Below are 56,628 nucleotides of genomic sequence, written 5' to 3'. Positions count from 1 at the left end.
GGCGCCGGCGCCGTCGTGGTCGCGGGCGTGTTGGGCTTGGTCGATCAGTTGGGCGGCGCAGGCGCTGGGGTTGTGTTCGAGTTCCAGCACCGGGATGTCGGTGGCGCGCACGCTGGCGCACAGCGTGGCGCAGCCGTATTGGCTGAGCAAATGTTCGGCCAGGATCACGGTGCGGCGCAGGGTGGTGACCACGGAAAAGCGGGTGCTGACCAGGCTGGCCATGTGGAAGGCGGCTTGGGCGATGCCGATGACGGGGGCGCGGGTGAGTTCGCGGGCGGCGTTCAGGCCGGGGTCGCCAAAGCAGGCGATGATGTAGGCGTCTACGCCGTCGCGTTCGCCGCGCAGGATTTCTTCGCAGACGCCGACGGCGGCGATGGCGTCGTCGAAGTGGCTTTCGATGGATTCGGGGCCGTCGGCGGGGTTGACGGCGGTGAGGCGGGTGGTTGGCGCGGCGATGCGTTGGGCGGCGGCGCCGATGCTGGCGGTCATGGCGGCCGAGGTGTTGGGGTTGATCAGGCGGATGTGCATGGTGGGGTCCGGGGGTAGGTGGATTTGGTGGTGCTTAGCGCGGGGTTTTTAGTGTGCCGCGCTGCGCGCGGGCCGGATTTAAAGCGGGAGTTCGTCCCGCGGCCGACCTACTTTCTTTGCTTCGCCAAAGAAAGTAGGCAAAGAAAGGCGACCCCAGGACGCCCGCCCGTCCGCCGCCTGCGGCGTCGGTGGTCCCTTGCGCTTCTCGAAAACCGGGGCCGGCCCGGAATGGCGCGTCGGCTGCGCCGCCGCTTAGCCGGGCCGGACTGCCCCCCGGTTTTCTGCGATGCTCAGCGGGCTTTATGGGGGGGTAAAGCGGTGGTGTGCACAGGGCGGTGTGGTGAGCGGGCATGGTGGTCGGTATTGGGATGGTTTGTCTTACATGCAAGATAATAATCAGGTTTTTCAGGTGTGGATGGATTCAAAACGGCTAATTCAACTGCCTTGAAAAATTGATTGTCATAAAGTGTGGCCATGCCAAACCCCATCCACCCCTATCTGATTTCAGCCCGCCTCAGGTCGGGGTGTCGCCGCCCTTGAGCACGGAGAACAGGTCGAGCGGTTGTTCGCGCCAGCGCAGGCCACGGGTGATGTGTTCAAAGTGTTCGGCCATCCATGCCACGCCGGCCTGGCGTTCGCCGCGCGCCAGCAGGTCGATGATTTGTTCGTGTTCGGAGTGGCGGCAGGTGACGGAGATGGGTGAGCCGTGGGTGGCGAGGATCAGCGAGCTGCGCGCCACCAGTTCGCGCACCAGTTTGGTCAGGGTGGCGTTGCCGCCCAGGGCGGCCAGGCGGATGTGGAAGTCGCCGGAGAGGCGGATGGCGGCGACGCGGTCGCCGTTGAGTTGGGCGTCGTCTTCCTGGCGCACCAGTTCGCGCAGCGCTTGTAATTCAGCGGTGGGCACGGGCAGCGGCAGTTCGGCCAGGGCGCCGCATTCCAGCATGCGGCGGGTGGCGAAGACTTCGCGGGCTTCGTCGGCGCTGGGTTCGGCCACTTGTGCGCCGCGATTGCGGCGGATTTCCACCAGGCCTTCCATGGCCATGCGTTGCAGCACTTTACGCACCAGGGTGCGGCTGACGCCATAGGTGTTGGAGAGCACGTCTTCCGGCAGGCGGGTGCCTGGCGGCAGGCGCAGTTCGTAAATGGCGGCGTGCAGGCCGCGATACATGGCTTCGTCGCGTCCGCCGTCGCTGTCGGCGGTGGGGAGGTCGGGTTTCTGTGCGCTCATGGGGTGGGCCATCCGGCTGGTTTACAGTGCGTGCACTGCGAGATGTGCACTATGGTGGCACATTGTTGCACACATGAAAAGTATGTTTTGTATACAAAATAGCAATGCTGTGTATTCGATTTAAAGCATGGCTTGCGTGGCCAGACAAGGGTTTAGCCACGAAAACGCCTTATTTCACCAGGAGATAAACTGGATCAGGCACATGGATTGCTTGGGTTTGCCCGCCTGAATGCCATATGGCGGCGCGCACTGGGTGGTAAATTGTATACAAACTGGCGCGCCGACTTGTGTTTTGAACCCCAAGGAGCCTTCCATGCCCTCTGTTTTGACCCGCGCTCCCAGCGAGCGGCTGCACAATGAAGACCTTGCTCCGCTGCAAGAGCAAAACTGGACTTGGTACAACATCTTTGCCTTCTGGATGTCCGATGTGCACAGCGTGGGCGGCTATGTATTTGCCGGCAGCCTGTTTGCCCTGGGCTTGTCCAGCTGGCAGGTGCTGGTGTCGCTGATTGTTGGCATCTGCATTGTCAATGTGATGTGCAATTGGGTGGCCAAGCCCAGCCAGCAGGCGGGCGTGCCCTACCCAGTGGCGTGCCGCATGGCGTTTGGCGTGTTTGGCGCCAATGTGCCGGCCATTATTCGCGGCCTGATTGCCGTGGCCTGGTATGGCATCCAGACCTTTTTGGCGTCCTCGGCGCTGAATATCTTGCTGCTGCGGTTTTTTCCTGGTTTGGGCGAGCTGGCGCACAGCCATCTGCTTGGGTTGTCTTACCTGGGCTGGATGGGTTTCATGATCATGTGGCTGTTGCAGGCGGTGGTGTTCTGGCACGGCATGGAGTCGATCAAGAAATTCATCGACTGGGCGGGCCCGGCGGTGTACGCGGTGATGTTTTTGCTGGCCGGCTGGATTGTCTGGAAAGCCGGCCCGGCCAATATCAGCCTGAATCTGGGCGAGGTGAAGTACAGCGGCTGGGCTGCCGCCGGCATGATGCTCACCGCCGTGGCGCTGGTGGTGTCGTATTTTTCCGGGCCGATGCTGAATTTTGGCGATTTTTCTCGCTACGGCCGCAGCTTTGCCGAGGTCAAGCGCGGCAATTTCTGGGGCTTGCCGGTGAATTTTCTGGCGTTTTCGGTGGTGACTGTGGTGACGACGTCCGGCACGCTGCCGGTGTTTGGCCAGATGATCACCGACCCGATCGACACGGTCAGCCGCATCGACAACACCCTGGCCGCCGTGCTGGGCGCGTTTACCTTTGTCACCGCCACCATCGGCATCAATATCGTCGCCAATTTTGTCTCGCCGGCGTTTGATTTTTCCAATGTCGCGCCCAAGCACATCAGCTTTCGCGCCGGGGGCTTTATTGCTGCGGTGGCGTCGATCTTCATCACCCCGTGGAATCTGTTCAACTCGCCCGAGGTGATTCACTACACCCTGGACATGCTGGCCGCCTTTATCGGCCCGCTGTTTGGCATCCTGCTGGTGGATTTTTATCTGGTGCGCAAGCAGCACATCGTGGTGGAAGACCTGTATAGCGAACACCCCGAAGGCGCTTACTGGTATCAGGGTGGGGTGAACCGCCGCGCGCTGTATGCGCTGATTCCCGCCGTGCTGCTGGGCATTGTCATTACCCTGTCCGGCGCCAAGGGCGTGGCCGATTTCAACTGGTTTATCGGCTGCGGCGTCGGCGCGCTGTGCTACTACGCGCTGATGAAAAAACACGCCGCTGCGCTGCCAGCGTCGGCCTTGGCTGCTGCATCCTGATGCCATCCGGGCCTGACGCACGGGGTGGCGCCATCTGAGGGGGGGAGCGTATTTTTGCCAATGTCCTGGCCGTGAGGGGCATGCTATGGTGCGGGCTTCCCCGTGTTGTCCTACCCTGGAGCTGCCCATGCGCGCCTGTCTGTCCCGTCTTGCCCTCACGCTTTGCACCCTCTCCCTCAGCGCCGCCGCCCTGGCGGCGGCCACCCCGGAACAAGCCGCCAGCGAATACCTGGCCGCCTTGCAGCGTAAAGACACCGAAACCATGGCTGCCAGCCTGCATCCAGACGAATTGAACGGCATGCAGCAGGTGTTGCTGTCGATACTGGAGCAGGAAAGCCGGAGCAAACCCCCGCACAAAGCCATGGCCATGTTTGTGGGCCCCAAAGCCACCATGGCCGAGGCTCGCGCCATGCCGGCCGCCAAGCTGGTTGGCAAGGTGTTGGCCGTACGGCTGGCAATGAGTGAGGTGGACAGCAGTCAGATATTGGGTTCGGTGCCAGAAAAAGACCAGGCCCATGTGCTGGCGCGGGTGAACTCGCGTGCGCTGGGCATGGAACAAAGCACCTTGACGGTGATCAGCACCCGCCGTGATGGCGATGGCTGGAAGCTGCTGCTGAACGGCCAGATTGAGAGTCTGCGCCGGATGTTGCAGTTGTTCGGCGGCGGCGACGACAAAAAATAAACCCGCCACGGCGGGTGATGCGCCAGCCAAGCTGACGGTCGGGGGCGGTATTTTTGCCCCCGCGTCTGCGTGGCGTGGCCAGCCAAACTGAGCGCTGCCATCCTGGCCTGGCGTGCGGCCACAGACCGTACAAGGTACGCCAAGGTTGGGCAACGACGCCAGGAGGGTTGGGTGAGCGGCGCTTACACCAAGCCCAGGCTTTCTTCCACGCCCAGGTGCACATTCATCGACTGCACCGCCGCGCCCGAGGCGCCCTTGCCCAGATTGTCCAGGCGGGCAATCAGCAGCATGCGCTCTTCGGTGCCGTACACGGCGATGTCCACATGGTTGCTGCCGTTATTGGCCTCGACATTGTAAAAACCGCCGTCGGTGGTGGCGTTCAGGTCAAACGGCAGCACGCGGATAAAGCGCTCGCCCTGATAGTAATCGGCCAGCAGCTCGCGCACCTGTTGCGGGGTGGCGGCGCGGCTGAATTGCTGCGGGTGCAGATAGCAGGTCACCGCCAGGCCTTTGTAGAACGGGCCGACAATTGGCTGGAAGATCGGCGCCACGCTCAGCCCGGTGTAGGCCTGCATTTCCGGCAGATGCTTGTGCGCCAGGCCCAGCGCGTAGGCGCGCGGGGCCAGAATGCGCTCCGGGCTTTCGTATTCGGCAATCATCGACTTGCCGCCGCCGGAATAGCCGGTGATGGAATTGGCGGCAATCTGGCTGTCGGCCGGCAACAGGCCGGCGGCCACCAGCGGGCGCAGCGCCAGGATAAAGGCGCTGGCGTGGCAGCCGGGGTTGGCGATGCGCTTGCTGGCGCGAATCTTGTCGCGCTGGTCAGCGGCCAGCTCCGGCAGACCAAACACCCAGTCCGGGTTCACCCGGTGAGCGGTGGAGGCGTCGATCACGCAGGTGTTGGGGTTGTTCACCAGGCTCACCGACTCTTTGGCCGCCGCATCCGGCAGGCACAAAAAGGTGACGTCGGATTCATTGATCAGGCGCTGGCGCTCGGCCAGGTCCTTGCGCTTGTCAGAGTCGATCTTGAGCAGGGTGATGTCGTCGCGCTTGGCGAGGTATTCGTTGATTTGCAGCCCGGTGGTGCCTTCCTGGCCGTCGACAAAGACTTTGTAGCTCATGGTGAATCCGCGTGTCAGGGTGGGTAAAAACAGAATTCTGGCAGAAAACCGGCCTGGGGTGTTTTACAGAATCGCCAACACTTGCTCAGGCGGACGGCCAATCGCTGCCTTGTTGCCGTTGACCACAATCGGCCGCTCGATCAAGCGCGGGTGCGCCACCATCGCGGCAATCAGCGCCTCCTGGCTCAGGCTGGGGGCGGCCAGATTCAAATCGGTGTATTCCGCCTCGCCCTTGCGCATCAGCGCGCGGGCATCGCTCAGCCCCAGTTTGGCCAGCACCTCGCGCAAGGTGGCGGCGTCCGGCGGGGTGTCCAGATAGGCAACCACCGTGGGCGTCAGCCCCTGGGCGTGCAACAGCGCCAGCGTATCGCGGGATTTGGAACAACGGGGGTTGTGGTAAATGCAGACGGTCATGGTAGTTCAATCCGGTGGGGGAATTGGCGCGCATTGTCGCCTGATTGGGGCTGACGCGCTATTGGTGCTTCTTAACGCGCTACGTATACCAAGGCAAACAACACCACCCACACCAAATCCACCATATGCCAGTACGCCGCGGCGGTTTCCACCCCGACATGATTCGCCGCGCCATACGCGCCGCGCCGGGCGCGCAGCCAGACGGCGACAATAATCACCATGCCCAGCACCACATGCAAAAAGTGAAACACTGTCAGCGATAGGTAAAACATCCAGAAATCATCGCTGGATAAACTCACCCCGGCGGCAAACAAATGGGCGAATTCTTCCCCCTTCAGCAGCAAAAACACCGCACCGCTCAGCCAGGTCCAGCCCAGCAGATGCGCGCCACGGGCGAGCTGGTTGGCGGCAAACGCCCGCACACTGGCGGCCACCGCCGCGCTGCCGGCAATCAGCAGCAGGGTGTTCACCAAGGCGCTGCCCAGCCGCAAACTGGCCTGGCCCTGGGCGAACAGTGCTGGTTGTCGGGCGCGGTGAACGCCATACAGGGCAAAAAACAGGGCAAACACCGCCAGCTCGGCCAGGATGAACAACCACATGGCCAAGTCGCCCGGCACATGACGTGAACGCGGCATGCGCGCCTCCAGAAAAAAAGCGCCCGGGGTAGGGCGCCAAAGGGTTGGATCTGAGTATGGGGGAGCTTGGGTGTTGGCGGGGGTGAGTGGCCTGGATGGGCGCTGGGGGAACAGCGGCCAACCGTGGGGTTAACCTCCCCGCCGCCCGGCTTACCCGCGCGCCGCTTCCCGCTTGCCGACAAAGAAGCTGACGATGTACAGCAGCAGGCCAGCAAAGAACACCACCCCGGCGGCTTCGCGCAGCCAGTAGAAGAAGGCGATTTTGTCCTGCGTGGCCATAAAGCCCAGCGGTTGCTCGCCCATGCGCTGCATCCAAACTTGCAGAATGCCGGCGCCGGTCAGGAACAGGGTGATGAACACCATGGCGATGGTCATCAGCCAGAACGCCCACATTTCCACCACTTGCGCGCCATTGCTATTGGCTTCGCGTCCGCGCATCAGCGGCATGGTGTACGAGATCATGGTCATCACCACCATGGCGTAAGCGCCGTAGAAGGCCATATGACCGTGGCTGGCGGTGATTTGCGTGCCGTGGGTCAGGTAGTTCACCGGGGCCAGGGTGTGCAAAAAGCCCCACACGCCCGCGCCCAGGAAGGCCATCACGCCAGTGCCCAGCGCCCACAGCACGGCGGCTTTGTTCGGGTGCTCGCGGCGGCGTTTGTTGACCATATTGAAGGCGAACAAGGTCATCATGAAGAACGGAATCGGCTCCAGCGCGGAGAACACCGAGCCCCACACCTGCCAGTAGCCCGGCGTGCCAATCCAGAAGTAATGGTGGCCGGTGCCGATGATGCCGGTGATCAGCGTCATGGCGATGATCACATACAGCCATTTTTCGATGATTTCACGGTCCACGCCGGTCACTTTTACCAGCACGAAGGCCAGCATGGCGCCCATGATCAGTTCCCACACGCCTTCCACCCACAGGTGAACCACCCACCACCAGAAATACTTGTCCAGCACCAGGTTATGCGGGTTATAGAACGAGAACAAAAAGAAAATCGCCAGCCCCCACAGGCCCAGCATCATCACCAGGCTGATGCTGGTCTTGCGGCCCTTGAGCACGGTCATGCTCAGGTTGAACAAGAACGACAGCGCCACCAGCACGATGCCGATCTTGGTGATGGTGGGCTGTTCGAGAAACTCGCGGCCCATGGTGGGTAATAAATCATTGCCGGTGATTTTGGCCAGCGTGGCGTAAGGCACCGCCAGATAACCGACAATGGTCAGCGCCCCGGCCACCAAAAACACCCAGAAGGTGATCTTGGCCAACAGCGGGCTGTGCAGCTCGCGCTCGGATTCCTCCGGGATCAGATAGTAGCCGGCGCCCATAAAGCCGAACAGCAGCCAGACAATCAGCAGATTGGTGTGCACCATGCGGGCGACGTTGAACGGGATTTCCGGAAACAGAAAATCACCGATCACATATTGCAGGCCCATGATCAGGCCAAAAATCACCTGACCGACAAACAGGCCGATGGCGGCAACAAAATACGGCTTGGCCACCGTTTGTGAAGCAAAACGGATGTGCATATTGGCTGGCGTTGGCCCCCCTGCGGGGCGTGGCGCAGCCTTGGCGGAAGTGGACATCGAATTCTCCTGGGATGCTAATGGCAATAGAACGAAATCAGCCTTCGATATTGGGCGGCCATTTATTGGTGTCGATTTCCGAGGCGTATTTCAGGAAGGCCACCAGGTCATCCAGCTCGGCGTCGTTCAAGTGAAAATTGGGCATTTGCCGGCGGCCGGGCGCGCCGGTAGGCTGGGCCTTGATCCAGGCTTTGATGAACTCCGGGCCGCGCCGTTGATAGACATTGCCCAGCTCCGGCGCAAAATACGCGCCCTCGCCCAGCAAGGTGTGGCAGCCGATGCAGTTATTCACTTCCCACAGCTTTTTGCCGCGCGCCACCTGCTCGGTGAGATTGGCGCGGTTATCGCGCTTGGGCAGGGTTTGCACGGTGTCCACGGTCAGCGCTAAAAACAGTAAAAAGAAAAAGACCGCGCCGCCATAAAAAATATTGCGCGCGGTGGATTTGGTAAAACTGGCGCTCATCACGACCCTCCTATAGTCCGCTCCGGCATGGCGCCGGTTTCAGCATGGACTGTACGGATTTGGCCATCTGGATAGCATTGATTCGAATCAACGATTTCCCGACCGGGAAATTCCTACACTGGCGGCATGCTCGTGTTGTGGAGAAACAACGATGAATGCCCCCTGTCCTTTGCCGCCGCTGGCCGGCGGCGCCCTGATTGACGACGAAGCCTGGCCAACGGGCGTGCAGGTGGCGCTGGTGGGGGCCGGGCCGGGCGACGCCGGCTTGCTCACCCTGCGCGCCCGCGCCCGTCTGCGCGCGGCTGAGGTGGTGCTGTACGACCACTTGATCAACCCGGCCATCCTCGCCCTGGCGGCGCAGGCGCGGCTGTACTGCGTGGGCAAGCGCGCTGGCGCGCACAGCGTGGGCCAGCGGCAGATTGAACAGTTATTGATCGACGAGGCGCGCGCCGGCCGGCGTGTGGTGCGGCTCAAGGGCGGCGACCCGTTGCTGTTTGGGCGCGGCGGCGAAGAAATGCAGGCGCTGGCGGCGGCCGGGCTGCGCTATGAAGTCACCCCCGGCGTCAGCGCGGCGCTGGGCGCGGCGGCGATGGCGCACCTGCCGCTCACCCACCGCGACCACGCCCAGGGCTGCACCTTGGTCACCGGCCATCGCCGCGACGACGCCAGCGAGCTGGCCTGGACTGCGCACACCCACCCCGGCGCCACCGTGGTGGTGTATATGGGCGTGCGTCAGGCCGGGGCGATTGCCCAGGCCTTGATGCAGCACGGCCGCGCGGCGGACACCCCGGCGGCGGTGATCGAAGCCGCCACCACGCCGCGCCAGCGGGTGATCCGCACCCGGCTGGACCAACTGGGCGCGGCGGTGGCCGAGCACGACGCGCACACCCCGGCCTTGCTGGTGATTGGCCCGGTGCTGGCGGTGCACGATGAACTGATGGCCGCCGTTGCGCTGAGCGCCGCTGACAACACCCCGTGCAGCGATCAGTGCGGGTAGTGCGGCACAGGGCCAGCAGGCTTGTGTTCGCCGCGCTCAGCTGCGCCGGTAACTGAAACTGGCAAAGCAACGGGCCAGCTGCGCCTGCGCCGCCTCGCTGAGCGTCCCTTGCGCCGGCTGGCCCGGCGCTGACCGTTCATCCTGCACGGCGTAGTGGCGCACGCCGCGCGCCGCCAGCGTTTGCGCCAGCGCCAGCAGCCGCGCTTCGCTGAGCCGCTGTGGGCTCCAGGTGGTGCGGCATTCCAGCGCGCAGCCGGCTTCCAGCGCCATTTCCAGGCACACTTGCACCGGCCAGGCGCTGCGCGCGCGGCCGGTCAGCGCGTCGTAGCCGGCCTGGTCGGTTTTGATGTCCAGCGCCAGCCAGTCCAGCCAGGGCAGCAGTTGCGCCAGCCGCTGCGGGTAGATGCCGGCGCTGTGCAGGCCGACGGCAAAGCCGCGCGCTTGCACGGCGCGGGCCATGTCGGCCAGCGCTGGCTCGCTCAGCGGCTCGCCGCCGGAGAACACCACGCCGTCCAACAGGCCGCGTCGGCTGTCCAGCCAGTGCAGGATGGCCGGCCAGTCCAGCGTGCGCTGGCGGGGTTGCAGTTGGGGGTTGTGGCAGTAGCCGCAGCGCCATGGGCAGCCGGCGATAAACACCACGGCGGCAAGCTGGCCGGGCCAATCGACGCTGGAGAAGGGCGTCAGGCCGCCGATGGCGGGTTCAGTCGTGGCGCTGGGGTTCACGGAAGAAGCGCCGTTCATGGAATTCGCCTTGTTTGCCGGTGTTGAATGAGCTGACCGGGCGGTGGTAGCCCATGACGCGGGTCCAGATTTCGCAGCGGGTGCGGCGGGGGTCGTGTGGGGTGAGGGGGATGGGGTTGCTTGGGGTGGTCGGGGTGGTGTGTGGGGTGGGCATGGTGGTTGTCCTTTGTGTGAGTGGGTGAGTTGAGCCGCGCTGTCGCGCGGGGTTGATTGGGGGCAGGGCTTCGCCCCGCACCCGACCCCTTTTCTTTGTCTCGCCAAAGAAAAGGGGGAAAAGAAAGGCGACCCGGGTGCCGCGCCCGTCCCTGCGGGCCGGGTGCCCTGTGCTTCTCGCCGGCCAGGGCCGCCACGGAATGGCGCGTCGGCTGCGCCGCCGCTTAGCCGTGGCGGACGGCCCCCTGGCCGGCTGCGATGCTCGGCGCGCCACACGGGGGAAACGGCGGGCTAAGCGCAACGGGCGGTGTGTTGAATTCATCTGGTGACGGGGTCAGGCAATGGGCAGTAGATAGCGCAATCGGTGGCTCGTTGTGCGCCTCGCTGGTGTTTGCCCCGCTGCCACGTCGCCCCCGCGCAGGCGGGGGCCCAGGCCAGGGGCCATGGCGTGCTGACGGTCAAGTCTGGTTGACCACTGTGTGTTGGATCTCCACTTGAAACCATCACGCCGTTTCCTGCGCATGTTCTTGCGCCAGCAGCGCTGCGTCGCACTGTGGGCAGTATTCGTGGCGGCCGGATAGATAGCCGTGGTGTGGGCAGATGGAGAAGGTGGGGGTGATGGTCAGGTAGGGCAGGCGAAAGCGGGTCAGCGCTCGTTGCACCAGGGTTTTGCATGCCTGCGCCGAGGTGATGGCTTCGTGCATATACAGATGCAGCACGGTGCCGCCGGTGTATTTGCTTTGCAGGGTTTCCTGGCGGCTGAGCGCGTCGAAGGGGTCGTCGGTGAAGCCGGCGGGGAGTTGGCTGCTGTTGGTGTAATACGGCTGGGTGGCGCTGCCGGCTTGGCGGATGTCGGGCCAGCGTTTGCGGTCTTCGCGGGCAAAGCGGTAAGTCGTGCCTTCGGCTGGGGTGGCTTCCAGGTTGTACAGGTGGCCTGTGTCGGTCTGGAAGTCGGCGATGCGGGCGCGCACGTGGTCGAGCAGGCGTTCGGCCATGGCGTGGCCGGCGGCGGTGGTGATGTCGTCGCGGTCCTGGCTGAAGTTGCGGATCATCTCGTTGATGCCGTTCACCCCCAGGGTGCTGAAGTGGTTGCGCAGTGTGCCCAGGTAGCGCTTGCTGTATGGGTAGAACCCTTGGTCCATATAGCGCTGCACCACTTTGCGCTTGACCTCCAGCACGTCGCGGCCGTGCGCCAGCAGGGTGTCCAGCCGCGCCAGCAGGGCGGCTTCGTCGCCGGCGTATAAGTAGCCCAGCCGCGCGCAGTTGACCGTCACCACGCCAATCGAGCCGGTTTGCTCGGCGCTGCCAAACAGGCCGTTGCCGCGCTTGAGCAGTTCGCGCAGGTCCAGCTGCAAGCGGCAGCACATCGAGCGCACCATATGCGGTTCCAGGTCGGAGTTCACGAAGTTCTGGAAGTAGGGCAGGCCGTATTTGGCGGTCATGGCAAACAGCCGCTCAGCGTTGGGGTGATCCCAGGGAAAATCCCGGGTGATGTTGTAGGTGGGGATGGGAAAGGTGAACACCCGGCCGCGTGCGTCGCCGGCCATCATCACTTCGATATAGGCGCGGTTGATCATGTCCATTTCTGCTTGCAGCTCGCCGTAGCTGAACGGGCATTCCTCGCCGCCGATATAGGGGATTTGCTCGGCCAGGTCGGCCGGGCAGCGCCAGTCGAAGGTGAGGTTGGTGAACGGGGTTTGCGTGCCCCAGCGGCTGGGCACGTTGAGGTTGTAGATCAGCTCTTGCATGCTTTGCCGCACTTCGGCATAGCTCATGGCGTCCAGGCGGACAAACGGCGCCATATAGGTGTCAAACGAGCTGAACGCCTGCGCGCCGGCCCATTCGTTTTGCAGCGCGCCCAAAAAATTGACGATCTGGCCAATCGCGGCGGACATATGCCGTGGCGGGGTGGCTTCCACTTTGCCCGGCACGCCGTTAAAGCCCTCGGTCAGCAATTGGCGCAGCGACCAGCCGGCGCAGTAGCCGGACAGCATGTCCAGGTCATGGATATGAATATCGCCGGCGCGGTGGGCATTGGCCGCTTCGCGCGGGTAGACATGCTCCAGCCAGTAATTGGCGGTGACCTTGCCGGCCACATTGAGGATCAGCCCGCCCAGGCTATAGCCCTGATTGGCGTTGGCGTTCACCCGCCAGTCGCGTTGTTCCAGGTATTCGTCCATGCACTGGCCCACGTCCACCCAGTTGCGCGCGGCGTCGCGCAGGCGGGCGTGTTGTTCGCGGTACACCACATAGGCCCGCGCGGTGCGCCAGTGGCCGGCCTGCGCCAGGGTTTCTTCCACCCGATCCTGAATGGTTTCCACATCCGGGCAGCGTTCCCCGGCCAGTTGGGCCAGCACCTGGTCGCTCAGCGCCTCGGCCAGCGGCAAGTCAAATTCGCCGCTGGCGCGGCCGGCGGCGGCGATGGCGCGCACGATATTGCGGCGGTTGAACACGGCAAGACTGCCATCCCGTTTGCGCACCGATTGCATGGCGCGGCCCCCCAGAGAGTGATGATGGGTGGGATCATAACACTACATGTTGTGTTTATTGATTGGTTAAACTCAGCATTTTGTGTTTGCTTGATGGCCATCAAGCCCTGCGCCCACTGCGGGCAAATCACCGCCCGTCAGCTGCGCCAGCGCCGTGCGCACGGCGTGCGCAGCCTGCTGCTGCTCGTCAGCCGTGCAGTCGCGGCCGTGACGTTTGCGGATGGCCAATTCGCTGAGCACCACATGCTGGCCGGCCTGCACCCCCGCCTGCGCCAGGCAGGCCTGACAGCAGGCCAGCGGGCAGCCGTCCAAGGCCAGAATCGGCCGTCCGCTTTGCGCCAGCTTGACCAGCGCCGCCACCCCGCCGCCCACCCCGCTGATGCACGACATCTGCGCCGCCCCGCTGCGGTCCAGCGCCACCGCCAATTGATTGGCCAACTGGGCGACATTCGAACAGCCGGAACAGGCGTACACCAAGGGCTTGCCCGCTGGGGTGGCCGGCGCGTTCACATCGGGCTCCAGCGCGCCGCCAGCCGGGTCAGCCAGGCCGGGCGCTCTTGCGCATCCAGCCAGTTTTTCACCACCAGGCCCAGCTCGGTGTCGCCGGCAATCGCCAGCCGGCGCTGAAAAAACAGCGTGTCAGCGTCCACCTGGCCCGCTAGCAGAAGCAGCACATCCGCCAGACTGGCCGACAGGCTCAGCTCGGCGTCGGCCACGCCATGTGGCCGAAAGCGCCCATCCCGGCAACACAGGCCATGGCGCAGGCCCAGGTCGGTCAGCGTCAGCGCCACGCTGCGCCCCTCCAACTCGGCCGGCGGTTGCAGCCAACGCCCCAAGCGCGCCAGCTCCAGCACAGCGCACAAAGGAGGAGACAACAAGGCCGGCGGCACAACGGCGCCGAAAGTGGCGACAGACATCGGGTGAACTCCTTGACATGAATATGATGGGGCGGCGGCGGAGACTTTGCGGCATGCCGCTGGCAGCACAGCGGGTGGGACATGATGGGGTGGCGCGTGACGCGCAGCGGATGGCGCAATCTGTTCTGTGTTGTGCGCCACTGGGGTGTTGGCCCCTCCACCGCGTCGCCCCCGCGCAGGCGGGGGCCCAGGCAAGGCGCCACGGTGCGCCCACGGTGACATCTCGTTGGCCGCTGTTTGCTGGCGGGCGTGGGCGGCACGCCGCACTGAGCGGCGCTCAGCATTCGCGCCAGGCATTGCCCGACTCCCCCCACCAATAGCCATTGCAGCGGCCAATGCCGGCTGGCGGCGTCACGCTGGGGCTGGCTTGGCCGGCGCGGGCGGCGGCCAGGGCGGCGATGGCTGGCAGCGTGCCTTGCGATTGCGGGCTGACCCGCAGCGCCGCCACCCCCAACTGCGCCAGCGCCTGGGCCTGATCGAGCAAATCCAGCGCTGCGCCGGATTGGGTTTGCACGCCGTTCAGGGTAAGAAACTCGCCGTCTTCCTGGGTGCGCATGGCCAGGCCATCGGGGTGTTCGATGCAGCGAAAGGCGCAGTCGTCCTTGCTCAGGTTAAAGTGCCGGGCGGTAAAGCAGCGCGCCGAAAACGCCAGCGGCATGCGCCCCCACACCATCACCTCGCAGGGCAGGTCGGGCGGGGCTTCCGCCAGCAGGGCGGCCAGTTCGTGGCGATTGAGCTCCAGCGGGGCGACAAAGCGGCAGGCGCCCAGGCTGGCCAGCCAGCGCAGGGTGTCGCCGTGGTAGGCGTTCAGGTGCGGGCCGGCTACAAAGGGCCGGCCGCCACGGGCGCGGATGGCGCCCAGGTCGCCGGCTTCCACCAGCCAGTCGTCCTGAGCGGCCAGCTTGTGGGTGAGTTGAATCGCCGCGCCAGATTCCACCAGCGTTGGCGTGGACAGCACCACCTGCTTGCCGGCGGCGGTCAGCTCGGCGGCGATGTCCAGCCAGTCGGCCGGGCGCATCACATGGCGGCGCAGGCACACGGTTTCGCCCAGATACACCACGTCCACCGCGCTGGCGGCCACCTCGCGGTAAAACGCCTGCACGGTGTGCCGGGGCCAGTAGTACAGCAGCGGGCCCAGGGTGATGAGAAACGGCGCGGTCATTTCCATGGTCGGTCAAATGCTCCCTGCGTGGTCTGGCTGCCCTCGGCGTGGCGGGCCAGCGTGTGTTGCCAATCGGGCTGGGGTTGATAGCGCGCTGGCGCAGCCTGGGCGGCGTCCAGCGCGGCGCGCAGGGTGGCCACCACTTGCGCCACATAGGCCGGGCTGCGTTGGCGGCCCTCGATCTTGATGGCGCGCACGCCAATCGCCGCCAGACGCGGCAGCAGGCTGAGCGCATTCAGGCTGGTGGGCTCTTCTAGCGCATGGTCGCGCCGGCCTTCCACCATAAAGCGCCCCTTGCACAGCGTCGGGTAGCCCGCCGGTTCGTCCGGGGCGTAGCGGTCGATCAATAGGCCATTCAAGCGCGCCTCCATCTGCCCGTCGCGCGGCTGCCAGCGCACCGCATGCGCTGGCGAGCACACGCCGCGATTGTTGGGCGAATCGCCAGTGGCAAAGCTGGACAGCAAACACCGCCCCTCGGCCATCACGCACAGGCTGCCAAAGCCGAACACCTCGACCTCTACCGTGGTTTTTTCAATCAGGCGGGCGATGTCGGTCACGGTGAGTACGCGCGGCAGCACCACGCGCTGAATGCCAAACTGCTCGCGCATCAGCTCGATGGCGTCGGCGTGGGTGGCCGAGCCCTGCACCGACAAATGCAGGCGCTGCTGCGGGTAGCGCTGGCGGGCGTAGGCCAGTACGCCGGGGTCGGCCAGAATCAGCGCATCCGCCCCCAGCCGACAGGCGGCGTCCACCGCCGCCCGCCATTCCTGCGCGCGGCCAGGCTGGGCAAAGGTATTGATGGCGAACAGCACCTGGCGGCCATGCTGGCGGGCAAACGCCACGCCCTGGGCAATGTCGGCCTCGGTGAAGTTAAGCCCGGCAAAATTGCGGGCGTTGGTGGCGTTTTTCAGGCCCAGATACACCGCATCCGCCCCCGCCAGCACCGCCGCCTTTAACGCCGCCAGATTGCCGGCGGGCGCGATCAGCTCCATGGTTGCATTCCTTGTGGTGAAGCAAGCGGGGACTGTAAGACCGGGGTGGCGCAGCGGCCTTATCCTGGGTCAAGGCTGGCCGGTTGGCGGAGGGGGAGGTGTGCTTTGGGAGTAGGAGAGGGGATCGAGCGGGTTGGGGGGGCTGGCTTGGCGGCGTGTTGGCCGGGCTGCCGCTATCCGCCCCAAGGGTCAGGCAATTCAAGGTTAGAGCGGCGAACAAAACCCTCCTGGCGTCGTTGCCCGACCTTGCTGTACTGCTTGTACTGTCTGCGGTCGTGCGCCTAGCCAGGATCGCTGCGCTGGGTTTTGTTAGCCACTCTTAGTGACGGGTATCGCCAAACACCTCGTCCAGCGAGCTCGCGTCCAGCACTCGGTCGCCCCAGATTTCCAGCTGGGCAGGCGTGGCTGCGGCAAGTTTGGCCTGCTGGGAGGCGGACAGTTCGCCAAAACGCCGGGTGAGCAAGCGTTGCAACAAGAAAGCTTCGCCTCGCTGCATCCCCCTGGCAATCGCCTGGGCTTCCCAGCGGTCGATATTGGTTTCCAGCATGTGCATCCCTTTCGTCAATTCTTCGGCATCGGGTGTCGCCAGCCCAGGCATTCTGCTTTTCAGCCGGTATTTTACCCAGTGCGCCAATACCCGGTCGAGGCGCTGCTTGAACGGGGATTTCGCAATGGCATCCGCCAGGCTGCGAATCGCACGTTTGGCGGCAGCAGTGTCGGGTGTGTGTTCAAAACAAAAAATCGCCGCCATCACCCGCTGCATGTCTTCCAGCTCGGCAGCGGGAAAGGCGCCTTCGTCCAGCAGCCAGAATTTCAGCTGCGGCTGAAACGGTTTGAGCACGGGCGGGTGCGGACGAATCAGCGAATACAGCTCGCTGCTTTGCCGCCAGCGGGCATCACCGTTATACAGCACGATGGGCAGCACTGGCGGCAGGCCGTCGGCGATATCCACCGCTTTGCTGCGCAATAGATGGTCGTACAGCGCGGCGACATATTGCAGCATGCGCATCGGCATGGTGTCGTCTGGGGTGGATTGGAACTCCAGCAGCAGATAGAGATAAATCCGCCGCCCCTGCAACTCAACCGACCAGACAAGATCATCGGCACGCGGTTTCATCGCCGGGGTGACGTAGTTGCCGCTTTCCAGCCGCAAGGTGGTGTAGTCGAGCAGCTCGGACACGCCCGGCGGGGCGAAGGTTTCCAGCAGCTCTTGCACCAGTTCGGCGTGAGAAAACAGGTATTTATAACCGCTATCGTGGAGGTGGACCATCTGTGCAGTGTAGCGCGTGGGGTGGGTGGGCTCAAGCGGCTGCGGTTCGCGCTGGCCATGTGTCAGGCCCAAAAAATAGACTGAGGCCAAGCGAGTTTCCCCATAAAAAACCCCCGGCATCCACAAGGAACACCGGGGGAGAAACGTCGCCTGCGCGTGTCTGCCAGACGGGCGGGCGGCGGATCAGGAGGAAGGTTTGCTCAGGGCAGACGCAGGATGGGCCACCGCGCTCAGCGGCGTGGGCGCACCAGTTGCCAGGCGCGGCCCAGGTAGCCCACGGCGGCAAAGCCGCTCCACACGTGCACCAGGCGGGTGAACGGGAAGATCACAAACAGGCTCATGCCCAGAAACAAGTGCAGCTTGAACACTGGTGAGGCGTCGGTGATGAAGCTGGCGGCGTCGCCGCGCAGGGTGACGATATGCTGCGCCCAGCTCATCAGCAGCACCATTTCGTGGCCGTCCAGGTGTTGGGCGGAGACAAAGATGGTGGACAAACCAGCCAGCACGGTCACCAGCAGCCAGCCCAGCACCAGGGTGTCGCGCCAGGTGGTGTTGGCGGCCAGGCGGGCGTTGCCCAGGCGGCGCGACAGCAGCATCAACAGGCCCAGCAGGCACAGCGTGCCCATCACGCCGCCGGCGGTCATGGCGAACACTTGCTTGAAGCTGTGCGACACGCCCAGCGCGTCCCACACCGCCACCGGGGTGAGCAGGCCGACGGCGTGGCCAAAAAACAGGCCCAGCACGCCGATGTGAAACAACATGCTGCCCAGGCGCAGGCTGCCGCGATGCAAGAGCTGGCTGGATTCGCTTTTCCAGCTGTATTGCTCGCGCTCGAAGCGGATCAGGCTGCCCAGCAAAAAGACGCTGAGCGCGATGTACGGGTAAATCCCGAACAGAAATTGATGCAGGGTATCCATGGGGTCTCTCCTTGCCGGCCGTCAGGCGTGCGGGCGGCTGGGGTGAAAATGGATCGGCGCCAGCTCGGGCAGCGCCGGTTTGAGCAGGGGCTCGACGCCGTCCGGGCCGGGGCCGAAGGTTTCCAGCGCTTCGTCCATATCGCGCACGGGCGGCACGCTCAATGGTTGCGGCTCCACGCTGGCCAGCGTGGCCAGGGCTTGCAGCACGCAGGCGTAGGGCGAGCCGCGCGAGGCCAACTGGCGGCCGATGTGCGCCACCACATGCACGGCGTCGTCCAGCAGCCGGCGCGCCTCGTCGGCGGCGCACAGCGACAGAAACTCCAGAAACAGCGGCAGATAATCCGGCAGCTCGTGGCTGACCGGCTCAAAGCCGTGGGCGCGGTATTCCTCGATCAGGTCCACCATCGCCTGGCCACGGGCGCGGTCTTCGCCATGCAGGTGCTCAAACAGGTGCAGCGAGTGCGCTGGCTGGCGGTCAAACGTGCCGACGTAGGTTTCCTGCAAGGCAATCAGCGAGGGTTCGCCGCCCAGGTGGGCGAACAGCGGCGCCAACTGGGCGCACAGCGCCGGTTCAACATCGGCCAGCGCGCTGTCCAGCTCGGGCAGCGCGTCGATCAGCGGCTGTTCCGGGTAGTCCAGCAGCAGCGACAGCACGCGATAACTCAAAGGATGGGCAGGGGCGCGCATGGTTTATTCTCCGGCCTGGCGCGCGCGGTCGCGGCGCATGTCGTGAAAGACAATCGGCGTGGCTTTTTTGCGGCCAAACAGGCTTTCATTGGAGTGGCCATCCGAGCAGCCGTTGCCAAAGGTAAAGCCGCAGCTGGCTTTGTCTTCGAAGGCGTTTTCCACCATTTCCTTGTGGCTGGACGGGATGACAAAACGGTCTTCGTAGTTGGCGATGGCCATCACCTGGTACATGTCTTCCACTTGCGCCGGGTTCAGGTGGGTGCCCTTGAGCGTGTTGGGGTCCACCACTTTGTCCACGCTCTTCTTGCGCATATAGCGGCGCATGGCGACCATGGTTTCCAGCGCTTTGATCACCGGCTCTTCCTTGCCGGCGGTCAGCAGATTGGCCAGGTATTGAATCGGGATGCGCAGGTCTTTCACCGAGGGGATGATGCCGTGCTCGCCAATCAGGCCGTTTTCCATCGCCGACTGGATCGGCGAGAGCGGCGGGATGTACCACACCATCGGCAGGGTGCGGTATTCCGGGTGCAGCGGGAAGGCGACTTTCCATTCCATCGCCATTTTGTACACCGGGGATTTTTGCGCCGCAGTGATCCAGGCGTCGGGGATGCCCTGTTTTTTCGCCTCGGCAATCACCTCCGGCGCGTTCGGATCGAGGAACACCTTCAGCTGCGATTCGTACAGGTCTTTCGGGTCGGCCACGCTGGCGGCGTGTTCGATTTTGTCGGCGTCGTACAGCAGCACGCCCAGATAGCGGATGCGGCCCACGCAGGTTTCCGAGCACACCGTCGGCTGGCCGGCTTCGATGCGCGGGTAGCAGAAGATGCACTTCTCGGCCTTGCCGGAGGTCCAGTTGTAGTAAATCTTTTTGTACGGGCAGCCGGAAATACACATGCGCCAGCCGCGGCATTTGTCCTGATCAATCAGCACAATGCCGTCATCTTCGCGCTTGTAGATCGAGCCGGACGGGCAGCTGGCCACGCAGGTGGGGTTCAGGCAGTGCTCGCACAGGCGCGGCAGATACATCATGAAGGTGTTCTCGAAGGTCGAGTACATCTCTTTCTGGATGCCTTCAAACAGCGCGTCTTTGGCGCGCTGGGCAAACTCGCCGCCCAGGTCGTCTTCCCAGTTGGGGCCCCATTCGATTTTGTCCATCTTCTTGCCGGTCAGCACCGACACCGGCCGCGCGGTGGGCGGGGTTTGCATGCGCGGGGCGTTTTGCAGATGTTCGTAATCGTAGGTGAACGGCTCGTAATATTCGTCAATGGCCGGCAAGTTCGGGTTGGCAAAGATATTGGCCAGAATTTTCAGCTTGCCGCCCTGGCGCGGCTCCAGCTTGCCGTCGGCGCGGCGCACCCAGCCGCCGTTCCATTTGTTCTGGTTTTCCCATTCTTTCGGGTAGCCAATGCCGGGCTTGGTTTCTACATTATTGAACCAGGCGTATTCCACGCCATCGCGGCTGGTCCACACGTTTTTGCAGGTGACCGAACAGGTGTGACAGCCAATGCACTTGTCCAGATTCAGCACCATGCCGATTTGTGCACGGATTTTCATTGATCTCTCCTTGGTGAAGGCAGAGGGAGGCGGGCCGCCGGAGCAGCCTGCCGGCTACCCTCACTTGGCCAGCGGTGTGTCCAGCCAGTCCACGTTCTTCATCTTGCGCACAATCACGAATTCATCGCGGTTGGAGCCGACGGTGCCGTAGTAGTTAAAGCCCCAGGCCAGCTGCGCATAGCCGCCAATCATGTGGGTGGGCTTGGTGACCGCGCGGGTGACCGAGTTATGGATGCCGCCGCGCTTGCCGCTGGTTTCTGCGCCGGGCACGTTCACGATTTTTTCCTGGGCGTGGTACATCAGGCTCATGCCTTCTGGCACGCGCTGGCTGACCACCGCGCGGGCGGTGAGCGTGCCATTGATGTTGAACACCTCGATCCAGTCGTTGTCCACGATGCCGGCTTTTTTGGCGTCGATTTCCGACACCCATACGTGCGGGCCGCCACGGCTGAGGGTGAGCATGCGCAGGTTGTCGGAATAGGTGCTGTGGATGCCCCATTTCTGGTGCGGGGTAATCCAGTTCAGCACGATCTCCTGGTGGCCATTGGGCTTCTTGCCCAGAATCGCCTCAGTGGTTTTCAGATCGACATGCGGTTTGTACAGACACAGCCCTTCGCCAAAGGCGCGCATCCACAGGTGATCCTGATAAAACTGCTGGCGGCCGGTCAGCGTGCGCCAGGGGATCAGCTCGTGCACATTGGTGTAGCCGGCGTTGTAGCTGACTTCTTCGCTTTCCAGGCCCGACCAGGTGGGCGAGCTGATGATCTTGCGCGGCTGCGCCTGCACATCGCGAAAGCGAATGCTGTCGTGCTCGCGCGGCAGCGCCAGGTGGGTGTGGTCGCGGCCAGTCACCTTGGACAAGGCCGCCCAGGCTTTTACCGCCACATGGCCGTTGGTTTCTGGCGCCAGGGTGAGAATCATCTCGGCGGCGTCAATCGCCGTGTCCAGCTTGGGTTGCCCGGCGGCCACGCCGCTGGCCACGGTTTTGTTCAGGCCGCGCAGCACGTCCACTTCGTGGCCGGTTTGCCAGCCAATGCCCTTGCCGCCGTTGCCGACTTTTTCCAGCAGGGGGCCGATGGAGGTGAATTTTTCGTGGATCTTGCGGTAATCGCGCTCGACCACGGTCATCTTCGGCATGGTCTTGCCGGGGATGGGCTCGCACTCGCCTTTTTTCCAGTCGCGCGGGTCGAATGGCTGGCCGAGCTCTTCCGGGGTGTCGTGCATCAGCGGGGTGAGCACCAGGTCTTTTTGCACGCCCAGATACTCGCCGCCCACCTCGGAAATCGCCTTGGCGAAGCCCTTGTAGATTTCCCAGTCGCTCTTGGCCTGCCACAAGGGCTGCACCGCCTCCGACAGCGGGTGGATGAACGGGTGCATGTCCGAGGTGTTCAGGTCGTCTTTTTCGTACCAGGTGGCGGTGGGCAGCACGATGTCGCCGTACAGGCAGGTGGTGGACATGCGGAAATCCAGCACCACCAGCAAATCCAGCTTGCCCTGCGCCGCCGGGCGCACGGTGATTTCGCTGGGCTTGATGCAGCCTTCTTCGCTGCCCATCACCGCGTTTTGCGTGCCCAGCAGGTATTTCAGGAAATACTCATGCCCCTTGCCCGAGCTGCCCAGAATATTCGAGCGCCAGACAAACAGATTGCGCGGGAAGTTTTGCGGGTTGTCCAGGTCGTTGCAGGCCATGTCCAGCTGGCCGGTTTTCAGCTGCTCGACGGCGTAGGCGATGGGGTCTTTGCCGGCGGCTTCGGCCTGGCGGGTGAGGTCCAGCGGGTTGGCGCTCAGTTGCGGGGCGGACGGCAGCCAGCCCATGCGCTCGGCCTTGGCGTTGTAGTCAATCAACGCCATATTGGCCATCTTGCCGTCGGCGGTCGGGCAGAGGATTTCATTCACGCCCAGTTTTTCATGTCGCCACTGGCTGGTGTGGGCGTAGAAGAAGCTGGTGCCGTTCATCTGCCGGGCCGGGCGATTCCAGTCGGCGGCAAACGCCAGCGGCGCCCAGCCGGTTTGTGGACGCAGTTTTTCCTGGCCGACATAATGGCACCAGCCGCCGCCAGACTGACCAATACAGCCACACAGCATCAACATATTGATGATGCCGCGATAGGTCATGTCCATGTGATACCAGTGGTTCAGCGCCGCGCCGACAATCACCATCGAGCGGCCGTGGGTCTGGTCGGCGTTCTGGGCGAATTCGCGCGCCACCTGGATCACCATTTCTGGCTTCACCCCGGTGTGCTTTTGCTGCCAGGCCGGGGTGTAGGGCACATCATCCAGATACGAACTGGCGACATTGCCGCCGCCCAGGCCGCGATCAATGCCGTAATTGGCCGCCATCAGGTCGAACACCGTGGCCACCAGCACTTCTTCGCCATTGGCCAGCTGCACCTTGCGCGCCGGCACATTGCGCACCATCACCTCGTCGTGCTCGGCGCCAAAATACGGAAAAGCCACCGCCGCCACCGCGTCGCGCTGGTCAAGCAGCGACAAACGGGCGCGCACCTCACGGCCGCCGCTTTCCCGCGCTTCCAGGTTCCACTTGCCCGACTGCCCCCAGCGGAAGCCCACCGAGCCATTGGGCGCCACCAGATCACCGCTGAGCTCGTCAAACGCCAGGGTTTTCCATTCCGGGTTATTGTCCTCGCCCAGATTGCCGGTCAGCTGCGAAGCGCGCAGGAAGTATTCCGGCACATAACGGCTGCCATCCTGCTTGAGCGTCACCAGCATCGGCATATCGGTCAGCCGGCGGATGTAGTCGGTAAAATACTCGCTGGGCCGCTCCAGGTGGAATTCCTTGAAAATCACATGGCCCATCGCCATCGCCAGCGCCGCATCGGTGCCCTGCTTGGGCGCCAGCCAGATATCGCCAAACTTGGCCATCTCGCCAAAGTCCGACGACACCGCCACCGTTTTCGTGCCCTTGTAGCGCACCTCGGTGTAAAAATGCGCATCCGGCGTGCGCGTCATCGGGATATTCGAACCCCACACCATCAGATAATTCGAGTTATACCAATCGGCCGACTCGGCCACGTCGGTCTGCTCGCCCCAAATCTGCGGGCTGGCCGGCGGCAAATCACAGTACCAGTCGTAAAACGACAGCGGCACGCCGCCAATCAGGCTCAGGTAACGGCTGCCAGCAGCGTAAGACACCATCGACATCGCCGGAATCGGCGAAAAACCAATCACCCGATCCGGGCCGTAATTCTTGATGGTGTAGGCATTGGCGGCGGCGATGATCTCGTTCACCTCGTCCCAGCTGGCGCGCACAAAGCCGCCCTGGCCGCGCTGGGTTTTGTATTGCGAGGCGATTTCCGGCGTCTGGCTGATCCGCTGCCAGGCCTGAATCGGCCCCAGCGTTTTGCGCAGCTCGCGCCAGTGCTGCATCAACACCCCGCGCACCATCGGATACTTCACCCGCTGCGCCGAATACACATACCAGCTATACGACGCCCCACGCGGACAACCGCGCGGCTCGTGGTTGGGCAAATCCGGCCGCGTGCGCGGATAGTCGGTCTGCTGCGTCTCCCAGGTGATCAGCCCGTTTTTGACGTACACCTTCCAACTGCACGACCCGGTGCAGTTCACCCCATGCGTGGAGCGCACGATCTTGTCGTGCTGCCAGCGCTGGCGGTATCCGTCCTCCCACTTGCGGTCTTCCTTCACCACCGCACCGTGGCCATCGGCGAAAGTGGCTTTCACCTTGCCGAGAAAATTCAGTCTGTCGAGAAAATGGCTCATGCGTGCCTCCAAGGGGGTTGGCCGGGCCAGACAGCCCGGCGCCGATACCGCCAAGAGTAAGAAGCTGCACGCAAACCGCCCATTGGTCAGAGGGAGAGCGCGAGGGAGGCAGAGGGGGGAGGGTGGGGTAGTTCGAAAGGAGGGGGAGGGTTTAGGTGTATGATATTTAATGGTTTTTTGTGGTTTGACTTATTCTTTCTGCGCTTGTATTGAAAAAGATGAGAGATGGGTGCTAATATTTGTTTTTCACTCTAGACTACAAAAAACAACCCGACCCGCATTATTGAGTGGATGTCATAGTAAGCCGTTTTCTCCGTAGCTTCTAGAATAAGTTTATAAATATTGCATGTCATGTATAGGTGTCCTGATGATAAATTCAAGTCTACTAAGAGATCGTAGATACACAATTGGACTTAGCCAAAAAGAGCTGGCCAATCTAATTGGCTACTCAACTTCGTGGGTTTCTCAGTTGGAGGGTGGAAAAAAGAACCTATCTGAAGAGGTTTATCAGTCCATACTTGAGGCGCTTGGCTACCAAGAGGCTGACGGGGAAAAATTTAGATTTTGGCTGATTAACGTGATTGTTAAAAGTGGCCTTGATATATGGGATTTCTCAGAGGCCGCTGAGGTTGAATGGAGCATTCTGCTGGAAGTGATTACTAGAAATGCAGATGCATGTGATGATGAAACTCTTCGTAGAATCGAAGCCTTTTCAGGTAGTACTTACAAAAAAGCAAAAGGCCGTACTTCTTCAGTAGATGGTTATCAGACTGAGCTGGTCTCTTTCGATGTTTACGACAAAATTACTCACCCTGATCAAGGCGGGGTATATATTTTTTATGATATTACTGGTCGGCCAGTCTATATTGGAAAGTCTCAGAACATTAAAAGAAGAATTCGAGATCATGCTGAGAAAAAATGGTTTTTGGCTCCATTTGTGCAAAAAGGTGCCTATGTCCTCATTGAGGACGAGCTGCTTTGTTCTTTTGTAGAAAATTTGCTCATTCGGGTAATTGGTCAGAATTTGGTTTTGAATAAGCAAGGGGTGGATCGCGATAATTCAAGAGAAAGCGATTGACTCAAGCAAATGATTTTCAATGGCCGCTGAACTAGCAATTAAGTAGTTTTGCCATCAAGGCGGTCTTTTGCTTGATGTTTTCAGGGGGTGAGTGTTTAGTTACTTGCGGAAATTAAATTGCTACATCGAAATGATTGAAAATTAGTCTGCAATTCATCCTGCTCCATCCCCCATCAACTCACGCTCAATCTGCTCAATGCTCGGCAAGCTGGTTTGTAGCTCAGCGGGCAGGGATTCCAACATCTTGTATTCGGCAATGCCCATCGGCTGGCTTTTGTCTCCCAGCGCATATTCCGCCACCACCTTATTCTTGCTCTTGCACAGCAGCAGGCCGATGGTGGGGTTGTCTTGTTCGTGTTTGACCTGACGGTCTATGGCGGTCATATAAAAGCCCAGTTGCCCTAGGTGTTCTGGCTTGAATTTTCCGCCTTTCAGTTCGATCACCACATAGCAGCGCAGCTTGAGGTGGTAGAACAGCAGGTCGATAAAAAACTCGTCGCCACCTACGTCCAGCAGCACTTGGCGGCCAACAAAGGCAAAGCCGGCGCCCAGCTCCAGTAAGAATTCGGTGACGTGTTTGACCAGAGCGGCTTCGATTTCGCGCTCTTGCGCTTCATCGGTCAGACCAAGAAAATCGAAACGGTACGGGTCTTTCAGTGATTCTCTGGCCAGATCAGACTGTGGCTTGGGCAAGGTCATGGGAAAGTTAGACACCGCCTGGCCGCTGCGCTCCAGCAGGCGGGTTTCGATCTGCATCACCAGGATATTGCGCGACCAGTTGTGCTCAATGGCTTTGGCGGCGTACCAGCGGCGAGTTTCTGAGTCGGGTAACTTATCCAGCAGCGCCAAATGGTGATACCAGGGCAATTGTGCAAGCGCCTCTTGCACAATTGCTTCATCCGGCCAAGCCTGGGCAAAAGCACGCATATACTTGAGATTGCGCGGCGAAAACCCCTTCTCTCCGGAAAAGCCAAACGCAGGTCCTCGGCCAGCCGTTCGATCACCTTGGCTCCCCAGCCTTGTTCTGCTTATCGGGCCAGAATGTCGCGCCCGATTTGCCAATACAGCAGCACCAGTTCACGATTCACGGCCAGGGTGGCGCTTTGTTGGGCAGTGTGAATCCGAATTTTAAGCTCGGTCAGCCAAGCGGAGTAGCCTGCTGGCGGCTCGGTCAGGCGAACGGGTTTTTCACTGATGGTGTGTTGTCTCTTGCTTGGCGCAGTCAATCATACTCAGCACAGCGTGCTTGGCGGGCTGTATGCCGGGCGGTGCAGCTGGGCTGGAACGGCGTTATGCGCTGATTGCTCAAGGGTTTTTCTGTTTCACTGGGTGTGTCGAGTATGCCCGCGCTGCGGCGAATGCGTCCATATTCTCCGCACAATCTGCGGTGATTAGCGCGGTGCTTCCTACTGCCGCTGGCCGATCTGCCGGCATAAAAAACGGCGCCCGGGGGCGGGCGCCGCAATGCTTGTGTGGACAAGCCGGAGAAACCGCCCACCCACAGGGCGGACGGATGACAAGACAGGTATTGCCTGGCACTGCGCTCAGCAGGGCACCTCGGCGTTCTTGCGGGCGTAATACCAGCCATTGATCAGCAAGCAGCTCAGATAAAACGCAATAAACGCATACAAGGCCGCTTCCACGCCGCCGGTCAGCGCAATCGAGGTGCCATAGCTCTTGGGAATGAAAAACCCGCCATAGGCACCAATGGCACCGGAGAAGCCCAGCACGGCGGCGGCTTCTTTGGTGGCGTCGGCGGCGGCTTGTTTTTGCGCGGCGTCGCCCGGCTTGGCCATGCGCTTGTGCAGGGTGAGGAAGATAGCCGGCACTTGCATAAAGGTCGAGCCGTTGCCGATGCCGGTCAGCGCAAACAGGCACAGGAACATGGCGAAAAAGCCCTGGAAGTTGCCGCCCTGGCCGCCGTGCGGCAGAAATTGCAGCACGCCAAACACCGCCGCCACCATCAGCACAAACACCGTTTGTGTGACCTTGGCGCCGCCGATTTTGTCGGACAGCCAGCCGCCAATCGGCCGGGCCAGCGCGCCCACCAGCGGGCCGAAGAACACATATTTGCTCGGGTCAATCTGCGGGAACTGGCCTTTCACCAGCAGCGGAAAACCAGCGGCAAAGCCGATGAACGAGCCAAAGGTGCCGATGTACAGCCAGCACATCAGCCAATTGTGCTTGCGCTTGAAAATCACCGCCTGATCGGCAAACGAGGCCTTGGCCGAGGCCAGGTCATTCATGCCAAACCAGGCGGCCAGGGTGGACAGCACAATAAACGGCGCCCAGACAAAACCGGCGTTTTGCAGCCACATCTGCTTGGTGACCGCGCCCTTCACCCAGGTTTGCGGCTCGCCGCCCAGCGCGCCAAACAAGCCCATGGTGATGACGATGGGCACGACAAACTGCACCACCGACACGCCCAGATTGCCCAGGCCGGCATTCAGGCCCAGCGCCGTGCCTTTTTCGGCCTTGGGAAAGAAAAAGCTGATATTGGCCATCGACGAGCTGAAATTGCCGCCGCCAAAGCCGCACAGCAGCGCCAGCCCGGCCATGGTGGCGTAGCTGGTGTTGGGGTCTTGCACGGCAAAACCAATGCCGATGGCCGGAATCAACAAACTGGCGGTGGACAGCGCCGTCCACTTGCGCCCGCCAAACACCGGCACCATGAAGGAATAAAAAATCCGCAGCGTGGCGCCAGACAAAGCCGGCAGCGCCGCCAGCCAGAACAGCTGATTCTCGCTGTAGCGAAAGCCGATATTGGGCATGTTCAGCACCGCCACGCTCCACACCTGCCAGATGATGAAGGCCAGGGTGAGCGCGGGGATGGAAATCCACAGATTGCGCCGGGCAACGGCTTTGCCCTCTTGCTGCCAGAAAGTCGGATTCTCCGGCTCCCAGCGGGTGATGATGCGACTGGACATGGAAAGTCTCTCCACTTGCGAGCGCGGGGCGGCCGCCCCGCTGGTTGGCCGCCGGCGCGCACAGGCCAGCGGCGGATGGGTGAGGGGGTCAGGCCGCTTGCCGGTGGCTGAGCAAGGCGGGTTTGAACGAGTAGTGCATCCACACCAGGCTGACGCACACCGTGCCGTACAGCAGCATGAAGCAGCTGGTGCGCACGCCGGTCAGGTCCAGCAGCGCGCCGAACATGATCGGCAAGATAAAACCACCCAGGCCACCGGCCAGGCCGACCACGCCGGACACCGCACCGATGTTGTCGCTGAAATCATCCGAGATGAACTTGAACACGCTGGCCTTGCCCACCGCCATCGCCACCCCGGCCACCGCCATGACGCTGGTGAACAGCCACGGCGACAGGCCGATGTTCAGGCTCATCGGGCCTTTGACGGTTTGAATCACCAGCGCGGTTTGCGGGTAAGACAAAATAAAGAAGCACACCCACAGCACCCACATCACCCACCAGGTAGTTTTGTAAGCGCCGTATTTGTCCGACATCCAGCCGCCAATGGCGCGCAGCACGCCGCCGGGCAGCGAGAAACAGGCCGCCAGAAACGCCGCCAGCTTCATGTCAAAACCGTATTCGCCGACGTAATACTTGGTCATCCACAGCGCCAGGCCGACATAGCCGCCAAACACCACCGAGTAATACTGGCTGTAGCGCCAGACACGACGGTCGCCCATCACTTTCAGCTGGTCGGCAAAGCGCACGCTCTTGCCCACGGTGTGCTGCGGGTTATGCGCGCTGAACAGCCAGAACAAAATCGCCGTCACCAGCATCACTCCGGCATACACCTTGGGCACCAGCATCCAGCCGCCAGCGGCAATCAGTGCCGGGGCGGCGAATTTGTTTACCGCCGCGCCCGAGTTGCCCGCGCCAAACACGCCCATGGCCAGACCTTGCTTGTCGCGGGAAAACCAGCGCGCCACATACGGCGTGCCCACCGAAAACGAGCCGCCGGCCAGGCCAACAAACAGGCCAATGGCCAGAAAATGCCAGTAGGCGGTGGCGTACTCCATCAGATAAATCGGCAGCACGGTGAACAGCATCAGCAAGAAAAACACCACGCGCCCGCCAAAGCGGTCGGTCCAGATGCCCAGCGGCACGCGCACCAGCGAGCCAGTCAGCACCGGGGTGGCGGCGAGGATGCCGAATTCGGTTTCATTCAGGCCGAGTTGTTGTTTGAGCGGAATGCCGACGACGCCAAACATCATCCACACCATGAAACACACGGTGAATGACAAAGTGCTGACGGCCAGCACCGACCATTGCCGGGCATTGCCGGCGTGTGCGGGGTCCGAAGCCATGATGCTTCCTTTGGTGATCAATCATGGTTCGAGCTTACGAGCCGGCCGCCCACCCGCCCATTGGCCGAACAGTGGGCGCAGTGGGGTTTTTGGAACTAGCGGGGCTAGTCCGTTTGGGTGAGCGGGTGGGGCGCTGCCGTCTCGCCGGCAGCCTGTCCTAGTTCCAATGGCTAATCCCCCACCCTGCCGATGGCCGACTGTGGCGCGGCCGGCGCTGGCCTATCATCGGCCCATCAGTCATCCGGAGTCGGAACATGCTGCAAGACCGTTTTGGCCGGGCCGTGGAATATGTACGCTTATCGGTCACCGACCGCTGCGACTTGCGTTGCAGCTACTGCATCCCCAAGGGGTTCAAAGACTTTGCCGAGCCGGACGACTGGCTGACCTTTGCCGAGATCGAACGGGTGATTGGCGCGTTTGTGCGGCTTGGCGCCCGGCGGGTGCGGCTGACCGGCGGCGAGCCCTTGCTGCGCCGGGGCGTGGTGGATCTGGCCGCGCGGCTGGCGGCCTTGCCGGGCCTGCGCGATTTGTCGGTGTCCACCAATGGCACCCAGTTGGCGCGGCTGGCCGGGCCGTTGAAGGCAGCCGGGGTGGGGCGGGTGAATGTCAGCCTGGATTCGCTGCGTCGCGAATGCATGGCTGAGGTCACTGGCTGCGATAGCCTGCCGCAGGTGCTGGACGGGCTGAAAGCCGCCAAGGCGGCCGGGCTGACGCCCATCAAGCTGAATATGGTGCTGCTGCCGGGGGTGAATGATCAGGATGTGGAATCCATGGTGGCGTTCTGCATCGAACACGGCTTTATCTTGCGGCTGATTGAAGCCATGCCGATGGGCGATTCTGGCCGCAGCGTCGGCTATCTGGACGCCCAAGGCGTGCTGGCGCGCTTGCGGGCGCGGTTTGATTTGCGCCCGCAAACCGTCAGCCTGGGCGGCGGGCCGGCGCGCTATTGGGCCACCGCCGATGGCCGCTTTACCCTGGGGGTGATTTCGCCGATTTCCCAGCACTTTTGCGCCACCTGCAACCGCGTGCGCCTGTCGGTGGATGGCGTGTTGTATATGTGTCTGGGCCAGGAAGAAAGCGTGGAATTGCGCCCCTTGCTGCGCGCCGGCATCAGCGACGCCGACTTGCAGCAGGTGTTGCGCCAGGCGATTGAGCTCAAGCCGGAGCGGCATGTGTTTGCCAGCGCGCCGGGCAAGGTGGTGCGCATCATGGCGAAAACCGGCGGCTGAAATCGCCTGGATTCTCGCGTATGCTTGCCGCGCCCCGGTTTTATTGCCATGACTTTCCCCTGAGCCCTCATGCCATCCATTGAACATTTTTTGTCTGGCTTTCGCCGTTTCCAGCAGTATTACTATCTGGACAACGACAGCCTGTTTACCGACCTCAAGCGCGGCCAGCATCCTTCCACCCTGCTGGTGGGCTGCTGTGATTCGCGGGTAGACCCCTTGATGCTCACCGGCTGCGAGCCAGGTGAGCTGTTTATTGTGCGCAACGTCGCCAATCTGGTGCCGCCATGCCAGGAAGACAGCCATTATCACGGCGTGTCCGCCGCGCTGGAGTACGCGGTGATTTCTTTGCAGGTCGAGCGCATCATCGTGCTGGGCCATGCCAGTTGCGGCGGCATCCGCGCGCTGATGGAAGGCATCACCGACCATCAGGAGGATGGCGGCTTTCTGGCCAAGTGGCTGAGCATTGCCGACCCGGCGCGCGAGTTTGTGCTGGCGCATCACGCTAACGACAATGTGGCCACCCAGCTGGCGGTGGCCGAGCGGGTGTCGATTCTGGTCAGCCTGGATAATCTGATGAGCTTTCCCTGGGTGCGCAACCGGGTGGAAACCGGCAAACTGCAATTATTGGGCTGGTACTTTGATATTCAGGAGGGCGCTTTGTACGGCTTTGATGCGCACAGCAAGCGCTTTACCCCGCTGGTCTGCCCACTGGGGGCGGTGTGAGCGACGAGGCCGCACTGCCCGCCGGCGCTCTGCCGCTGTCGCAGCGGCTGACGGTGAAGATTTTGTTCAGCTTCATCAGCTTTTTGCTGCTGGCGCTGGCGGCGATTGGCGCCACGCTCTTGTTGTCCTGGCAGTTGGAAGGCGGCGCGGCGGCGATCAACGACGCCGGCAGCCTGCGCATGCGCACCTATCAGCTGGGCCTGCAACTGCGCCAGGTCGAGCAAGACCCGGCGCGCGCGGTGCAGTTAAGCGCCAACCTGGGCCGCTTTGAGCAAACCTTGCAACGACTGGAGCAGGGCGACCCGGCGCGCCCGCTGCTGGTGCCGCGTCGGGCGGATATTCTGGCCGAGCTGGACGAGGTGCGCACGCACTGGAGCGTGCGCATGCGCCCCTTATTATTGTCCAGCGCCGAGCAAACGCTGAATCGTACCGTGCGCGGTGACGCATTTGAACGCGAGATCGAGCCTTTTGTCGGCAAGATCGACACCCTGGTGCGCGATATCGAGCAGCACAATGCCCGCAAAACCGAATGGCTGCGGCTGTGCCAGACCTTGCTGGCCACCCTGGCGGTGCTGGGCACGGTGGCGTTGATTTATCTGATGTTCCTGATTGTCATCCGCCCGCTGGAGCGCCTGCACCTGGGCATTCAACGCCTGGCGAGCGGCGATTTTTCCAGCCGGGTGCCGGTGGAAACCCACGACGAATTTGGCGAAGTGGCCGCCGGCTTTAACGATATGGCCGGCCGCCTGGCCGAGGCCAACGCTACGCTGGAATTCCAGGTTGAGGCCAAAACCGCCAAACTCACCGAGAAAAACCGCGAACTGTCGCTATTGTATGAAATCGCCGCTTTTCTGAATCGCCCCGCCACGCTGGAAGAACTCAGCCAGGGTTTTCTGGAGCGAGTCAGCGCGGCGTTTGCCGCCGACGGCGGCGCGGTGCGACTGAGCGACACCCCGCACGGCATGCTGTTTCTGGTGGCCCAGCACGGCCTGCCGGCCGGTTTGTCCGAGCGCGAGCATTGTTTGCCGCTGGGTGAATGTGTGTGCGGCGAGGCGGCGGCCAGCGGCGAAACACGCATCGAAACCTTCACTGCTGGCGATGGGCGCTTTGACTGCCAGCGCGAAGGCTTTGTGGTGGTGTCCTCGTTTGCCATCAGCTCGCAGGCGCGCTTGCTGGGCGTGTATCACCTGCATTTTCGCCAGCCGCGCATCTTTACCCGCCAACAGCGTCAACTGCTGGAAACCCTGGGCCAGCACCTGGCCGCCGCGCTGGACAACCAGCGGCTGGCAGCCACCGCGCGCGAGCTGGCAGTGCTGGAAGAGCGCAATCTGGTGGCGCAGGGCCTGCATGACAGCATTGCCCAGGGTTTGTCTTTTTTGAATCTGCAAACCCAGATGCTGGAAGACGCGCTGCGCCGCGACGACCGCGAGGCGCTGGCCGAGAGCCTGGGGCAAATCCAGGCCGGCGTGCAGGAAAGCTACGACGATGTGCGCGAGCTGCTGACCAATTTTCGCGCCAGCCTGGCGGCGGAGGATTTGTTCAGCGCAGTGGACGCCATTCTGGAGCGCTTTCGCCGGCAAACCGGCCTGCGGGTGGAAGTGCAACGCGAGGGCGACGGCGCGCCGCTGTCGCCGGATCAACAGCTGCAAGTGCTGTTCATCCTGCAAGAATCCTTGTCCAATGTACGCAAGCACGCCCGCGCCAGCCGGGTGGTGGTGCGCATTGAGGACGAGCGTGATCTGTTGTTGACCGTGCGCGACGATGGCGTGGGGTTTGATGCGCAGGAAGTCGCCCAGCGCCCCAGCGGCCACTTTGGCTTGTCCATCATGCAAGAGCGCGCCCAGCGGGCTGGCGCCGAACTGACCATTGGCCCGGCGGCGCCTTACGGCACGCAGGTGGTGGTGAGGTTGGCGCAGCGCGACCGGCTCAGCGCTTAGAACAGCTAACAAAACCCTCCTGGCGTCGTTGCGCGGCCTTGCCGTACAACCCGCACTGTCTGCGCGCGCCTGGCCAGGACCGTTGCGCTGGGTTTTGTGAGCCGCGCTTGGTAGGGATACGCTGAAAAAACCATCCCTTTCCCTCGAAGCTGTCAATCCAGTGTGTTGATTTTGCTGAATTTTGTTCAATCGTTTTTTTCAGGCAGGTTCGCCATGACTTCTCCCATTCGCGTGCTGTTGGTCGATGACCACACTTTATTCCGCAGCGGCGTGCGCGCCCTGCTGGCCCGTCAGGCCGAAATCGACGTGGTCGGCGAGGCGGAAAACGGCCCCGAAGGCGTCAAGCTGGCGGCTTCGCTCAACCCGGACGTGGTGTTGCTGGACTTGAACATGCCCGGTTTATCCGGGGTGGAAACCCTGCAACTGCTGTTGCAGGATGCGCCGCAGCGGGCGGTGGTGATGCTCACCGTCTCGGAAGACGCCGACGACCTGGCCCGCGCGCTGCGTGCCGGCGCGCGCGGCTATTTGCTGAAAAACATCAACGCCGATTTTTTGGTGAACGCCATCCGCCGCGCCGCCGACGGCGAATCGGTGATGAGCGAGGCAATGACCGCCAAGCTGATGGCGCAATTCCGCCAGGGCGGCGCCAGCCCGGCGCCGGCGGTCAGCGAGGCCGACAAGCTCACCCCGCGCGAGCGGGAAATTCTGGTGTTCATCGCCCGTGGCGACAGCAATAAAGAAATCGCCCGCACCCTGGACCTGGCCGAAAGCACGGTGAAGATTCATGTGCAAAACATCCTGAAAAAACTCAACCTCAGCAGCCGGGTGCAAGCGGCGGTGTTTGCCGTTGAGCATGGTTTGGCTGACAGCCGGCCCTGACATCGGGCACAATGCCGGCCTTTGCCGCCAGCGCCGTCTGCGGTTTTACATGGATAAACCCTTGTGATAGCGGTGAAACGCTTCGCACGACGGATGCATTGGTTATAATGGCGGCGACAACAACACAACCCATTAGGGTCGGTAGCGGCGAATGAGTGACTTCCAACTCGGCATCCTTGCGCTGGGCGCAGTGGTGATTGGCGCGGTATTCGGTTACAACTGGTTCCAGGAGCGGCGGTACCGCCAACAGACAAAAACCGCGTTCGAACGCGAGCATCCGGACGTGCTGCTGGACGTGCCCGGCCGCGACGGCAAAGGCGAGCGCCTGGAGCCGGCGCTGGACGACGACATGCCCAACCCGCTGGATCCGGCCTCGCACGAAGGCTCGGCCGGCTCGACCCAGGCGGATACGCTGATCCGCTACGCCCAGGCCAACCCGGCCGGCGAAGCGCCTGCGGATATTTCGGAAATGACCGAGATGAGCGAGGACGAGCTGGATCAGTCGCTGTCGTCGATTGAGCAGCAGCTGCTGATTGCCACCCTACTCGACCCGATGCTGGATTTCATCGCGGAAGTGCGCTTTGAGCAGCCAGTCACGCTGCCGCGCCTGCCGTCGTTTGCCATCGACAAGCGGGTGGAAATGCTGGGCAACAACCCGGACAGCGGCTGGGAGCGTGCCCGCGCCAATCGCTCGTACAGCCAACTGAACATCGGCGTGCAAATGGTCGATCGTCGTGGCCCGCTGAATGAATCCGAACTGAACGCCTTTTGCTCGCAAGCCCAGGATTTTGCCGAGCAGCACGGTTCCAATGCCAGTTTTCCGCAACGGCAAACCCGGCTGACCGCCGCGCGCGAGCTGGATCAATTCTGCGCGGGCGTGGACGTGATGATCGGCCTGAACCTGCTGGCTGCGGCGCCGTTTGACGGCGAGCGCCTGCGCGCGCTGGCCGAATCGGCCGGCATGCAACTGGAAGCCGACGGGCATTTTCATTATTTGTCTGATTCCGGCAATGTGCTGTTCATGCTGGGCAACGCCAATGGCCTGCCATTCAGCCAAGACAGCCTGGCGCACGATGACTTCTCGGCGCTGACCTTGCTGTTTGACGTGCCGCGCGTGGCCGGCGGCATCTCGGTATTCGATCGCGCCGTGGCGCTGGCCCGCCAACTGGCTGGCGAGCTGGATGCTCAGCTGATCGACGACAACCAGCGTCCGCTAACCGAAAGCGGCATCAACACCATCCGCCACCAGCTGCAACAGCTCTACAGCCGCATGGACGACCGCGGCATTGCGCCGGGCAGCGTGGCCGCTTTGCGCCTGTTTGCATGACTCAGACCTCACTCTTCGCCGCGCGCGCAGCCGAGCTGCGCGCGTTGCTTTTTCAGTACGGCCGCGAATATTACGTGCTGGACGCACCCAGCGTGCCCGATGCCGAGTACGACCGGCTGTTTCGTGAGCTGCAGGCGCTGGAAGCCGCCCATCCCGAGCTGCGCAGCGATGATTCGCCTACTCAGCGCGTTGGCGGCGAAGCGCTGGCTGAATTTGCCCCGGTGGTGCACGCCGTGCCCATGCTGTCGATCCGCACCGAAACCGACGTCACCGCAGCCGGCGCCGAGGCGTTTGACGCCAGCGTGCGCCGCGAGCTGGATTTGCTGCCACTGGATGCGCCCATCGACTACGCCGTCGAGCTGAAATTCGACGGCCTGGCCATCAGCCTGCGCTATCAAGACGGCGTGCTCACCCAGGCCGCCACCCGTGGCGACGGCGCCACCGGCGAGGACGTCACCCAGAATATCCGCACCATCGGCCAGATTCCGCTGCGGTTGAACGGCGCCGCGCCGGCCCTGCTGGAAGTGCGCGGCGAGGTGTATATGCGCCGCGACCACTTCGAGGCGCTGAACGCCGGCCTGCTGGCGCGCGGTGAAAAACCCTTTGTCAATCCGCGCAACACCGCCGCCGGCGCGGTGCGCCAGCTTGACCCGAAAATCACCGCGCAACGGCCGCTGTCGTTTTTTGCCTACGGCCTGGGTCAGGTGACCGGCTGGGACGCCATGCCCGACACCCACGCCGGCGTGCTGGACGCGCTGGCGGCGTTTGGTCTGCCAGTGTGCGAGGTGCGCGAAGTGGTGGCCGGCGCCGCCGGGCTGGCGGCGTTTCACCAGCGCGTGGCCGAGCTGCGCGACAGTCTGCCGTTTGACATCGACGGCGTGGTGTACAAGGTCAATAGCCTGGCCGTGCAACGCCAGTTGGGTTTTCGCACCCGCGAGCCGCGCTGGGCGGTGGCGCACAAATACCCGGCGCAAGAAGCGCTGACCGTGGTGGAAGCCATCGACGTGCAAGTGGGCCGCACTGGCGCGCTGACCCCGGTGGCGCGGCTGCGCCCGGTGTTTGTTGGCGGCGTCACCGTCACCAACGCCACGCTGCACAATGAAGACGAAGTGCAGCGCAAGGACGTGCGCGTGGGCGACACCGTGGTGGTGCGCCGCGCCGGCGATGTGATTCCGGAAGTGGTCAGCGTGGTGCTGGCGCAACGGCCGATGCAAGTGCTGCCGGGGGCGGATTTATTCAGCGAGGGTGACAGCGCACCGCTGCACCCGCCTTACCACCTGCCCAGCCATTGCCCGGTGTGCGGCAGCCACACCGTGCGCGAGCCGGGCGAGGCGATCACCCGCTGCGCCGGCGGGCTCAGCTGTCGCGCCCAACGCAGCCAGGCCATTCAGCATTTTGCCGGCCGCCGGATGATGGACATCGACGGCCTGGGCGAGCGCTATATCGACAGCCTGGTCGAGTTTGAGCTGGTGCGCGGCGTGGCCGGGCTGTACGCGCTGGACCTGGACAAACTGCTGGACATGAAGCGCCGCGCCGACGAGCGCGACAACTGCGTGCCGGACACGGTCAAGGCCGGCAAAGTGGCCACCAAGTGGGCGGATAATTTATTGCAGGCGATTGCCGCCAGCAAAACGCCGCCGCTGGCGCGCCTGCTGTTTGCCCTGGGCATCCGCCATGTCGGCGAATCCACCGCCAAAACCCTGGCCGATTGCCTGGGCCAGCTGGACTGGGTGCGCCGCGCACCGGCCGCCGCGCTGGCGGCATTGCCGGATATTGGCGCAGTGGTGGCCGACTCCATCGCCGGCTTTTTTGCCGAGCCAGGCAATCAGGCCGAAGTCGATGCGCTCTTGGCCGCTGGCGTGGCGCCGCAGCAGGCGGCGCATCCCTCGACCAAGCTGCATGGCCTGTTTGAGCCGGTGACCTTGCTGGTCAAGCTGGCCATTCCCCGGCTGACCGAGCTACGCGCCGGCCAGTTGCTGGCGCAAGTGGCGGATTTGTACGCGCTGGCGGCCTTGAACCGTGCCCAGGTGATAGCGCTGGATTTGCCGGCCGAGGCGGCCAATGCCCTGGCCGACTGGCTGGACAAGCCCACTCAGCGCGCTGCGCTGGCGCAATTGGCTGATTACCGCCGCGACATTCTGGCGGCCATCCCGGCCGAGGCCGAGCAGGCCGCCGCGCCGCAGCCGCTGGCCGGCAAGACCGTGGTGCTGACCGGCACCCTGCCCACCTTGTCGCGCGACGAGGCCAAGGTACGGGTGGAGGCTGCCGGCGGCAAGGTGAGCGGCAGCGTGTCGAAAAAAACCGATTTTGTGGTGGCGGGCGAAGCCGCCGGCAGCAAGCTGGACAAGGCGCAGGCGCTGGGCGTGCCGGTGCTGGACGAAGCCGCGCTGCTGGCCTTGCTGGCTGCCCCTGATTCTTCTGACTGACCCCGCTTCTGGAGACTGTTTCTCATGCAAGCCATTCGTAAAGCCGTGTTTCCGGTTGCCGGCATGGGCACCCGCTTTCTGCCCGCCACCAAGGCCAGCCCGAAGGAAATGCTGCCCATCGTGGACAAGCCGCTGATTCAGTATGCGGTGGAAGAGGCGCTGGAAGCTGGGATGACCGATTTGATCTTCATCACCGGGCGCAACAAACGCGCCATCGAAGACCATTTCGACAAGGCCTACGAGCTGGAAACCGAGCTGGAAATCCGCAACAAGGAAAAACTGCTGGAAGCCGTGCAGGGTATCTTGCCCAAGTGGGCCTCGTGCATCTACATCCGCCAGCCAGAAGCGCTGGGCCTGGGCCACGCCGTGCTGTGCGCGCGCCCGGCGATTGGCAACGAGCCGTTTGCCGTGCTGCTGGCCGATGATTTGATCGACAGCCAGCCCGGCGCACTGCAACACATGGTCGCCCATCACCAGTCCACCGGTGCCTCGGTGCTGGGGGTGGAAACCGTCGCCCGCGAAGAAACCGGCAATTACGGCATTGTCGAAGTGCGTGAAGAAGCCGGTTGTCAGCGGGTGGTGAGCATGGTGGAAAAACCCAAACCCGAAGCCGCGCCATCCACCCTGGCGGTGGTGGGGCGCTATATTTTGCCCGGTTCGATTTTTGACAAACTGCTGGAAGTGCGCCCTGGCGCTGGCGGCGAAATCCAACTGACCGACGGCATTGCCGCGTTGCTGAAAGAGCACCCGGTGCATGCCCTGCCGCTGCCTGGAACGCGCTATGATTGCGGTTCTAAACTGGGCTATCTGAAAGCCAGTGTGGATTACGCGCTGAAACACCACGAGGTGGGCACGGCCTTTGCCCACTGGCTGCGCGCGCATCCGGCACGCTGATTATCCCCGGTTTTACATCCGCGCCGCGCCTTCGGCCACCCCGGAGCGCGGCGTGTGTTTTTCTTCAAGAGAGAATACTCATGCCCAATGTTGCTGAAGCACGCGGCCTGCTCAATAGTGCCGATGTATTGTTTACTGCCGATCAGGTGAGCGCCGCCGTGGAAAAAATGGCCGAAGACATCACCGCCCTGCTGGGCAACAGCTACCCGCTGGTGCTGTCGGTGATGGGCGGTGCGGTGGTGTTCACCGGCCAGTTGCTGCCGCGCCTGGCGTTTCCGCTGGATTTTGACTATGTGCATGTGTCGCGCTACGGCGACAAAACCCGTGGCGGCGAGCTGGTGTGGCGTCAGGCCCCCAAAGAAGACGTGCGCGACCGCGTGGTGCTGGTGCTGGACGATATTCTGGACGAAGGCGAAACCATGGCCGCCATTCGCGACAAGGTGCTGGCCATGGGCGCCAAGTCTTTCCATAGCGCCGTGTTCGCCAACAAGCTGATCAGCAAGGCCAAGCCGATTGCTGCTGATTTTGTCGGCATCGATGTGCCGGATCGCTATGTGTTTGGCTACGGCATGGACGTGCGCGGCGCCTGGCGCAATCTGCCGGCGATTTACGCGCTGAAATAATGCTGGCTACCAGCCTTGTGGTGCTGCCGGCTGGCGGCTTGGCTGACAACGGGTGATGGGGCTGTTTCCGCGGCCTGATTACCCCTGGTGCCCGCTGAGCGGCCATGCCACCCCGCCCTGACCGATGTCACACCATGCGCAGGGCATTTTCCGGGCTTGCTGCGGGCCCGTCCGGTCGGTGACAATACCCGTCTTATGCCAGCCCGCCTAGCCCGCCATTTACTCCGTCACCACCGCACGCCAGCCGCCAATCTGCAACTGGGCGGCATGCTGGCCTGGATTGCCGGCGCTGCCAACGCCAGCGGTTTTCTGGTGGTGCATCAATATACTTCCCACATGACCGGCATGGTGTCCAGCCTGGCCGATGCGCTGGCGCTGGGCCAGTTAAACCTGGCCTCCTCCACGCTGATTTCGATTGCCTGTTTTGTGCTGGGCAGCGCCTGCTGTGCGCTGTGCGTGCAATGGGCGCGGCGGCGGGTGCGCCATGAATATGCGCTGGCCTTGCTGATCCAGGCGGTGCTGATGCTGTTGTTTGGCCTGTTGGCCGGTCGGGTGGCGCCAGGCGTATCGCTGACCTTGCACATGACGGCCTGGTCGCTGTGCCTGATGATGGGCTGGCAAAACGCCATGATCACCAAGCTCTCGCATGCGGAAATCCGCACCACGCATGTTACTGGTCTGCTCACTGACATCGGCATTGGCCTGGGGCGCTGGCTGGGGCCGGCGCAGGACCGCCTGACGCGTCGGCGGGCGCGGCGCAAGCTGGCTGTGCAGGCGGCGATTGTTGGTCTGTTTTTTATCGGTGGGCTGTGCGGGGCATGGACATTTCAGTGGGTGGGCGTGGTGGCCAGTGTGCCGCTGGCGCTGCTGCTGATCGCCATGGCGCTGGCACCATTGTGGGACGACTGGCGTGCCTGGCATCGCTGGCAGCGCATGCACCGCGTCAACTGAGCTTTTTCCTGGAGCATTCATGATTGCAATCATTGGCGGCAGCAGTTTGTCGCAACTGCCCGGCCTGGCCATCACCCACCGCCAGGTAGTGCGCACGCCGTATGGCGAGCCATCCTGTGCCTTGACCTTTGGCCTGCTGGCTGGCCGCACGGTGGTGTTTCTGGCGCGCCACGGCCATGGTCACATGCACGCCCCGCATGAAATCAACTACCGCGCCAATTTGTGGGCGCTGAAATCACAGCAAGTGCGCCATGTGCTGGCCATCGGCTCGGTGGGGGGCATTCATCTGGGGCTGGCACCGGGCGCTTTGGCCATTCCGGATCAGTTGCTTGACTATACTTGGGGACGCAAGCACACCTTTTTTGAAGGGCCGGAGTCGCCGGTGGTGCACGTAGACTTCACTCAGCCGTACTCTGCCACATTGCGCCAGTGCCTGCTGGATGGCGCGCAGCATGCCGGTGTGGAGGCGCTGGACGGCGGCACCTATGCCTGTACGCAAGGCCCCCGGCTGGAAACCGCAGCCGAAATCGCCCGCCTGCGCCGCGACGGCGCTGACATGGTGGGCATGACCGGCATGCCAGAGGCGGCCTTGGCGCGCGAGCTGGACATGGAATACGCCTGTCTGGCGGTGGTGGCCAATTATGCTGCCGGTTGTGGCGACAGCATCGGCAAGGTGGATTTCACCGCTGCCGGTGCGGTGATGGGCGAGGCCATGGACAAAGTAGCGCGCGTGCTGGAAGCCAGCCTGGCCCTGGGGGCGCATCTGGGGCATTGAGTGCCGGACCTGGGCGGTGGGCCCAGCCGGTAAGGAGACCAATATGTCGGTTCGAAGCATTCTGAAAATGGGCGATGTGCGCCTCTTGCAACAGGCGCGCCCGGTGGAGGATTTCACCGCGCCCTGGCTGGCCACGCTGTTGGCGGATCTGCACGACACCATGGCCGAGCATCATGGCGCTGGCTTGGCTGCGCCGCAGATAGGTGAGCCGTGGCAGGTGGTGGTATTTGGCAGCGGCGCGCCCAATCCACGCTATCCCGATGCCGAGCCGGTGCCGGCCACGGTGTTGATCAACCCCATTCTGACGCCACTGGGGGCGGCCATGGAAGAAGACTGGGAGGGCTGTTTGTCCATTCCCGGCCTGCGTGGGGTGGTGCCTCGCTACCGCGAGTTGCGTTATCAGGGATTTGATGCCCATGGCCAGCCGATTGACCGCACGGTATCGGGATTTCATGCCCGGGTGGTGCAGCATGAATGCGATCATCTATGGGGCATGCTCTACCCGATGCGCATGAAAGACATGAGCCAGCTGGGCTTTACTGACGTGCTGTTTCCCGAACTGGCCCTGATGGCGGCGGCCGAACCGCGCTGAGCGGCCGGCCTGCCGCCATTACACTCTGCGCCGCACTTAGCGCCGCTCGCAAAACCCAGCGAGCGCTCCTGGCTAGCACGACCGTAGACAGTACAAGCAGTACGACAAGGTCGTGCAACGACGCCAGGAGGGTTTTGTGAGCGGCGCTTATGCCGCCGCTTGCAGTTGCGCCTGATTGGCGGCGTGGGCGTCGGTGGCAAAGTGGCGCACCAGATTGCCCATTTCGTCGGCTTTGACCGAGAGATCATGAATCAGGTCGCCAGCGCTGGCGATTTCGCGGGTAGAGGCCTCAATGCGGCCACTGATGGTTTGCATGCGCTCGGCCAGCTCGCGCGCGGCAGCGGATTGCTGGGTGTTGGTGCTGGCAATGCTGCGCATCATGTGGTCCACCTCGGCGCTGGCGTGCAGGATTTCGTCCAGGCTGTGCGCGGTGTCGCTCAGGTGTTGTTCGCCCTGAGTGGTGCGCTCGCCCACCTGACTCATGCTGGCCACGGCAGAATCCGTCACTGCCCGCACCCTGGCCACCAATTGGTTGATTTCGCTGGTGCTGTGGCCGGTGCGCTCGGCCAGCTTGCGCACTTCGTCGGCCACCACGGCAAATCCCCGTCCTTGTTCGCCAGCGCGAGCCGCCTCAATTGCCGCATTCAGCGCCAGTAGATTGGTCTGGTCGGCAATCTCACGAATGGTGTCGGTCACCACGCCAATATGGGTGACGGCTTGATACAGCTCCTGGATGGTGGCCTGGGCTTCTTCCACCGTGCGTGCCGCCGCGCGGGTTTCCTCGCAGGATTGCGCCATCTGGTTGGCGCCAGCGCCAGCCACGGCGCGCGCCTGGCCGGCTGCGCTGGCGGCGCTGCCGGCGTGTTCGGCCACTTGTGACACGGAAATACTCATCTGCTCCACCGCGCTGGAAACCCCGTTGACCTCGTGCGATTGCTGGGCAAAGCGCTCCAGCAACTGGCGCATCAGCTGGTTCAGCCCGTGGCTGTGCGAATGCATCAGCGTGGCAGCCTGGGTTAAATCATCAATCATCACCTTGATATGCACCTGCATGGTGGCCAACCCGGCTTCGATCTGGCCGATTTCATCGCGGCGGTCGATGGCGATGCTGTTGTTCAGCCGCCCTTCGGCAATATGGTCCAGCATGCGGGCAATCCGCCCCATGCGTTGGCTGGAGGACCAGCCGCGCGCCAGCAAGCCCAGCGACACGCTCAGGCCCAGCGCCAGCGCCAGCCAGTCGCTCCACTGGCCATGCTGAACCGCCAGCGTCAGCAACAGCAGGTTGAACACCGCGATGGCGGCCAGGTTCACCTTGGCGTCGGTCAGCGTCGGCAGGCGACGCTGGCGCGGCAACTTGCCGTCGCGGCCCAGCCTGGCGTACAGCGCCTCGGCCGTGCGGATGTCGGCGCGGCCGGCGGGGGTGCGCACCGACATATAGCCGGTGGTCTGGCCATCCTGTTTGACCGGCACGATAAAAGCCGACACCCAGTAGTGGTCGCCATTTTTACAGCGGTTTTTCACCACGCCTTTCCAGGTATCGCCGCATTTGAGCGTGTGCCACATGTCTTCGAAAATACAGGGCGGCACGTCCGGGTGGCGCAAGATATTCTGGCTGGCGCCAATCAGTTCGTCGCGCTCAAAGCCGGATATCTCGATAAAGGCGTCATTGGCGTAAGTGATCACCCCCTTGAGGTTGGTCTTGGTGACGATGGCGCCGTGGGTAAACGGCTTTTCATGCTGGGTGACGGGCAGATTGAGTTTCATGTCTGGTCTCTCTCACGGAATCATCAGTCAGTGGCTGATGGCGGGGCGGGGATGAACCAAACCTGACACTTTGTATGCTAAACGACAGGCCAACGGCGTGTTGGCGTGCCTTGGCACTCAAGGCCAGGACCGTGCCGGGCGCGGCCAGTTTCCGGGGGGATGACAGGGATGCGCACGGTGTCGGCCGGGTGGCATGGTGGGCATAGCGCCACACCAGCAAACGGCTTGCTGGTATTTCAGCAATTTTCTTGCCTGCCCGGCAAAATGGCGTCGCCATGCTCCGCTGGCCTGTCTGGACAGGCTTTCAGCCGGCGTTGTATAGCGTAATATATTGAATGAAAAAGAGATTGTGCATCAGCAGGATGCGCCGGCATGGGGCGCAAGCCTGCTGATGGTGCGTTGCAGCATCGTGAAGAGAAGGGTCAGGGCTGGCGTTCTGCGTACTGATTGATGGCTTTCACCACCGAGCGGGCGCCTTCCAGAATCTGCGCCAGAGTTTCGCCAGATTCGCGGGTCAGCGTCACGCTGTGGTTGGCCTGCTGCTGGATGGCGCTCATATTGTCCACGGCCTGAGTGGTCTGCTGCTGGATGTCGGACACCATTTTGCTGATTTCGGCGGTAGAGGCGGCGGTGCGCTCGGCCAGCTTGCGCACTTCGTCGGCCACCACGGCAAAGCCCCGGCCGGTTTCGCCAGCGCGGGCGGCTTCAATGGCGGCGTTCAGGGCCAGCAGATTGGTCTGGTCGGCAATGTCTTTGATGGTCTGCACAATCGAGGTGATCTGCTCCGAGCGCTCGCCCAGTGCCTGTACATTGCGCCCGGCTTCTTCGATGCTGCCGGCCATGTCTTCAATGGCGCCGACATTGCGGCGCACGGTGTCCGAGCCGGTGTGCGACAGCTCGGCGGTTTCCTGTGCCACGCCATAGGCAAAGCGCGCGCTTTCGCTTTCCTTGCGTTGTGCTTGCACGCGGGCGGTGATGTCCGAGGCAAATTTGATCACCGAAGTGACGGTTTTGCCATCAGTGCCAAACACCGGGTTATAGCTGGCTTCCAGCCAGCGTACCGAGCCATCTTTGGCAATGCGTTTGATCTGGCCAGTGAAAAATTCCCCACGTGCCAGTTGTTGCCAGTGGTGTTGATATTCTGCCGACTGGGCAAACTGGCTGTCGCAGAACATGCGGTGATGGCGGCCCTTGATATCCTCCAGGCGATAACCCAAGGTGGCCAGAAAATTGTCGTTGGCGTCCACCACGGTGCCATCCGGGGTAAATTCAATGACGGCCATGGCGCGATTAATGGCGTTCAGTCGTGCGCGTTGGCTGGTTTCGGCTTCGACTTGAGGGGTAATGTCGGCGGCCAGTTTGAGATAAGACTCCACTGCGCCTTGCGCATCCAGCACTGGCGCATAGGTGGCTTCCAGCCATACCACATGCCCATCCGCTGCCTGACGCCGCACCCGGCCGCAAAACGGCTCGCCCCGGCGCAGACGATCCCAGAATTGCTGGTACGCCGGGCTGGCCGTCTCTTCGCGCAGGCAGAACTGGCTATGTGGCTTGCCCAGCACCTCGCTGGCCTGAGCGTAGCCCAGCGTGGACAAAAACTGCGGATTGGCCTCAATCACCTTGCCATCGCGATCAAAGCGCACCATGGCCATCGAACGGGCCAACGCCGTGCGTTCCGCCTGGTATTCAGTCAATTGTTGTTGCAGGGCTACGTGGGCTTGCTTCAGACGGGTATTGAACATCACGGGCTCTCTCAAGCGGTCGATCCGCGGCAGGAAGGAAAGAAGAAAGGCTGGATACGCTCTTGCGTGTATGACAGGAATGGCGCCAGAAAGGCGATATCTATATGCCTTGTTTGCAGATTTTAACACATGCGAATGTGGGCTTATACGGGGTTTACATCACGTCTACTGGACGGAAAATCACAAAATGTGATGTAAAAGCCGTAGAAGATGGCCTGTTTCATGTTGACGATGTTGGCATGTCTGCCTACTTGAAACGCTCTCTGATTCCACGTCCCTTGTCCTCCTTGCGCGATGTGCTGGCTTACAACCTGCGCGTCAGCCGGCTGGCGCGCGGCTTGTCGCAAGAGCAGTTGGGGTTTGCCGCACAACTTGACCGGACTTTCATCAGTCAGGTCGAGCGTGCGCGGGTCAATATCTCGCTGGACAATCTGGACAAACTGGCGCGCGCATTGGCACTGGATGCCCATGAATTGCTGCATCCACCATTCAGCGCCTGGACGCCACGCCAATTGGAGCGACCCACCAAGCAAAACGCCGTCAACCTGGCGGCTGACGGCGTAGAAGCGTGAGATCGATCGTGCGTGACAGGCTCAGCGTTTATCCCCGGTGTCAAAGCGGCGGATCATCGCCTGCAAATCCTCCGCCTTGCCGGCCAGTTCGGCAATCAGGCGCCCGGCCTGGCCGATTTCCTGAGTGGATGATTCAATGCGGGTGCTGATGCCCACGGTGCGTTCGGCCAATTCATGGGCGGTGGCAGACTGCTGCACATTGGTGTCGGCGATGCTGCGCATCATCTGCTCCACCGACTGGCTGGCTTGCAGAATATCGTTCAGGCTATTAGCCGTGTCTGCCAGATGACGCTCGCTTTGTTCCGAACTGTCACTGACCTTGCGCATATTGTCCACTGCCGAATCCGTCACGACCCGGATGTTGGCCACGATCTGATTGATTTCTGCCGTGCTGTGACCGGTACGCTCGGCCAGCCGGCGCACCTCGTCGGCCACCACGGCAAAGCCACGGCCGGATTCGCCAGCGCGGGCGGCCTCGATGGCGGCGTTCAGCGCCAGGAGGTTGGTCTGATCGGCAATCTCGCGAATGGTGTCGGTCACTGTGCTGATTTTCACCACAGATTCATACAAATCCTGGATAGTGGCCTGGGCGTGGCTGACGCTTTGCGCGGCCACCTGGGTTTCTTCGCGCGATTGCGCCATATGCTGTGCGCCAGTCTGCGCCACCCCCGTGGCCTGGCTGGCTGCACTGGCGGCGCCGCTGGCGTGTTCGGCCACCTGGCTGACCGAGACGCTCATTTCTTCTACTGCGCCAGAGACGCCGGCCACTTCGTGCGATTGCTGGGCAAAGCGCTCCATCAACTGGGTCATCAGCTGGTGCAGGCCTTTGCTATTGGCGTGCATCAGGCTGGCAGCGGCAGACAAGTCGTCGATCATGACCTTGATATGCACCTGCATGGTGGCCAGCCCGGCTTCAATGCGGCCGACTTCGTCCAGCCGGTCGGTGCTGAGATGCGAAGTGAGCTTGCCTTCGGCGATCAGGTCCAGTGTTTGGATGATATGTTTCTGGCGTCCACGGGCTCGCCAGGCGCGTGCGCTCATTGCTGCCATGATGATCAGCCCGATGATCACGCAGCCGACTTTGATCCATGGGCTGTCGAGCAGGGCGGCCAATACGATTAAGATATTCAGTGCGCCCATCGACAGCATGCGCACAGCAAACACGGAGATGCCTCGCCGTTGCTTGGCCGGAATCACGCCATCCTTGCCCAGTTTCTGGTAAAACGCCTCGGCTTGGGCGATTTCCTGGCGGCTGGCTGGCGAGCGCACCGACATATAGCCGACGGTCTGGCCATCGTGCTTGACCGGCACGATAAAGGCGTTCACCCAGTAGTGGTCACCATTCTTGCAGCGGTTTTTGACGATGCCTTTCCAGGTGTCGCCGTTCTTGAGGGTGCGCCACATATCGGCAAAGGCGCCGGGCGGCATGTCCGGATGGCGGACAATGTTCTGGCTGCTGCCGATCAGTTCGTCGCGGTCAAAGCCAGACATCTCGACAAAAGCATCATTGGCGTAGGTGATCACGCCCTTGAGGTCGGTTTTGGTGACGATGGTGCCTTGCGTGAACGGCTTCTCGTGCTGTGTGATAGGTAAATTTATTTTCATTGTTTTCTGACCAAGTTTCCCTGCGTGCTGCCTGTCGTACGACGGGTCATCACGATGGTGAAACGGGAGGGTAATCTTGTCGCATTCAATCTGCGGCACGCGCCATCCATGCCGGCTTGGTGAAACGGACGATGTCATGCTGCAAGTAACATGCCTGTTGTGGCGTGTGCTTGCCTGGCCTGTGTCCGACAGGCATCTGTCGCAAACTTTAGCGGTCAATCGCCGGGGTAGCGGCCAAAAAATGTCTGATTGCCAACATTTTTTGAGGGGCTGTCTTGTCCGGATTTCATCATCACACAGATCAAACCCGGCTAAACGCCGCTCACAAAACCTCCTGGCGTTGTGGTGTGACCTTGCCGCACTTGTTGTACTGTCTGCGGTGGAGCATCTACTCAGGGCTGCTGTTCAGGGTTTGTCAGTGACGCTCGCCAATAAATCATTGTTCAGTTATTTCATGTTAAATTAATATGCTTTTGGGTTTTTTGCTCATGTGCTCAGTGTGGAAAATTTCATCCAGACATATCTGATGAACTATCCATTTGCCAAATCATCTGGCAAATCCACGTCTTAGACTGAATGTCCATCTTTGTCCGGAGATGGCTGATTTTGACCATCATCTGGGCGTATTCAGCCAGAAAATCCCGTGCTACCGTCCAAGAATCAGGCTGGGCCTGCTTGAAGCGCGCTATTCTTGGCATAAGTCTGCACCATAACCTTGATCTAGATCAAACATTGCGTGCTTGTCCGATTCCGTCATGCGTGGGTCTGGCTTGTCATATTTTGAGGTGATGGCGGATTTTCATATTTGTGATGTAAATACATCACCGAATAATATGTCCCCTTAAATAATACAAAACATACGATTGAATAAGCTGCCGACTGATTCTCACGGATTTCTCTCTGGCCGATCATCAACTGGCGTGAATCCCGTATTTTTTGCCCGGGCGCTGCGTGGGCCGTGTATGCTGTTGCCGGTTCTGCCGGCAACCATCAACCATGCGTCTGGCTGTTCACCAGCCCGCTGACGGTTTTTTTGTTGCGACCCCCTGCACATTTTCTGGCTGGCCACGTTTTTCAGGATCATGATGCGCCTCACCCTCGACGCCCTCACAGTACTGGACGCCATCGACCGTAACGGCAGTTTTGCCGCCGCGGCCGAGGAGCTGCATCGCGTGCCGTCGGCGGTGACCTATGCGGTGCAGAAGCTGGAACAAGACCTGGGCGTCAGCATATTTGACCGGCGCGGCCATCGCGCCAAGCTGACGCCGGTCGGCCAGGCCTTGCTGCGCGATGGGCGTCATTTGCTGAATGCCGCGGTGGCGCTGGAGCAGCGCGTGCGCCGGCTGGCCTCCGGCTGGGAGACTGAACTGGCCATCGCCGTCAGCGATTTGCTGCCGATGGCGCCGGTGCTGGAGCTGGTGCGCGCCTTTGATGCCTTGGCCGCCGGCACGCAGCTCCGCCTGAGCCGCGAGGTGTTTGGCGGCAATTGGGATGCCTTGCTGGAGGCGCGCGCTGATCTGGTGATTGGCGCGCCCGGCGATGGCCCGCCCGGCGCCTATCGCGCCTGCCGCATGGGCGATATTCCTTTTGTGTTTGCCGTGGCGCCGCAGCATCCGCTGGCGCATCAACCCGGCCCGCTCAGCCTGGAGCAGGTGCGCGGCTATCGCGCGGTGGTGGCGGCGGATTCCTCGCGTCGCCTGCCGCCGCGCAGCTCACCGCTGCTGGCCGGCCAGGAAACCCTTACCGTGCCGGATATGGACGCCAAGCTGATGGCGCAGGCCGCCGGCTTGGGCGTGGGTTTTCTGCCGCGTTGGCTGGCCGAGCAGGCGGCGCGCGACGGCCGTGTCCGGATATGCGCGGTGGAAGCACCCAACCCGCCAGCGCCGGCACATTACGCCTGGCGCGAGCATCGCCCCGGCAAGGCGCTGAGCTGGTTTCTCACGCAGTTGGCTGATTCGCAGGTACTGGCGCGTCTGCTGGGAGAGACAGCATGAGCGCCTTGGTGGTGCTGGGCGAAGCGCCAGCGCTGGGCTGGCTGGCCGAACGTGCCTTTCAGCAAGGTGGCGCAGTGTTGCGCGGTCATCACTGGCTGGATGCCATGTTGCTGGGCGGCGCGCGTTGTCTACTGATTGGCGAAGGCTTGTTTGCCGCGCTGCCGTGGGCCGAGGCGCTGCGCGAAGGCGATGTGGTGCTGGATGTGTCCAGTGACTGGTTTGAGCTGCGTCCGGCACGTGAGGTGCGGGTGCGCGAGTTGGGCGGGCATTATCTGGAGCTGGCCGGCCCCTTGGCGCCGTGGGGGGGGCAATACGGTTTTGCCCTGGCTGTTGGAGGCGCGCTGAGCGCGCACGACGCGGCGCGGCTGTGGCTGGATCGCCTGGCCCCCTTGCCTGGCGCCTGGTCGTCGGTGGGCGGCGCCGGCGCGGCGGCGTTCACCCGGCTGGTGGCCGAGGCGTTTCAGTTTGCCTGGCTGGGCGCGCCAGAACTGCCGTGCGCGCCGCAGGCGATCTGGATGCAGGTGCGCGAGCGCCATTTGCTGCTGGCCGAACGTCTGCTGGAGGCGGCGCAGCGCTATCTGGCGCTGCATCCACAAGAGGCGTCGTTTGCCGCACTGCTGGCCAGCTTTCTGGTCGAGGCGGTCAGCCTGGGGCGCGAAGCCGACGCCATGCTGCGTGATTGGCTGGCGGCGCAGCGTCCCGCTGGCGCGACTGACTGAGCGCTGCTGCCTGCTTACACCCGCGCCAGCGCCGGGTTCTTGGCGAAATACTGACGAATCCCGTCAAATAGCGCGTCGGCGATCTTGTCTTGATGGCTGGAATTGGTCAGCTTGGCTTCTTCCGCCGGATTGCTGATAAAGGCGGTTTCCACCAGCACGGACGGAATATCCGGCGCCTTGAGCACGGCAAAGCCGGCCTGTTCGACTTCATTGCGGTGCAGACGGTTGATCTCGCCCAGCTGGCGCAGCATCTGCTTGCCGATTTTCAGGCTGTCGGCAATGGTGGCGGTTTGCGTCAGGTCGAACAGCGTGTGCGCCAGGTATTTGTCCTTGACGTTAAACTTCACCCCGCCAATCAGGTCGGCCTCGTTCTGGGTCTTGGCCAGATAGCGCGCTGCCGTGCTGGTGGCGCCTTTTTCTGACAGGGCAAACACCGACGAGCCGCGCGCCGAGCTGTTGATGAATGCATCGGCGTGAATCGAGATAAACAGATCGGCATTGACCTTGCGTGCCTTGGCCACCCGCACACCCAGCGGAATGAACACATCTTCATCGCGGGTCAGAAACACGCGCATATTGGATTGCGCTTCGATGCGGCGCTTGAGTTTCTTGGCGATCTGCAACACCACCACTTTTTCTTTGGCGCCAGACGGCCCAATGGCGCCGGGATCTTCGCCGCCGTGGCCAGGATCCAGCACAATGGTGATCGGCCGGCCATTGCGCGAGGATTTTTTGCCGGATGACTTACCGGCGCTGTCATCGGCGCTATCCTTGCTGCTGTCGCGCGCGGCGTTTTTGTCAGCTTTTTCGGGCTTTTCGCTCTTGTCGGCTTTATCAGCCTTGTCGTGCTTGTCGGCCTTGCTGTCCTTGTCTTTATCCTGGGCGTCGGCGTGCTTGTCGGTTTTTTCCGGTTTTTTCGCCGGTTTGTCGTCCAGCTTGCCCTGGTTGTAGTCGTTGAACAGCGCCAGCAGCGGGTCGTTGCTGGCCGACGGATACAGATCAATCACCAGGCGATGTTTGTATTCCGCCACCGGCGGCAGCAAAAACACCTGCGGTTCGATCTTGGTTTTCAGATCCAGCACCACCCGCACCGTGGTCGGGTTGAACTGGCCGGCGCGGGCAGTCTTGATATAGGGATCGTCGTCGCCCACTTTGCCGTCCAGCGATTTCAGCGCGCTGTTCAGTTGCACGCCGTCGATGTCCACCACCAGGCGTTCTGGGTCTTTCATGGTGAAATGCTTGAAGCGCAGCGGCTCGGGGGATTCCAGCGTGATGCGGGTATAGGTGCTGGATGGCCACACCCGCACGGCAACAATCTGCCGTGCGCCTGCGGCGTGGCCCACGCGGGTCAGGCTCAGCAGGGCGGTGAAAGTGGCCGCGCCGATCAGTCGGCGGCGGGTGTGGTCAAAATCGACAGACATTGCTTTCCTCGAGGGGTGAGTGCGGTCACGGTCAGTTGACGGCCATCGCCGTCCAGATCCAGATGAATGGCCAGATCGGCCGGTGGCAGGCAGCCCTGGGCTTTTTCCGGCCATTCCAGCAGGCACAGGCTATGCGGGCCAAAATATTCGGCAAAGCCGGCGTCGCGCCATTCGGCCGGGTCGGCAAAGCGATACAGGTCAAAGTGGTACACTGCCAGCGTGGGCAATTCATAGGGCTCGACCAGGGTGTAAGTCGGGCTGCGCACGCGTCCGACATGGCCAAGCCCGGCCAGCACGCCACGGGTCAGCGTGGTCTTGCCCGCGCCCAGATCGCCGTGCAGGGTGACGATCACGCCGCCGCCCAGCCCGCGCGCCAGTTGGCGGCCGGCGGCCAGGGTGGCGGCTTCGTCCGCCAGGCGCAATGACCAAACGCTGCTATCATCCATCCAATGCTTCCTGAACCTGCTCAAAACCGGGATTATCCCGAATTAGCCCGACAAATCAAAGCCTGGGCGCGCGACCTGGGGTTTTCCGGCGCCACCATCGGCCGCGCCGAACTGCCGGTCGAGGTGGGCCAGCGCCTGCTGGACTGGCTGGCAGCCGGCCATCATGGCGAAATGGACTATATGGTCCGCCATGGCCTGCTGCGTGCACGACCGGCTGAATTGGTGCCCGGCGCCTTGTCGGTGGTGTCGGTGCGCCTGCCCTACCGCGACCCGGCGGCGCGCGATATGCACGCCGTGCTGGCCGACGGCGACAAGGCGGCGATTGCCCGCTATGCGCTGGGGCGTGATTACCATAAAACCGTGCGCAACCGCCTGCAAAAGCTGGCCGACCGGCTGCATGCCGCCGCCGGGCCGCTGGGGTATCGGGTGTTTTCCGACAGTGCGCCGCTGATGGAAGTCGCCTTGGCCGCCCAGTCGGGCTTGGGCTGGCGCGGCAAACATACTTTATTGATCCATCGTGACGAAGGATCATTTTTTTTTCTCGGCGAATTGCTCACCGACCTGCCCTTGCCGGCTGATGCGCCAGTGGATGCGCATTGCGGGCGCTGCACCCGCTGTCTGGACGTGTGCCCGACCCAGGCCATCGTCGCGCCCTACCAGGTGGACGCCCGCCGCTGTATTTCTTATCTGACCATCGAACTGGCCGGGGCGATTCCTGAGCCCTTGCGCCCCTTGATCGGCAACCGGGTGTATGGCTGTGACGACTGCCAGCTGGTGTGCCCGTGGAATCGCTTTGCCGTGCCCACCGCCGAGGCGGATTTTGCCGTGCGCCATGGCCTGGACGACGCCAGTCTGGTCAGCCTGTTTGCCTGGGAGGCCGATGAATTTGCCCAGCGCATGGCCGGCAGCCCGATTTATCGCATCGGTCATGAGCGCTGGCTGCGCAATCTGGCGGTGGGTTTGGGCAATGCGCCGTCCAGCCAGGCGGTGACGGCGGCGCTTTTGGCCCGGCGCGAACATCCCTCGGCGCTGGTGCGCGAACATGTGGCCTGGGCGCTGGCCCGTCACGGCGTGCTATGATGACGCCCTTTGCCGGCCGCGCGCCCGCGCTGGCCGCCCCAAACTGAAGTGAGACAGATGACCGCCTTGGACCGTCGCCCCATCGGGGTGTTTGACTCAGGGATCGGTGGCCTGACCGTGGTGCGCGCACTGATGGATCGGCTGCCGTTTGAAGACTTGATCTACTTTGGCGACAGCGCCCGGGTGCCCTACGGGGTGAAATCGGTGGCGACCATCGAGCATTTCACCCAGCAAATCGCCGAGTTTCTGCTCAAGCGCCAGGTCAAGGCGCTGATCATCGCCTGCAACACCATGGCCGCCGTGGCCGCTGACGTGGTGCGCCAGGTGGCCGGCGAGGTGCCAGTGCTGGACGTGATCGACGCTGGCGCGCGCAGTGCCGCGCAAGTGTCGCAGCAAGGCGGCATTGCCGTGATCGCCACGCCAACCACGGTCAATAGCAATGCCTACGCGCGCGCCATCCATCACTTGCGCCCGGATGCGCGGGTGTATTCACAAGCCTGCCCGCTGTTCGTGCCCTTGGTGGAAGAAGGCTGGCTGGACCACCCGGTGACCCGGCTGACGGCGGAAGAGTATTTAAAGTCGGTGCTGGTGGAAGACGTGGACACCCTGGTGCTGGGGTGCACGCACTATCCGCTGCTCAAGCCTTTATTGCAGGACGTGACCGACAACCGGCTGACCATTGTCGATTCGGCAGTCACCACGGCGGAGGCCACCGCTATGCGCCTGGCTGAGCTGGATTTGCTCAACCCGCAGCGCGGCATGCCCAATTATCAGTATTTTGTCACCGATATTCCTTTGCGCTTCCAGACCATTGGCGAGCGTTTTCTCGGCCGTTCGATCCGCCAGCTGGAAATGGTCAAGCTCGGCTGAGCCCACCCGCAGCATTTCACCACGGAGCAAGGCGCAGATGGACGACAGTGTATTGGCGGCAATGGCCAAATGGCCCAATGTGCCAGAGGTGTTCGGCTGGTTGAGCCTGGATGCGCGCGGCCAATGGCGGTTGCGCGGCGAGCCGCTCAACCATCCGGCCATGCTGGCCTTTATTCAGCGCAACTACACCTGCGACCGTCAGGGGCGGGCGTATTTTCAGAATGGGCCGCAACGGGTGTATGTGACGCTGGAGGCCGCGCCGTATATTGCCCGCTTTCGGCAGGGTAGTTGGCAGTTGCACGACGGCGAGCCGGTGCATTGGATAGGTGGGGCGTTTCTGACGCCGGACGGCAGTCTGTTTATCGACGCCAATCGCGGCAAACTGGCCGGAGTGGACGACCACGATCTGGACGTGGTGCTGGCGCTGTTGCGCACCCGGCAGGGTCAGCCGCTGGATGAAGCCGGTTGGGCGCACTGGCTGGCGGGTGAGGTGGAGTATTTTCTGCACTCGCCGCCGCAGCCGCCGGTGCGGCTGGAGCAAACCGGGCTGGATGCCTTGCACGAGCGCTTTCGCATCCAGCCCAACCCGCAAGCCGATCAATAATTGGCCGGGGTCAGCACCGTATCCACGGCTTCGCCCAGCATGTCCGGGTAATCCCGGCTGTAATGCAGGCCACGGCTTTCACGACGGAGTGTGGCCGAACGCACAATCAATTCCGCCGTATCCACCAGATTGCGCAGCTCGATCAGGTCATTGCTGACATGAAAGTGCTGGTAATACTCGTTGATTTCTTCCTTCAGTAAGTCAATGCGGCGCTGGGCCCGCTCCAGGCGCTTGCTGGTGCGCACAATCCCCACATAGTCCCACATCGAGCGGCGCAGTTCGTCCCAGTTGTGCGACAGCACCACTTCTTCATCCGGGTCGGTCACCTTGCTGTCGTCCCAGTCCGGAATCGGCGGAATCGACGCCAGTTCGGTTTTCAGGATGTTCTCTGCCGCTGCCCGGCCAATCACCATGCATTCCAGCAGCGAGTTGCTGGCCAGCCGGTTGGCGCCGTGCAGGCCGGTGCAGGCCACTTCGCCGACGGCAAACAGGTTTTCGACATCGGTCTGCCCGTTTAGATCAGTCACCAGACCGCCGCAGGTAAAGTGCACCGCCGGCACCACGGGAATCGGCTCCTGGGTGATGTCGATGCCCAAATCCAGGCAGTGGGCGTAGATATTGGGGAAGTGTTCCTGAATAAAGCTGGCCGGTTTGTACGAGATATCCAGATAGACGCAGTCCAGGCCGTGTTTTTTCATCTCGAAGTCAATCGCCCGCGCCACCACATCACGCGGCGCCAGCTCGCCGCGCGGGTCGTGCTCCGGCATAAAGCGCGTGCCGTCCGGCAAACGCAGAATGCCACCCTCGCCGCGCACAGCTTCAGTAATCAGGAAAGACTTGGCGTGCGGGTGGTACAAGCAGGTCGGATGGAACTGGATAAACTCCATATTCGACACCCGGCAACCCGCCCGCCAACCCATGGCGATGCCGTCGCCGGTGGCGGTGTCCGGGTTAGTGGTATAAAGGTATACCTTGCCGGCGCCGCCACTGGCCAAAATGGTGTGATGGGCGGTGATGGTCTCGACTTCATCCAGCAGCTTATCCAGCGCATACACGCCATAACAGCGCTTGCCGGTTTCCCCCAGCTTGGCCGAGGTGATCAAATCAATGGCGATGTGATCTTCCAGCACGGTGATATTCGGGTGCGCACACACCTTGCGGCCCAGCGTGGTGGTCACCGCTTCGCCAGTGGCGTCGGCAGCATGAATGATGCGGCGATGGCTGTGGCCGCCTTCGCGGGTCAGGTGAAAGCCCTGATAGCTGACGCCATCGCTGTCGTCGCCATCGCGGGTAAACGGCACACCCAGCTCAATTAGCCAGTCAATCGCCGCGCGCGAGTGCTCAACAATAAAGCGCGTGGTTTGCGGATTGCACAGCCCGGCGCCGGCCACCAGCGTATCTTGTATATGTGCTTCCACCGAATCCTGATCATCCAGCACCGCCGCAATGCCGCCTTGGGCGTAGGTGGAGCTGCCTTCCAGCAGATTCTTCTTGGTGATCAAGCCCACCTTGCGGTGCTCGGCCAGATGCAGCGCCAGGGTCATGCCCGCCAGCCCACTGCCAACAATCAATACATCAAAGTGCAGCATGAGAATTCCGTCCTTACCATGTTTGGATAGTAAAAGTACCACTTCAAAGGACAGATCAAAAGTCAGAATGTTGCAAAGCGGTGACTTTGCCCCGCTTTACAGTGCTTTCAGTAAGCTGCTTGCGAGGGCTAGAGGGGCGAAATGGCCGCTGAGCTGCTTTTTACTGGGTTTTTTACCAGGAAGAAAAGCGCTGAAGCAGGACAGCAAGACAGGAAAACCAGCTTGTGAAAGCAAAATGACGAAAATTTTGCAAAAATATTTTGCTTTTAATTCAGGGTTTTATTGTGTTTTTCGCATTTTTCTGCAAAAAAGTGTGCTGCGGGGTGTTGACGGTTTCAGGGTCGGTGCGTATAGTTCGCATCTCTGCTGCTGACGCAGACGACGAAACGAAGCGAAACAAACCGCTGACGTTACCGGGTTCTGATTCAGAAAGCAACTGATCTTTAACAGAAAAGACAACCGATAAGTGTAGGCGC

General features: G+C 62.3%; 52 protein-coding genes (1 of these 52 only partly in view). 21 read left to right on the top strand and 31 right to left on the bottom strand.

Going from position 1 to position 56,628, the window contains the following annotated elements:
- The 3 genes from DFR34_RS12375 to DFR34_RS12370 form a co-directional block, all read right to left on the bottom strand.
- Window positions 1–528, bottom strand: the 5' portion of a protein-coding gene (locus DFR34_RS12375; protein WP_110391467.1) for an aspartate/glutamate racemase family protein. Its footprint begins 210 nt before the window's first position; the window shows 528 of its 738 coding nt (coding positions 1–528); the start codon lies at window positions 526–528; its stop codon lies off the left edge, out of view.
- Window positions 529–818: 290 nt separating this feature from the next.
- Window positions 819–1,004 carry a hypothetical protein gene (locus DFR34_RS16930; protein ID WP_146215137.1) on the bottom strand — a complete coding sequence of 62 codons (186 nt, stop codon included), beginning with the start codon at window positions 1,002–1,004 and terminating at the stop codon, window positions 819–821.
- A 38-nt stretch (window positions 1,005–1,042) separates the two neighbouring features.
- The gene (locus DFR34_RS12370) at window positions 1,043–1,756 is read right to left on the bottom strand and encodes a GntR family transcriptional regulator (protein ID WP_158281818.1); all 714 of its coding nucleotides are present in this window, start codon (window positions 1,754–1,756) and stop codon (window positions 1,043–1,045) included.
- A gap of 313 nt (window positions 1,757–2,069) precedes the next feature.
- Here DFR34_RS12370 and DFR34_RS12365 point away from each other — a divergent pair, with 313 nt between their 5' ends.
- Entirely contained in the window at window positions 2,070–3,518 is a 1,449-nt protein-coding gene (locus tag DFR34_RS12365) for an NCS1 family nucleobase:cation symporter-1 (RefSeq protein WP_110391465.1), read from the top strand.
- A 127-nt stretch (window positions 3,519–3,645) separates the two neighbouring features.
- Window positions 3,646–4,200, top strand: a complete 555-nt coding sequence (locus tag DFR34_RS12360) for a hypothetical protein (RefSeq protein ID WP_110391464.1) — start codon at window positions 3,646–3,648, stop codon at window positions 4,198–4,200.
- Between the two features lie 182 nt (window positions 4,201–4,382).
- On the opposite strand, the gene argC is transcribed toward DFR34_RS12360, so the two are convergent.
- From argC to DFR34_RS12335, 5 genes are all read right to left on the bottom strand, one after another.
- Window positions 4,383–5,321 (bottom strand): N-acetyl-gamma-glutamyl-phosphate reductase, encoded by a 939-nt coding sequence (argC, locus tag DFR34_RS12355; RefSeq protein WP_110391463.1) that lies wholly within the window; start codon window positions 5,319–5,321, stop codon window positions 4,383–4,385.
- Between the two features lie 63 nt (window positions 5,322–5,384).
- The gene (gene arsC / locus DFR34_RS12350) at window positions 5,385–5,735 is read right to left on the bottom strand and encodes an arsenate reductase (glutaredoxin) (RefSeq protein ID WP_110391462.1); all 351 of its coding nucleotides are present in this window, start codon (window positions 5,733–5,735) and stop codon (window positions 5,385–5,387) included.
- Between the two features lie 71 nt (window positions 5,736–5,806).
- Window positions 5,807–6,370 carry a cytochrome c oxidase subunit 3 gene (locus tag DFR34_RS12345; RefSeq protein WP_110391461.1) on the bottom strand — a complete coding sequence of 188 codons (564 nt, stop codon included), beginning with the start codon at window positions 6,368–6,370 and terminating at the stop codon, window positions 5,807–5,809.
- Between the two features lie 150 nt (window positions 6,371–6,520).
- Window positions 6,521–7,960 carry a cbb3-type cytochrome c oxidase subunit I gene (locus DFR34_RS12340; protein WP_276329692.1) on the bottom strand — a complete coding sequence of 480 codons (1,440 nt, stop codon included), beginning with the start codon at window positions 7,958–7,960 and terminating at the stop codon, window positions 6,521–6,523.
- Window positions 7,961–7,997: 37 nt separating this feature from the next.
- Window positions 7,998–8,423, bottom strand: a complete 426-nt coding sequence (locus DFR34_RS12335; protein WP_110391460.1) for a c-type cytochrome — start codon at window positions 8,421–8,423, stop codon at window positions 7,998–8,000.
- Between the two features lie 151 nt (window positions 8,424–8,574).
- Between DFR34_RS12335 and cobA the strand changes: the two genes are divergently transcribed.
- Window positions 8,575–9,420 carry a uroporphyrinogen-III C-methyltransferase gene (gene cobA, locus DFR34_RS12330; RefSeq protein WP_110391459.1) on the top strand — a complete coding sequence of 282 codons (846 nt, stop codon included), beginning with the start codon at window positions 8,575–8,577 and terminating at the stop codon, window positions 9,418–9,420.
- 36 nt (window positions 9,421–9,456) lie between these two features.
- Here the strand turns inward: cobA and DFR34_RS12325 are convergent, their stop codons facing one another.
- The 12 genes from DFR34_RS12325 to DFR34_RS12270 all read right to left on the bottom strand — a co-directional run bounded on the left by DFR34_RS12325 (window position 9,457) and on the right by DFR34_RS12270 (window position 24,043).
- Window positions 9,457–10,161 carry an anaerobic ribonucleoside-triphosphate reductase activating protein gene (locus DFR34_RS12325; protein ID WP_110391458.1) on the bottom strand — a complete coding sequence of 235 codons (705 nt, stop codon included), beginning with the start codon at window positions 10,159–10,161 and terminating at the stop codon, window positions 9,457–9,459.
- Complete coding sequence (nrdD, locus tag DFR34_RS12320; protein WP_110391457.1) at window positions 10,121–10,315, bottom strand: anaerobic ribonucleoside-triphosphate reductase; 195 nt, start codon at window positions 10,313–10,315, stop codon at window positions 10,121–10,123. The genes DFR34_RS12325 and nrdD overlap by 41 nt, the downstream gene beginning before the upstream one ends.
- Before the next feature lie 502 nt (window positions 10,316–10,817).
- Window positions 10,818–12,803, bottom strand: a complete 1,986-nt coding sequence (locus tag DFR34_RS12315; protein WP_110391456.1) for a ribonucleoside triphosphate reductase — start codon at window positions 12,801–12,803, stop codon at window positions 10,818–10,820.
- Between the two features lie 72 nt (window positions 12,804–12,875).
- Window positions 12,876–13,313: a putative zinc-binding protein gene (locus DFR34_RS12310; protein ID WP_110391455.1), complete on the bottom strand. Its 438-nt coding sequence runs from the start codon at window positions 13,311–13,313 to the stop codon at window positions 12,876–12,878.
- Complete coding sequence (gene ubiT, locus DFR34_RS12305) at window positions 13,310–13,720, bottom strand: ubiquinone anaerobic biosynthesis accessory factor UbiT (RefSeq protein ID WP_110391454.1); 411 nt, start codon at window positions 13,718–13,720, stop codon at window positions 13,310–13,312. Before ubiT ends, DFR34_RS12310 begins: the two co-directional genes overlap by 4 nt.
- A gap of 277 nt (window positions 13,721–13,997) precedes the next feature.
- Window positions 13,998–14,888, bottom strand: coding sequence for a U32 family peptidase (locus DFR34_RS12300; protein ID WP_110391453.1), 891 nt, complete (start codon window positions 14,886–14,888; stop codon window positions 13,998–14,000).
- A complete protein-coding gene (gene ubiU, locus DFR34_RS12295; RefSeq protein ID WP_110391452.1) occupies window positions 14,879–15,874 on the bottom strand; it encodes a ubiquinone anaerobic biosynthesis protein UbiU in 996 nt (331 codons plus the stop codon). Before ubiU ends, DFR34_RS12300 begins: the two co-directional genes overlap by 10 nt.
- A gap of 319 nt (window positions 15,875–16,193) precedes the next feature.
- Window positions 16,194–17,234 carry an Rpn family recombination-promoting nuclease/putative transposase gene (locus DFR34_RS12290; protein ID WP_158281817.1) on the bottom strand — a complete coding sequence of 347 codons (1,041 nt, stop codon included), beginning with the start codon at window positions 17,232–17,234 and terminating at the stop codon, window positions 16,194–16,196.
- Window positions 17,235–17,374: 140 nt separating this feature from the next.
- Complete coding sequence (narI, locus tag DFR34_RS12285; protein ID WP_110391450.1) at window positions 17,375–18,061, bottom strand: respiratory nitrate reductase subunit gamma; 687 nt, start codon at window positions 18,059–18,061, stop codon at window positions 17,375–17,377.
- 21 nt (window positions 18,062–18,082) lie between these two features.
- Window positions 18,083–18,748, bottom strand: a complete 666-nt coding sequence (gene narJ, locus DFR34_RS12280; protein ID WP_110391449.1) for a nitrate reductase molybdenum cofactor assembly chaperone — start codon at window positions 18,746–18,748, stop codon at window positions 18,083–18,085.
- A gap of 3 nt (window positions 18,749–18,751) precedes the next feature.
- Window positions 18,752–20,302 carry a nitrate reductase subunit beta gene (narH, locus tag DFR34_RS12275; RefSeq protein ID WP_110391448.1) on the bottom strand — a complete coding sequence of 517 codons (1,551 nt, stop codon included), beginning with the start codon at window positions 20,300–20,302 and terminating at the stop codon, window positions 18,752–18,754.
- Window positions 20,303–20,362: 60 nt separating this feature from the next.
- Window positions 20,363–24,043 (bottom strand): nitrate reductase subunit alpha, encoded by a 3,681-nt coding sequence (locus DFR34_RS12270; protein WP_110391447.1) that lies wholly within the window; start codon window positions 24,041–24,043, stop codon window positions 20,363–20,365.
- 367 nt (window positions 24,044–24,410) lie between these two features.
- Between DFR34_RS12270 and DFR34_RS12265 the strand changes: the two genes are divergently transcribed.
- Window positions 24,411–25,121, top strand: coding sequence for a helix-turn-helix domain-containing protein (locus DFR34_RS12265; protein WP_158281816.1), 711 nt, complete (start codon window positions 24,411–24,413; stop codon window positions 25,119–25,121).
- A gap of 153 nt (window positions 25,122–25,274) precedes the next feature.
- Here DFR34_RS12265 and DFR34_RS12260 read toward each other — a convergent pair whose 3' ends face one another.
- The 4 genes from DFR34_RS12260 to DFR34_RS12250 all read right to left on the bottom strand — a co-directional run bounded on the left by DFR34_RS12260 (window position 25,275) and on the right by DFR34_RS12250 (window position 29,390).
- Entirely contained in the window at window positions 25,275–26,183 is a 909-nt protein-coding gene (locus tag DFR34_RS12260; RefSeq protein WP_211309396.1) for a PDDEXK nuclease domain-containing protein, read from the bottom strand.
- Entirely contained in the window at window positions 26,150–26,347 is a 198-nt protein-coding gene (locus tag DFR34_RS17405) for a DUF1016 N-terminal domain-containing protein (RefSeq protein ID WP_211309395.1), read from the bottom strand. Before DFR34_RS17405 ends, DFR34_RS12260 begins: the two co-directional genes overlap by 34 nt.
- 318 nt (window positions 26,348–26,665) lie before the next feature.
- Window positions 26,666–28,048: a NarK family nitrate/nitrite MFS transporter gene (locus tag DFR34_RS12255; RefSeq protein WP_110391445.1), complete on the bottom strand. Its 1,383-nt coding sequence runs from the start codon at window positions 28,046–28,048 to the stop codon at window positions 26,666–26,668.
- Window positions 28,049–28,136: 88 nt separating this feature from the next.
- Window positions 28,137–29,390 carry an MFS transporter gene (locus DFR34_RS12250; protein ID WP_110391444.1) on the bottom strand — a complete coding sequence of 418 codons (1,254 nt, stop codon included), beginning with the start codon at window positions 29,388–29,390 and terminating at the stop codon, window positions 28,137–28,139.
- A gap of 254 nt (window positions 29,391–29,644) precedes the next feature.
- Here DFR34_RS12250 and moaA point away from each other — a divergent pair, with 254 nt between their 5' ends.
- The 11 genes from moaA (at window position 29,645) to DFR34_RS12195 (ending at window position 41,746) form a co-directional block, all read left to right on the top strand.
- Complete coding sequence (gene moaA / locus DFR34_RS12245) at window positions 29,645–30,619, top strand: GTP 3',8-cyclase MoaA (protein WP_110391443.1); 975 nt, start codon at window positions 29,645–29,647, stop codon at window positions 30,617–30,619.
- Between the two features lie 69 nt (window positions 30,620–30,688).
- Window positions 30,689–31,342: a carbonic anhydrase gene (locus DFR34_RS12240; protein WP_110391442.1), complete on the top strand. Its 654-nt coding sequence runs from the start codon at window positions 30,689–30,691 to the stop codon at window positions 31,340–31,342.
- Window positions 31,339–33,279, top strand: a complete 1,941-nt coding sequence (locus DFR34_RS12235; RefSeq protein ID WP_245906882.1) for a type IV pili methyl-accepting chemotaxis transducer N-terminal domain-containing protein — start codon at window positions 31,339–31,341, stop codon at window positions 33,277–33,279. Before DFR34_RS12240 ends, DFR34_RS12235 begins: the two co-directional genes overlap by 4 nt.
- A 213-nt stretch (window positions 33,280–33,492) precedes the next feature.
- Window positions 33,493–34,158, top strand: a complete 666-nt coding sequence (locus tag DFR34_RS12230; RefSeq protein ID WP_110391441.1) for a response regulator — start codon at window positions 33,493–33,495, stop codon at window positions 34,156–34,158.
- Window positions 34,159–34,309: 151 nt separating this feature from the next.
- Window positions 34,310–35,485, top strand: a complete 1,176-nt coding sequence (locus DFR34_RS12225) for a cell division protein ZipA (RefSeq protein WP_110391440.1) — start codon at window positions 34,310–34,312, stop codon at window positions 35,483–35,485.
- Window positions 35,482–37,911 (top strand): NAD-dependent DNA ligase LigA, encoded by a 2,430-nt coding sequence (gene ligA, locus DFR34_RS12220; RefSeq protein ID WP_110391439.1) that lies wholly within the window; start codon window positions 35,482–35,484, stop codon window positions 37,909–37,911. Before DFR34_RS12225 ends, ligA begins: the two co-directional genes overlap by 4 nt.
- Window positions 37,912–37,935: 24 nt before the next feature.
- A complete protein-coding gene (galU, locus tag DFR34_RS12215) occupies window positions 37,936–38,805 on the top strand; it encodes a UTP--glucose-1-phosphate uridylyltransferase GalU (protein ID WP_110391438.1) in 870 nt (289 codons plus the stop codon).
- Window positions 38,806–38,885: 80 nt separating this feature from the next.
- Window positions 38,886–39,428: a hypoxanthine-guanine phosphoribosyltransferase gene (locus tag DFR34_RS12210; protein ID WP_110391437.1), complete on the top strand. Its 543-nt coding sequence runs from the start codon at window positions 38,886–38,888 to the stop codon at window positions 39,426–39,428.
- Between the two features lie 195 nt (window positions 39,429–39,623).
- Window positions 39,624–40,379 carry a YoaK family protein gene (locus DFR34_RS12205; protein WP_110391436.1) on the top strand — a complete coding sequence of 252 codons (756 nt, stop codon included), beginning with the start codon at window positions 39,624–39,626 and terminating at the stop codon, window positions 40,377–40,379.
- A gap of 19 nt (window positions 40,380–40,398) precedes the next feature.
- Entirely contained in the window at window positions 40,399–41,154 is a 756-nt protein-coding gene (locus DFR34_RS12200) for an S-methyl-5'-thioinosine phosphorylase (protein WP_110391435.1), read from the top strand.
- Window positions 41,155–41,197: 43 nt separating this feature from the next.
- The gene (locus tag DFR34_RS12195; protein WP_110391485.1) at window positions 41,198–41,746 is read left to right on the top strand and encodes a peptide deformylase; all 549 of its coding nucleotides are present in this window, start codon (window positions 41,198–41,200) and stop codon (window positions 41,744–41,746) included.
- Window positions 41,747–41,893: 147 nt separating this feature from the next.
- On the opposite strand, the gene DFR34_RS12190 is transcribed toward DFR34_RS12195, so the two are convergent.
- Together DFR34_RS12190 and DFR34_RS12185 are read right to left on the bottom strand one after the other, a co-directional pair.
- Window positions 41,894–43,510 carry a methyl-accepting chemotaxis protein gene (locus DFR34_RS12190; RefSeq protein WP_110391434.1) on the bottom strand — a complete coding sequence of 539 codons (1,617 nt, stop codon included), beginning with the start codon at window positions 43,508–43,510 and terminating at the stop codon, window positions 41,894–41,896.
- 422 nt (window positions 43,511–43,932) lie between these two features.
- Complete coding sequence (locus DFR34_RS12185) at window positions 43,933–45,252, bottom strand: methyl-accepting chemotaxis protein (RefSeq protein WP_110391433.1); 1,320 nt, start codon at window positions 45,250–45,252, stop codon at window positions 43,933–43,935.
- Between the two features lie 239 nt (window positions 45,253–45,491).
- On the opposite strand from DFR34_RS12185, the gene DFR34_RS12180 reads away from it, so the two are divergent.
- Window positions 45,492–45,824, top strand: coding sequence for a helix-turn-helix domain-containing protein (locus DFR34_RS12180; protein ID WP_110391432.1), 333 nt, complete (start codon window positions 45,492–45,494; stop codon window positions 45,822–45,824).
- Window positions 45,825–45,845: 21 nt separating this feature from the next.
- On the opposite strand, the gene DFR34_RS12175 is transcribed toward DFR34_RS12180, so the two are convergent.
- Window positions 45,846–47,429, bottom strand: coding sequence for a methyl-accepting chemotaxis protein (locus tag DFR34_RS12175; protein WP_158281815.1), 1,584 nt, complete (start codon window positions 47,427–47,429; stop codon window positions 45,846–45,848).
- 1,082 nt (window positions 47,430–48,511) lie between these two features.
- Between DFR34_RS12175 and DFR34_RS12165 the strand changes: the two genes are divergently transcribed.
- Entirely contained in the window at window positions 48,512–49,423 is a 912-nt protein-coding gene (locus DFR34_RS12165; RefSeq protein ID WP_110391429.1) for a LysR family transcriptional regulator, read from the top strand.
- Window positions 49,420–50,142: a hypothetical protein gene (locus DFR34_RS12160; RefSeq protein WP_110391428.1), complete on the top strand. Its 723-nt coding sequence runs from the start codon at window positions 49,420–49,422 to the stop codon at window positions 50,140–50,142. Before DFR34_RS12165 ends, DFR34_RS12160 begins: the two co-directional genes overlap by 4 nt.
- Window positions 50,143–50,156: 14 nt before the next feature.
- On the opposite strand, the gene DFR34_RS12155 is transcribed toward DFR34_RS12160, so the two are convergent.
- Together DFR34_RS12155 and tsaE are read right to left on the bottom strand one after the other, a co-directional pair.
- Window positions 50,157–51,563, bottom strand: coding sequence for an N-acetylmuramoyl-L-alanine amidase (locus DFR34_RS12155; protein ID WP_110391427.1), 1,407 nt, complete (start codon window positions 51,561–51,563; stop codon window positions 50,157–50,159).
- Window positions 51,527–52,009, bottom strand: a complete 483-nt coding sequence (tsaE, locus tag DFR34_RS12150; protein WP_110391426.1) for a tRNA (adenosine(37)-N6)-threonylcarbamoyltransferase complex ATPase subunit type 1 TsaE — start codon at window positions 52,007–52,009, stop codon at window positions 51,527–51,529. The genes DFR34_RS12155 and tsaE overlap by 37 nt, the downstream gene beginning before the upstream one ends.
- A 3-nt stretch (window positions 52,010–52,012) precedes the next feature.
- On the opposite strand from tsaE, the gene queG reads away from it, so the two are divergent.
- From queG to DFR34_RS12135, 3 genes are read left to right on the top strand one after another with little or no spacing between them, the layout of a single operon-like run.
- The gene (queG, locus tag DFR34_RS12145) at window positions 52,013–53,089 is read left to right on the top strand and encodes a tRNA epoxyqueuosine(34) reductase QueG (RefSeq protein WP_110391425.1); all 1,077 of its coding nucleotides are present in this window, start codon (window positions 52,013–52,015) and stop codon (window positions 53,087–53,089) included.
- Between the two features lie 57 nt (window positions 53,090–53,146).
- Entirely contained in the window at window positions 53,147–53,959 is an 813-nt protein-coding gene (gene murI, locus DFR34_RS12140) for a glutamate racemase (RefSeq protein ID WP_110391484.1), read from the top strand.
- A gap of 37 nt (window positions 53,960–53,996) precedes the next feature.
- Window positions 53,997–54,563: a DUF2946 family protein gene (locus tag DFR34_RS12135; RefSeq protein WP_110391424.1), complete on the top strand. Its 567-nt coding sequence runs from the start codon at window positions 53,997–53,999 to the stop codon at window positions 54,561–54,563.
- Here the strand turns inward: DFR34_RS12135 and nadB are convergent.
- Window positions 54,557–56,152, bottom strand: a complete 1,596-nt coding sequence (nadB, locus tag DFR34_RS12130; RefSeq protein WP_110391423.1) for an L-aspartate oxidase — start codon at window positions 56,150–56,152, stop codon at window positions 54,557–54,559. The genes DFR34_RS12135 and nadB overlap by 7 nt on opposite strands.
- 271 nt (window positions 56,153–56,423) lie before the next feature.
- The coding region (locus DFR34_RS17400) for a hypothetical protein (protein WP_211309394.1) at window positions 56,424–56,628 on the bottom strand (205 nt) is incomplete at its 5' end.

This window comes from Rivihabitans pingtungensis, from assembly GCF_003201855.1.
GTDB classification, from domain to species: domain Bacteria; phylum Pseudomonadota; class Gammaproteobacteria; order Burkholderiales; family Aquaspirillaceae; genus Rivihabitans; species Rivihabitans pingtungensis.
This window is presented reverse-complemented; position numbering and strand designations above follow the sequence as displayed.

Excerpts from the sequence above, each read along its gene's own strand:
- DFR34_RS16930 (WP_146215137.1), bottom strand. The coding sequence starts at position 1,004 with ATGGCCACACTTTATGACAATCAATTTTTCAAGGCAGTTGAATTAGCC.
- DFR34_RS12370 (WP_158281818.1), bottom strand. The coding sequence starts at position 1,756 with ATGAGCGCACAGAAACCCGACCTCCCCACCGCCGACAGCGACGGCGGA.
- DFR34_RS12365 (WP_110391465.1), top strand. The coding sequence starts at position 2,070 with ATGCCCTCTGTTTTGACCCGCGCTCCCAGCGAGCGGCTGCACAATGAA.
- DFR34_RS12360 (WP_110391464.1), top strand. The coding sequence starts at position 3,646 with ATGCGCGCCTGTCTGTCCCGTCTTGCCCTCACGCTTTGCACCCTCTCC.
- argC (WP_110391463.1), bottom strand. The coding sequence starts at position 5,321 with ATGAGCTACAAAGTCTTTGTCGACGGCCAGGAAGGCACCACCGGGCTG.
- arsC (WP_110391462.1), bottom strand. The coding sequence starts at position 5,735 with ATGACCGTCTGCATTTACCACAACCCCCGTTGTTCCAAATCCCGCGAT.
- DFR34_RS12345 (WP_110391461.1), bottom strand. The coding sequence starts at position 6,370 with ATGCCGCGTTCACGTCATGTGCCGGGCGACTTGGCCATGTGGTTGTTC.
- DFR34_RS12340 (WP_276329692.1), bottom strand. The coding sequence starts at position 7,960 with ATGTCCACTTCCGCCAAGGCTGCGCCACGCCCCGCAGGGGGGCCAACG.
- DFR34_RS12335 (WP_110391460.1), bottom strand. The coding sequence starts at position 8,423 with ATGAGCGCCAGTTTTACCAAATCCACCGCGCGCAATATTTTTTATGGC.
- cobA (WP_110391459.1), top strand. The coding sequence starts at position 8,575 with ATGAATGCCCCCTGTCCTTTGCCGCCGCTGGCCGGCGGCGCCCTGATT.
- DFR34_RS12325 (WP_110391458.1), bottom strand. The coding sequence starts at position 10,161 with ATGAACGGCGCTTCTTCCGTGAACCCCAGCGCCACGACTGAACCCGCC.
- nrdD (WP_110391457.1), bottom strand. The coding sequence starts at position 10,315 with ATGCCCACCCCACACACCACCCCGACCACCCCAAGCAACCCCATCCCC.
- DFR34_RS12315 (WP_110391456.1), bottom strand. The coding sequence starts at position 12,803 with ATGCAATCGGTGCGCAAACGGGATGGCAGTCTTGCCGTGTTCAACCGC.
- ubiT (WP_110391454.1), bottom strand. The coding sequence starts at position 13,720 with ATGTCTGTCGCCACTTTCGGCGCCGTTGTGCCGCCGGCCTTGTTGTCT.
- DFR34_RS12300 (WP_110391453.1), bottom strand. The coding sequence starts at position 14,888 with ATGGAAATGACCGCGCCGTTTCTCATCACCCTGGGCCCGCTGCTGTAC.
- ubiU (WP_110391452.1), bottom strand. The coding sequence starts at position 15,874 with ATGGAGCTGATCGCGCCCGCCGGCAATCTGGCGGCGTTAAAGGCGGCG.
- narI (WP_110391450.1), bottom strand. The coding sequence starts at position 18,061 with ATGGATACCCTGCATCAATTTCTGTTCGGGATTTACCCGTACATCGCG.
- narJ (WP_110391449.1), bottom strand. The coding sequence starts at position 18,748 with ATGCGCGCCCCTGCCCATCCTTTGAGTTATCGCGTGCTGTCGCTGCTG.
- narH (WP_110391448.1), bottom strand. The coding sequence starts at position 20,302 with ATGAAAATCCGTGCACAAATCGGCATGGTGCTGAATCTGGACAAGTGC.
- DFR34_RS12270 (WP_110391447.1), bottom strand. The coding sequence starts at position 24,043 with ATGAGCCATTTTCTCGACAGACTGAATTTTCTCGGCAAGGTGAAAGCC.
- DFR34_RS12265 (WP_158281816.1), top strand. The coding sequence starts at position 24,411 with ATGATAAATTCAAGTCTACTAAGAGATCGTAGATACACAATTGGACTT.
- DFR34_RS12255 (WP_110391445.1), bottom strand. The coding sequence starts at position 28,048 with ATGTCCAGTCGCATCATCACCCGCTGGGAGCCGGAGAATCCGACTTTC.
- DFR34_RS12250 (WP_110391444.1), bottom strand. The coding sequence starts at position 29,390 with ATGGCTTCGGACCCCGCACACGCCGGCAATGCCCGGCAATGGTCGGTG.
- moaA (WP_110391443.1), top strand. The coding sequence starts at position 29,645 with ATGCTGCAAGACCGTTTTGGCCGGGCCGTGGAATATGTACGCTTATCG.
- DFR34_RS12240 (WP_110391442.1), top strand. The coding sequence starts at position 30,689 with ATGCCATCCATTGAACATTTTTTGTCTGGCTTTCGCCGTTTCCAGCAG.
- DFR34_RS12230 (WP_110391441.1), top strand. The coding sequence starts at position 33,493 with ATGACTTCTCCCATTCGCGTGCTGTTGGTCGATGACCACACTTTATTC.
- DFR34_RS12225 (WP_110391440.1), top strand. The coding sequence starts at position 34,310 with ATGAGTGACTTCCAACTCGGCATCCTTGCGCTGGGCGCAGTGGTGATT.
- ligA (WP_110391439.1), top strand. The coding sequence starts at position 35,482 with ATGACTCAGACCTCACTCTTCGCCGCGCGCGCAGCCGAGCTGCGCGCG.
- galU (WP_110391438.1), top strand. The coding sequence starts at position 37,936 with ATGCAAGCCATTCGTAAAGCCGTGTTTCCGGTTGCCGGCATGGGCACC.
- DFR34_RS12210 (WP_110391437.1), top strand. The coding sequence starts at position 38,886 with ATGCCCAATGTTGCTGAAGCACGCGGCCTGCTCAATAGTGCCGATGTA.
- DFR34_RS12205 (WP_110391436.1), top strand. The coding sequence starts at position 39,624 with ATGCCAGCCCGCCTAGCCCGCCATTTACTCCGTCACCACCGCACGCCA.
- DFR34_RS12200 (WP_110391435.1), top strand. The coding sequence starts at position 40,399 with ATGATTGCAATCATTGGCGGCAGCAGTTTGTCGCAACTGCCCGGCCTG.
- DFR34_RS12195 (WP_110391485.1), top strand. The coding sequence starts at position 41,198 with ATGTCGGTTCGAAGCATTCTGAAAATGGGCGATGTGCGCCTCTTGCAA.
- DFR34_RS12190 (WP_110391434.1), bottom strand. The coding sequence starts at position 43,510 with ATGAAACTCAATCTGCCCGTCACCCAGCATGAAAAGCCGTTTACCCAC.
- DFR34_RS12185 (WP_110391433.1), bottom strand. The coding sequence starts at position 45,252 with ATGTTCAATACCCGTCTGAAGCAAGCCCACGTAGCCCTGCAACAACAA.
- DFR34_RS12180 (WP_110391432.1), top strand. The coding sequence starts at position 45,492 with ATGTCTGCCTACTTGAAACGCTCTCTGATTCCACGTCCCTTGTCCTCC.
- DFR34_RS12175 (WP_158281815.1), bottom strand. The coding sequence starts at position 47,429 with ATGAAAATAAATTTACCTATCACACAGCACGAGAAGCCGTTCACGCAA.
- DFR34_RS12165 (WP_110391429.1), top strand. The coding sequence starts at position 48,512 with ATGATGCGCCTCACCCTCGACGCCCTCACAGTACTGGACGCCATCGAC.
- DFR34_RS12160 (WP_110391428.1), top strand. The coding sequence starts at position 49,420 with ATGAGCGCCTTGGTGGTGCTGGGCGAAGCGCCAGCGCTGGGCTGGCTG.
- DFR34_RS12155 (WP_110391427.1), bottom strand. The coding sequence starts at position 51,563 with ATGTCTGTCGATTTTGACCACACCCGCCGCCGACTGATCGGCGCGGCC.
- tsaE (WP_110391426.1), bottom strand. The coding sequence starts at position 52,009 with ATGGATGATAGCAGCGTTTGGTCATTGCGCCTGGCGGACGAAGCCGCC.
- queG (WP_110391425.1), top strand. The coding sequence starts at position 52,013 with ATGCTTCCTGAACCTGCTCAAAACCGGGATTATCCCGAATTAGCCCGA.
- murI (WP_110391484.1), top strand. The coding sequence starts at position 53,147 with ATGACCGCCTTGGACCGTCGCCCCATCGGGGTGTTTGACTCAGGGATC.
- DFR34_RS12135 (WP_110391424.1), top strand. The coding sequence starts at position 53,997 with ATGGACGACAGTGTATTGGCGGCAATGGCCAAATGGCCCAATGTGCCA.
- nadB (WP_110391423.1), bottom strand. The coding sequence starts at position 56,152 with ATGCTGCACTTTGATGTATTGATTGTTGGCAGTGGGCTGGCGGGCATG.